The organism is Catenovulum maritimum, from assembly GCF_001050375.1.
Taxonomy (GTDB): domain Bacteria; phylum Pseudomonadota; class Gammaproteobacteria; order Enterobacterales; family Alteromonadaceae; genus Catenovulum; species Catenovulum maritimum.
In genome coordinates this window covers 1-57671 of the sequence record NZ_KQ130485.1, presented here as the reverse complement: position 1 = coordinate 57671, position 57671 = coordinate 1, and the positions used below count along the sequence as shown (strand labels likewise).

The window sequence follows — 57671 nt, the reverse complement described above, 5'->3', positions numbered from 1 at the left end:
TCGAGCGCGCCAAAAGGGGCTGTGATTTACTGTGACCCGCCTTATGTTAGTTTAAGTGATACTGCTAAGTTTACCCAATACGCCGCCAAAGGCTTTTCTGCTGCCGATCAGCAGAGGCTAGCGGATACAGCTCATCACCTTGCCGATAAACAACTCAATAATGTGTTAATTAGTAACCATGACACGCCACAAAGCCAGCAGCTTTACAGACATGCAAAAGTTAGTAAGCATAAAGTAGCTCGTATGATCAGTAGGGATACATTAAAAAGAAATGCGGTAAATGAAGTACTAGCGCTTTATAAAGTTAAGCGGTAATTAGGCTAACAAGCAAAATTAAGCTCGTAACGAATACAAGTGTTAAGATAATACCTGCCGCAATAAATCCAGCAATTTTATTCTGATTAAAATCCTTGACTCTATTTTTATCACTTTGAATTCCTAACAAAGCCAATAAAGCAGATTTGAAATAATCTATATATTTCAACCTAACTCCTATAACAACAAAATAATAAGAAAATGAGAGTATAGACGCTAGTTTAGGAGAAATAAAAAACCCGCTAAAAAGCGGGTTTTTCAAGGTTTTATGTTGCTATCAGCTTATAGATCGAAGTCTACAGCGTAAGATACATAGTAACCTAAAGTTTGACCGTCACGATCTGAATCAACTAAGCCGAAAGTGAAACCATCTTTAGAAACACTAGCACCGATATCGATACCTTCGCTTGCGAAATCACCGTCGTAAGAACCTATGTGTAAGTTAGCTTCTAAACCTTCAGCTAATTCAAAACCATAGTCAGCTGAGATATAAGTTGAATCACCAAAGCTTGCACCAGAAGCTTCAGCATTAGCTAATACAGCTACACCTAAAGTTAATGAATCAAAAGAAACATTTGCATAGATTTCACCGAAATCTAATTCTGTAGAAGCGCCAGCTGGAATGCTTGATTTTTTAGGGTAAGCAAAGTAAACATAACCTACATCGTAAGAGAAGCCTTCAGCTTCGCCTGCAAAACCAGCGTAAAAATCAACTTCAGAAGCTGCGCTATCGTAGACAACGTTTGAAGTCCAAACACCAGCGTAAAAACCTGATTTATCTTCGTAATCAATACCACCAGAAACAGCTGCGCCATCGTCAGCCTGTGTCATACCACGCCAGTAGTAGTTAGAAGTAACTGCTGCATTTGCTGATAAACCTTCAACAGCCATAGCTGAAGTTGAAGACATTGCTGAAACTGCGCCTAAGATAGAAGCTACAAGTAACGTTTTTTTCATGCTAATTCTCCCAATTGGAATTTTTTAACTAAATTAAAAATGTGCTGATGACATAGTAGCAACCGCTATGCCATGTTTTATATCTTCCATTAAAAAGTGCTATTTCCAGTATAAACATTGGATATAACACCCTTTTTATATGTTACTGCGCCATTTTATAGCACTTAAATGCTTAAAAAACTAGATTCTTATGCCATATTATTATGCAAAAAATATAAAAATCGTTTTATTTTGGTGCATTGTTCTCAATTTGGATTGATTCATGCCTCTTTTTCATGAATTGCACAAATAAAAAGCGTGTAAAACCAAATTCATGCCTCAAAATTGGGGGTTTGCAAAAGCTAGTGTAGAATAGCGACATAACTTTTCATTTAGATGACTGCCTGCTGCAGGAAAACAAAAAATAGGTAATTTATGAAACCATATTTAATTGCACCTTCAATTTTAGCTGCTGATTTAGCAAGACTGGGCGAAGAAGTTGAAAATGTCGCTGCAGCTGGAGCTGATATTATTCATTTTGATGTAATGGATAATCACTACGTTCCTAACTTAACTTTTGGCCCTGCCATTTTAGAAGCTTTAATTAAATATGGCATTAAAGCTGAGTTTGACGTGCATTTAATGGTTGAGCCAGTTGATGATTTAATTAATCAGTTTGCGGATGCTGGCGCTAGCTATATTAGTTTTCATCCAGAAGCGAGCAAGCATGTTGATCGCTCAATTAGCTTAATCAAAGATAAAGGCATTAAAGCTGGATTAGTTTTAAATCCTGCAACGCCGTTAACTGTATTAGACCATGTTTTACATAAACTCGACTTTGTTTTATTTATGTCGGTTAACCCTGGCTTTGGTGGCCAGTCGTTTATCCCACATACACTCGATAAAATTAAAACGCTTAAAGCACGTATTGATGAATTAGGTTTAGATACTCGAATCGAAGTGGATGGTGGCGTTAAAACCAATAATATTGCGGAAGTCGCAGCTGCCGGAGCTGATATGTTTGTTGCTGGTACCGCCATTTTCGGCGCAGATGACTACACTGTTGCGATTAATGAGATGCGTTCTGAACTCGCTAAAGTTAGATAGTTTAATAAATTGATGTCAGTCAGGACAGTTCCTGACTGACTCCGTGCATTTAAATTAGGCTAAATAGATTAATAACAAGCTATTTATTTTCAAGCAAAGGCGTTAAAAATCTAGCTGTATGTGATTTTTTAACCTTGGCTAAGTCTTCTGGCACACCGCTAAATAATATTTCACCACCACCACTACCGCCTTCAGGTCCTAAATCGACAATCCAATCTGCAGTTTTAATAACATCTAAATTATGCTCTATGATAACAACTGTATTACCGTGATCTCTTAATCTATGGATTACAGCAAGTAATTGCTCAATATCATAAAAATGCAAGCCTGTAGTTGGCTCATCTAGAATGTACAAGGTCTGGCCTGTGTCGCGTTTAGATAGCTCTCGAGCAAGTTTTACTCTTTGTGCTTCACCACCTGAAAGCGTTGTCGCTGCTTGGCCTAAACGTATGTAGCTTAAGCCGACATCCATTAAGGTTTGCAGTTTTCTTGCTATGGCAGGTACAGCATCAAAAAATTCACGCGCGTCTTCAACTGTTTGCTCAAGTACTTCGTGGATGTTTTTACCCTTGTATTTGATTTCGAGCGTTTCTCGATTATATCTTTGGCTTTTACAGACATCGCAAGGAACATAAACATCAGGTAAAAAGTGCATCTCTACTTTGATTAGACCGTCACCTTGGCAGGCTTCACAACGGCCACCTTTTACGTTAAAACTAAATCGACCCGCTTTATAACCTCTAGACCTTGCCTCTTGTGTGCCTGCAAACAAATCTCTAATTGGTGTGAAAATGCCAGTATAAGTCGCAGGGTTTGATCTTGGTGTGCGACCAATTGGACTTTGATCAATATCGACCACTTTATCTAAATGCTCTAGTCCTTCGATTTTGTCATGCGGCGCGGCTTCTTTGGTTGTTGCTTTATTTAATGCTGTTTGTGCCAGTGGATATAAGGTGTCATTGATTAAAGTTGATTTACCAGAGCCAGACACACCTGTCACACATGTCATTAAGCCTATCGGTAAACTAATATCGACGGATTTTAAATTATTACCCGTTGCGGCATAAATACTAAGCCACTTATCTTGATGTTGATGCCTTTGTTTAGGTACCCTAATTCCACGCTCGCCCGTGAGATATTTTGCTGTGAGCGAGTTAGGATTATTCTTTATATCGTTTAAATTACCTTGTGCGACTATTTCACCACCGTGAACACCCGCACCTGGCCCTATATCTAAAATATGATCTGCTGCTCTAATTGCATCTTCATCATGTTCAACCACAATAACTGTATTACCTAAATCTCTTAGGTGAGTTAGGGTTTTAAGCAGCCTTTCGTTGTCTCTCTGGTGTAAGCCTATAGATGGCTCGTCTAACACATACATAACACCCACTAAACCTGCGCCAATTTGGCTAGCAAGTCTGATTCTTTGAGCTTCACCGCCAGACAAGGTGTCTGCACTTCTTGAGAGAGTTAAATAATTGAGGCCGACATTAACTAAAAAGCCGAGCCTGTCATTTATTTCTTTCAGGATTTTCTCAGCGATTTGAGCTTTTTGTCCAGTCAGCTCTAGGCTGTTAAAAAATTCAGCTGTTTGACCTATAGATAAATTGGTCACTTCAGGTAGAGTTGTTTGCTCAATAAAGACATTTCTAGCTTCGAGTCTTAATCGACTGCCATCACAACTAGGGCAGGCTTGGCTATTTAAAAATTTAGCCATTTCTTCGCGTACAGAGCTAGATTCAGTATCTCTGTACCTGCGCTCCATATTCGGGATTATACCTTCAAATACATGCTTTCTTTGAATGATATCACCACGATCATTCATGTAATTAAAGTCTATTTCGGTTTTACCACTACCGTATAAAATAATATCTTGCTGCTTCTTAGGTATCTTTTCCCAAGCAAGGTTTAAATCTATTTGGTAATGATCAGCAACGGCTTGTAGCATTTGGAAATAGTAGAAGCTGCGTTTATCCCAGCCTTTTATTGCGCCGCCAGAAACGCTAATTTCTTTATTGCTAACCACTCTGGAAGGATCAAAGTATTGTTTTACGCCTAAGCCATCACAAGTTTGGCAAGCCCCAGCAGGGCTATTAAATGAAAATATTCTTGGTTCGACTTCAGACATGCTATAACCACAATGTGAGCATGCATAATTGGCAGAGAAGATTGTTTCTTCTTTATCCGGCTCGTCCATCCAAGCTATGGTGGCAACACCGCTGGTTAGCTCTAGTGCAGTTTCAAATGACTCGGCTAAGCGGGTTTGTAAATCATCCCTTACTTTAAATCTGTCGACTACAACTTCTATAGTATGTTTCTTGTGTAAATCCAGCGTTGGTGGATCGGATAAATCACATACTTCACCATTAACCCGTGCACGAATAAAACCTTGAGCGGCTAAGCTTTCAAAAGTTTTGACATGTTCGCCTTTTCTGCCTTTTACAATGGGGGCGAGTAACATGAGCTTACTTGATTCAGGCAGTGCTAAAACTTGATCGACCATTTGGCTCACGGTTTGCGCATTGAGCGGTAAATTATGTGTAGGACACCTAGGCTCACCGACTCTGGCAAATAACAGCCTAAGGTAATCATAAACTTCGGTTATGGTACCAACGGTTGATCTTGGATTATGCGACGTGGACTTTTGTTCAATTGAAATGGCAGGTGACAAGCCTTCAATATGATCAACATCTGGCTTTTCCATTAAAGACAAAAATTGACGCGCATAGGCAGATAAAGATTCAACATAACGGCGTTGACCTTCTGCATACAAGGTATCGAAAGCGAGAGAAGATTTCCCAGAACCAGATAAACCAGTTACCACAATTAGTTTGTCTCTTGGCAAGGTACAACTTATGTTTTTTAAATTATGGGTACGTGCACCACGAACTTCTATATTTTCCATGACAAATTAAACCGAACAATAAATAAAGTGAGCTTATATGTTTTTATAAGCAGAAATTAATCTGGTTAACTATACAGTAGTTTTTTACAAATTTAGAGATACAGGGTAAAATAATTTTAAATTCTAGCCCCAGACTCATGTTATACTGGTGCGCTCAAAATAATGTTCTCAATACCCGAAAATTTATGTCAAACGGTTTAACTAAATACGAAAAGAAAATTGCAGCAATCCTAGCGAGTATCTTTAGTTTACGCATGTTAGGTTTGTTTATGATCATGCCTGTAATGGCAGTATATGGTCAGCAAATTGAAGGCTTTTCACCGTTATGGATTGGCATAGTGATAGGTGCTTACGGCCTGACTCAAGCCTTATTGCAAATACCTATGGGTTTGCTATCAGACAAAATTGGTCGTCGCCCTGTTATTTTAATCGGTTTAACCCTATTTGCGATTGGTAGCTTAGTTGCCGCCACTGCCGATAATATTTTTGGGGTTGCCGTTGGTCGTTTTATGCAAGGAACCGGCGCAATTGCTAGTGCCGTGTTGGCGCTCGCGGCAGATTTAACCAGAGAAGAACAAAGATCTAAAGTCATGGCCGTGATCGGCATGTGCATAGGTTTATCTTTTGCAGCCGCTATGGTGGTGGGTCCTATTATCGCTGATAAAGCTGGTTTATCTGGTATTTTTTATGTCACAGCTGTTCTAGCCGGAATTGGTATTTTACTAGTGCTAACTCAATTACCACATTCGGTCACCAAAGGCTCAAATCGCGACGCTATACCTGTCCCAGCTCAAATTAAACAACTAATCAAGCATCCTAATTTACGCAAATTAAATTTAGGTGTGTTCTTTTTACATTTACAGCTAACTTGCTTATTTGTGGTTGTGCCTGGATTACTAGTCGATGCTGGCTTTAGCTCTAAAAGTCATTGGATGCTATATTTTCCAGCCTTGCTCGCTTCATTTTTAGTTATGGCACCTATGCTGATGTGGGCAATGAAAAAGCAAAAAGAAACGCTAATGTTTAAGATTTCGATTGGTTTAATCTCAGCGGCTATGTTACTTATGTTGTTTATGGGCCAATCAGCAGGCGGCTTACTCGCTGCTTTGATTATCTTTTTTGCTGCGTTTAACTATCTAGAAGCCAACTTACCGGCTTGGGTAAGTCGGTTAGCACCAGTTGGACAGAAAGGCTCTGCAATGGGCGTGTTTTCTAGCTGTCAGTTTGCCGGTGCATTTTGCGGTGGCCTCTTAGGCGGCGTATTACTGCAAAACTTTACTGTAGCAGGTGTGCTAATTGGCGCTAGTTTATTAGCTTTTCCTTGGTTAATAATTAGTAATAAATTAAGCTTACCTATTAAGACCAAACCTAAAGTAGTCTCGGTAAGTGTTGAAAACCAAGCCGCTGCTGAAGTGATGGCACAAGAATTAATTGAAATTACTGGTATTGAAGAAGCTGTTGTCATTGTTGAAGAACAACTGGCATACTTAAAAACATTACCCGCGCAGTTGGACGAAGCTAAGTTGCAGACTTGGCTTGCTCAACATGTAAAACAAAATTAGGAGAACCGAAATGGCAGCTCGTGGTATTAATAAAGTTATTCTAGTGGGTAACTTAGGACAAGATCCTGAAGTGCGTTACATGCCAAATGGCAACGCAGTCGCTAACTTAACAATTGCGACATCTGAAAGTTGGAAAGATCGTAATTCTGGCCAATTACAAGAAAAAACAGAATGGCACAGAGTGGTTATTTTTGGCAAATTAGCTGAAATCGCAGGTGAATATTTACGTAAAGGTTCGCAAGTTTACTTAGAAGGTAAATTGCAAACTCGTAAATGGCAAGATCAACAAGGCCAAGATAGATACAGCACAGAAATTGTGGTTGATATGAATGGCGTAATGCAAATGTTGGATAAAAAATCTGACAACCAAGGTCAAGGTGGATACGCTCCTCAAGGCCAAGGTGGTTACCAAAAACCTGCTGCGCAGCCTCAATATAATCAAGCGCCTCAGGCTAACCCTGGTGGTTACCAACAGCCGCCTGCTCAGCAACCTCAAGGCGGTGGTTATCAGCAACCACAAGGTCGTCCAGCGGCAGCACCTGCACCACAAGCAGCGCCACCAACAGAGCCTAATTTAGATTTTGATGACGATATTCCGTTCTAAAGTTCCAACTTTTTAAGTACATACTTAATTCTTTACAAAGCCCTGTTTCTTAACAGGGTTTTTTATTTTTAAATATCTTGTACCCGGAGTATTAGCTGCAGTATTGTTCGATAGAAACAGCGGCCTACCTCTTCATTGCGAAAATTTTTATTCCACAATTCATCGTTCTACCCTCTAGTAAGTTTTTTGGCTTTAGATTGCCGCTATTCCTAAATAGCCGCCAACCGATTGCTTCATAATTTCAATTAATTCTTCATCCATATACTGATACTCGTCTGGTATATCGAGCACATAAATATCCTTGTAATCTAAAAGTCGAGTAAACTGAGCCTTTAAGCGATTTTTATGTTTTTCTTCCATAACAAAAATGACGTCAGCCCATTGAATATCTTTGGCTGTTGCAGTCCTACGCGCTTTAGGGCTCGTACCAGCCGACCTTACAGATACTTCTGGATGGGTTCTCCAAACCTGTTCTCCCGTTGGACTGCGCCATTGGTTTCGGCTGCATATAAAAAGTAGGTTTTTCATATTCAATCCTTGTTGATTTTGCTCTAGCAACTTTTTCTAGTCATAAGGGCAAATTTTTCTCCTTTAAATATTTTAACTGGATTGCCTCGTTCGAGTTCCCAGTGTTGTTGCCAACGAGCTTTCTCTTGAGAAGTCATTTGCTCTTGCTTCATCATTTCCAACTTCTGAAACAAGAGGGCTTTGGCTAGTCGCTTGTTGGCGTGCTGACTGCGTTCACTTTCTACACGCACTGAAATGCCTGTTTCAGAGTGAGTAGCACGTACAGCCGAATCGGTTGTATTCACATGCTGGCCACCTGCTCCCGACGCTCTGCACGTTTGAAACGTTACACCACTATCTAGTTTCGACTCATCGATCTCGAACATTTGCCCACTGAAAAACCAATTCTTACGCTTATGTTTAGGTCGAAAGCTACTTTGACAGACCCACAACATAGCTCCTTGCCAAGAGAGAGCCAATTGCTTGGCTTTCTCCTCAAACTTTGAATCCAGTTTTAACACTGCCGATTTGAAACAATCTTTTTCATTGGCAGAAACTTTATCAACGACATCAAACTTTATATTTTCAGCTCGGCAGTCTTTTTCAATTGCTTTTAGTGCTAAACCAATGGCCTTACAACATTCAATTGGACCTTGCCCTGATGATAATTGCAGTAATATCATGACGAACAATCTCCATTGGTTTTAAACGTTAATACTGGCCGCAATTTAGCAACGACTTCGATTAACCCTGCATCAACCATATCGCTAATCACGGTTTCGCACTTTTTATAAGCTTGCGGTACTTCGTCATACAGAAGCTCTTTGTTACCACACACCACTCGGCTACCAAGTGCTGTACGATACAAGTCCTCGCGCTTATATTTATGACCTAATCGTCCATGACATTCACCGCGTTTCCATTTTCTGCCAGCACCATGTGCTAGTGAATAGAGGCTAGTCACCATACTTTGATCTGCACCTTCAACTGGCTTGACTAAATAGCTGTAATCACCACGCGAACCTGGAATAACGACATACCCTTTATCGCTTGGCGTAGCACCTTTCCTATGTAACCAACCTTGCTGACCTTCTATTTCTTTCGGTGAAACTAGATTGTGATTTACATCTAGAGCACACTCTCCTTTAGCTCGAATAGCTTCAAGAAATCGTTTAGCAATGAACTCTCGATTTAGCTCTGCCCAACGAACGGCTTCATCATGCTTTTCCATGTAATCTTCGAAATCATCAGCTTCGCCGCTCGATTCTCCAATTTCGATTCCGTCATGATTATGTGTCGTCACATGGTTCACTAAAATCGATTGCCCTAAACCTCTTGAACCAGAATGCACAAGAAGTTGTAGGTGCTTTTTGTTTAATCCAAGTTCTTCCAAAGCATCTTGGTCGTAAACTTCATCAATCGCCTGAAACTCAGAAAAATGATTACCCCCACCGATTGTGCCTAATGCATGGTCATATGCATCGGTTGTAATGCCTTTTTCGGACTTCCTAGTTTCAACATGCTCTGTCCAGCTTTCATCTAAGGGTTGTTCTACATGCTCAAACTTCTTCGCTAACTTATCTAAGTTAACCTTGGATACTTTTGCTGATGTTTGCCAAAGTGACATACCACAGCCAATATCGTTTCCCACTAACGCAGGATAAATTTTGTTAGTTGTAAAAAATGCTGCACCAATTGGATAACCTCTTCCTGGGTGCAAGTCCGGCATGCCAGCTACTCGCTGCATACCTTGTAATTCTGATGTTTTGATCAGTTGTTGTACTGCTAGCCCTTCAATCCACGTATCAGTAGACGCAATTAGGCTAACGTATTCAGTAATCTTTTGGACGGATTTGCCCATAGTACCAATTCCTTTCTCTTTATTTCGAAAACAAGGATTTAAAACGAAAAACGTATTGGCAGGTCAATTGACCGGGGCGTAGCTTTATCAGAAAGCTAAAGAATTATTGGATAGCTTCCTGCTACTTATCGGACAAGACCTGCAAAGGGTAATGATGTATTTGTCATGATTTTTACTCCTTTACAGTTAGTTGATGATTAATTAAGCTGGCGAATAATAATCAACCAATAATCAACCAATAATCAACCAATAATCAACCAATAATCACAAATCAATAAATAATTGATAAATATTTATACTTCTGCGTTAATAACCACTATGAAATGGACTAAGTTAAAACATCTTGTAGAACAAAGGATTGCTTCATCTATCCGGCCTAGATTCGCTATTAACAGTGCCGCATATGGTGCCTGTTCATGCGGGCATGCATGGATCACTATTGACAAAAAAGTTGTTGCCAATTTTTGCACTAGAGCATTTTGGAACATTCCTAGAAAGTTTGATGAGTCCAACAAAAAGTGGGTATCCAAAGATCCTGATTTAACAAATGGAATAGCTTCTGCGAATAGTGACGAACTAAGTAATTACGGAGAGCTTAGTCGTCAAGATGCATATCAAGCTTGTTGGGAGTTTGTTCATGACTTAAGTATTGAGCAGGCCTTAAACTCAGAAGACCCGCTTATTCAAACATTGGCAGTTATTGATAAGAGAATAGGTAAAAGAAGGCTTAAAGAAATAGAAGCTGAAAACCTGTCCCCTCTAGCTCAAAAACTTTTCTTAGAAAGGTGTATTGCTGAAAACATAGAAACAAAATTGAAAGAAAAACATGAATGAATTAATTAAATGCTCCTGCTGCGACAAGATGCTGCCAGCAAACCTTACCGGATGAAATTTTTGCATTGTCTGAAAAAGAAAAGGAGACAGGGTTGAAGGAAGTACGGACCCTTACGTATTAGTTGTGCAGAACACTTAGCATTGTCGCAATTTACAATACACTTTGAAGGGCGGTTAAACGAGTATTTACAAGTTTAGACCGTATTTACCTGACACAGATTTTTGAACGCCCTTGTTGTTAGTGCCAGAGTATCTTGTTCAGATATTAAAAATGCTGACTTCTTGCTATTTTTATTAATAATTATCAGTATCTTGATTGCAGCTTTGTTATTATACCGACATAAAGCTACTCTAGCAGTTAGGCTGTTTTTTTAGTTAGCAGCTGTAAAACTATTAAATAAAAGCGTTTTATTGCTCCCCTTTACTGACATTAATAGACGCGTAAGCATTACTCAGATGGATAACCCGTAAATGAAATATATTTTCAAGCTTATTAAATTAACTTTTTGGCTCTTTGTATTGAGTTTACTGGCTGTGGGTTATGCTATTTATTTAATTCGTTCTGATGTTGCTGTTGTTGCTGAGGTCGATAAAGTCGACGCATCAAGAATAGAACAAGCAAAGGTATCGCTTAGAGATGTTGCTCATCAAATTAATAACAGTGTCGGTGCGGTAAATTTTTATTTCTCGCAAGGCGATATTGATGCAATTTCAGCTGTCGCATCTTACACTGTGCCTTTAACTAAATTCAGAAGTAATGTGACAGAACACGGCTTTAGCTTATCTGCAACAACAGAAATTAAAACGCCTAAGTTAACGCAATATATTAATTTAAAATGTATTTTATTACCCAAAGGTGAAAAGCTGGCGATAGATTATTGCAGCCTAGGTGAACTTGTTTTACCAAATTGGTTAGTCGAGTGGGGGATTACCCAAGCTATCACACACTATTTTAAAGGCGAAGTGGCAAATAATATTTTGGGACTGGTCCAAACTGCTAAGGTTTCGAGTAAGGGGTTAAATATCACCTTATTACTAAGCGATAACCTTAAGAGTGAAGTGATTTCGGCTATTCAGCAAAACTCACCAATAAATGCGCTTACTGGTCAGGTGGCTGATTTACAAATTTCACCTGAGTTAGTAGCGACTTATATGTCTGAACTGAACCAAATTGAGCAATTAAACCTATCTAGCCGAGATAAAAAGTCTTTACCTTTCTTTATCGGTAAAGCTTTCCAGCTCGCTAAAATTCGTTCGCAAGATAATGATCCAACACTTGAAAACCAAGCTGCGCTTTGGGCGCTGGCGATTTCTTATGGTAGCCGCCGTTTTGGCCATTTAATTGGAGTGCCAAGGGTTGAGCTGGATAAATTATCTAATGCTAGGTTACAAATAGAAGGGCGTGGCGATTTACCATTACACTTTTTATTCTCTGCTGTATTAGAGCGTTTAATGCGACAAGAAATGGGATTAAAAATAGGTGAGCTAAAAGAGTTACTCGATACAAATAAAGGCGGCAGTGGTTTTAGTTTTCCTGACTTAGCAGCTGATAAAGCCGGTTTAGCTTTTGCTAGATACGTGCTCGAACAGCCTAGACAAGCTCAAAATCGTTTGGCCAATATAACCGATGGTATTGTCTTCTTCCCTATGATTCATGATTTACCAGAAGGTTTACCTGAAGCTACGTTCAAGAAAGTATATGGTGACACTGAATCATCAAAATACAAATTGCTTGAAAGAAGAATTGATATGAGAATCGCTGAACTACCTTTATATCAATAAGTGATTCAGCTATTCGCTTTATATATTACGTTTTGAGATAATTGTTATCGCTGTAGTTTAACTTTGCCTGTTAGTTCAGCTACAGCCATCTTCTAACTTGCTGTAAATAAACTAGATACTCTTTACCAAATAATTGAGATAAAGCAGCCTCTTCTTTACTTATTTGCAATTTATTCATTAAAGGCACAAAGCCAAATGCGATAAGTAATGAGGCTAGGTTATTTAAAATGATCCCCCAACTCAATAAACTGATTAACATAGCTAAGTACATAGGATTTCGACTATAGGCATAGATGCCTGATTTGACTATTTTGCTCGTTGATTCAGGCGATAGTGGGTTAACTGTGGTTTTATGACGTCTAAATTGTATCCCTGAGATAGCTATAATAATTAAGCTTAATATCAAGCCTACTAAGCCTAAGCTGTATTTTATGCTTTGGCTTAAGCCCAGCTCCAAAATGTTTAATTGATTAGCTATCAACATAATTAGAGCGATTAAAGCTAACCAAGTAACAGGGATCATTTTCATTTATTTTGTTCAGCTAAGTTAAATTGATAAATCTTTAAATCGAAGTAGTTAGCGGCACAAAGTATGTGATCAAATACATCGGCTTGGATTGCTTCATACTTCTTCCAATTAGTGTCACTAAAGCAATATATTTCAAGCGGTAGACCTGCCGATGACGGTGCTAACTGGCGGCACATAATTAACATGTCGCTTCTAATTTCAGCTTTGCTATTTAAGTAAGCTTCAATATAGGCTCTAAAGGTACCCAAATTAGATAATACTCTAGTCGCGGGGAGCTCATTTGGTTTGGCGATAGAAACACCTGAATCTAGTTTGTTTTTTAAGTAATCAGCCAATAAAGGGTGATCTTTTATTTTGTCATAGTTCTCTTGGCTTAAGTGCCCTATGCTAGCTTGGTCTAAATAGATGGCTCGTTTAATTCGTCGCGCGCCAGTTTCTTCCATTCCGCGCCAGTTCGTAAAGCTATTCGAGACTAAGTCATATACTGGAATAGAGGTGATGGTTTTATCGAAATTTCTAACTTTAACTACGGTTAAGCCAACAGAAATAACATCACCGTCAGCGCTACCTTTTTTAAATTCTATCCAATCGCCTACCCTGACTAAGCGGTTTAATGAAAGTTGAACGCCTGCAACAAAGCCTAAAATGACATCCTTAAAGATTAACATTACCAAGGCCATAGCAGCTGAAATACCGGTTAGGAGAGCGAGCGGCGACTTGTTAAATATGATTGAGACAATAAAAATAATTGAGACTAGGTAAACAGACAATACTGCGAGCTGACGTATATTATCGATAGGTAACGTTTTTAAAGATGATATTTTAGAAAAGGCATCTCTAATCGTATTGATTACACTTAAAATTACAGATGCTGCGACTAAGGTTATGAGAATACTGATCGCACGGCTAAATATGCTTTCTACTTCTTCTGGCATATTGAACTGAAGCTTGACGAGTTTATCAGTGAAGATAATCGGAACTATCATCAAAATGCGACTAATGAAGTGGTTATCCATTAGTAAATCATCCCAATCGTGTTTAGTTCTTTCTATTGCTTTATATAGCAGGGGCAGCAGTAGCTTAAAAGTGATAATGCTGAGCAATAAAATTAAACAGATAATAATGGTGATTTGTGCCATTAAATTGAGTTCTGAATTATTGAGAAGAGATTGTAGAAATTGCACTTAATTAAACACCTAAAATAAAACGACGATTAAACTCATAGTTTAATCGTCGTTGGTAAAAAGCTAAACTGAAAAATAAGCTTATTAGCTATTCTTAGCGTTTTCAGCTGCTTCTTTGATTAACGGAACCGCTGTAGCCATCATTTCAGCAATGCTGTTAGTAACGGCTTGTATGCCTGTTTTAAGGTATTTTTCACCTTCCGGCGTCGCTAAATATTGTGAATATTGATTTATTTCCGTCACAGAAAAATCTTGATAAGTGTAATGAGACATTAAAATCATTTGTTGCCAAACCATCTGTTGCATCATGCCTTTCATTTGGCTAATGGCTTTTTCAACATTCTGAGAATTTGGCTGCTCATTAAATGCGTCTAAACCAGATAAGGTTGCACGTAATATTTGCTCTACCATGCCCATAGCGGCTTCAGTTAATTTTGAAGTTTGGACAAAGTTTTGTACCGCTTGAATCCTGTCTGCCGCTGGTGGGTTAGATTGAAACCCCATAGCAAACATTTGCATATCTTGGATTGCCGCTGGGTTGGATGATTTGGTTTCTGCTTTTGCAATGCGCGAACCTAGATCTGACTCGATCCATCCTTCAATTTTTTGTAATTCAGCTAAACTCATCCCATTATTGAAGGTTTCAACGATAGTTTGTTTCGCTTTATGTTGATCAAATGAAGCGACTAAAATTTGCGTCACCGTATCGACTATTTTCGGATTTTTGGCGTAAGGCTTTTGTTGTAAAGCTTGCGCTTGAAGTTGTTCAGGTAAGCTTGAAATACTACGTTCTATGCCCGAAACTTGAATTACTTTTTCGATTAGTGCTGATTTGTCTGTTGTCGCAGCAATGCTTAAAGTTGGTAAAAGTATTGATGCTAAGCAAATTAATTTTAATTTTTTAAACATATTTATATCCTTATGCTTGATTGACTGTTTGTACCCAAAGTGTGCCAACCTCAGCTTTGATAACTTCTACTTCGTTACCTGCTGAAATTGGTGTTTGGCTTTTTACTTTCCAAGTAATACCAGAATATTTGTGCTGGCAATTGCCTTCTAGGTTTACTTCTTGGTCAACAAAAAATTTAACCCCAACAAAGTCGCTTTTCACTTCCTTTTTCTCGGTTCGGTTTTGCATATTTTTCAACGGCTGCCATAACAAGAATGTCATTAACGTTGTGATTATCGCGTTCGATAATAATATGCTGGCTAAAGTCTCTGGCAATAGCCCGATCCAGATAGCGCTGCCTGTTAATACTAAAGACAAACCTAAGAAAAATAATATAAAAGTCGAAAAGCCGAGAATCACAACTTCAATCGTTAGGAATAGAATCCCTAATGCTATGAGAGATTCTGCTAAATGGTTTGAGATTAAATCTATCATTAGCCTTTACCGTGGTTTAATGCATTTATAATAGTTGTTGCTTGAGCAACGATAGAGCCAGCGTCTGTTGCACTGTCAGGTAATAAAACAACACTAGACTCTTTAGCAATGGCGTGTTTAGCGGCAATTGCTTTACTTGCTAAGTCGAGTTGAATCGCTTTTTGGCCTTCGTCTGTTGCAGCTGCATCACCAACAACTTTTAGTGCTTGCGCTTGCGCATCTGCGACTGAGACTATCGCTTTTGCTTCACCTTCAGCGGCTAATACTTGCTCTTGCTTTTCTGCTTCGGCGGCTAAAACTCGGGCTTGTTTTTCACCTTCTGCTATGTTGATTGCAGCTTGCTTTTCACCTTCAGATTCTAAAATTTTGGCTCTACGTTCTCGCTCAGCTTTCATCTGAGATTCCATCGAGTTCATAATAGAATGCGGCGGTGTAATATCTTTAATTTCATATCTGAGTACAGCTACGCCCCAAGACTCTGCCGCTTCGTTTATTGAAGTTACAATTTTTGAGTTAAGCATGTCTCTTTCTTCAAAGGTTTTATCCAGATCTATTTTACCGATTTCTGAACGCATTGTAGTTTGGGCTAATTGGGTGACAGCAAATACATAATCTTCAACGCCGTAAGTCGCTTTATATGGGTCTAGCACTCTAAAATATAAAACGCCATCTACAGTCAAAGAGATATTGTCTTTAGTGATAGCCGCTTGACTAGGGACATCAAAGGCTTGCTCTTTTAATGATCTATCGGCAGATATTTGATCGATAAAAGGGATAATAAAGTTTAAGCCGGCTTCTTTGGTTGATTGATATTTACCAAATCGTTCAATTATCCAAGCTCTATTTTGTGGGACAAATTTAATTGATGATTTTAATGTGATAATCGCAAATGCAAATGCTGCAAATGGGATAGTAAAGATGTATTCAAATATTAATTCCATTTTGATTCCTTATTGATGACATATTATGTCTTGGTGGTGTCCAGTATTATACTTAAGTTAATTTATTGCACTGAATTTAACCAGAATAAATAAAAAATGTGAATTAATTCACATTTTTTATTTTGTTTTGGCTTGAGTTTATATCTGGGAGTTTATTCTATTTCGACGCCTAAGTTGGTTACACCATCAGCTAGCGCTTGGCTTTTCAACTCTTTGTGATGATGTTTCTCGAATTTTTTTATTTTCTCTACGCTATCTAAAAATTCATTCTGCGTATCTATTTCCCATATCATATGAGGATTTTCTAGCGCTTCTTTACTATGTTCAGCTTCACCTGACATGATCAACATTCGCTCAATTGTGCCCTGAGATATGATTGAGATGTAAACGGCTTCTTTGTGTTTAAATTCAGACTCCTCTAACAAAGCTAAGTTAGACACTAGCGCCATTGCCGCATCAACGGCCGCAAATGCTCCTATACCATCCGAGTCTTGAGTTGCAGGTATAACTTCTTCAATTTTTTGCTGTTGTAGATTTACATCTATTTTAAATTTGGGCGTGTACAACCATTGCCAAAGTAGCTCTGTAATATTCTTGAGGACTTTAGGATCGCCTTGTTGGCTCAATTCGGAAAACAGCTGATAATTTGGCAACATGCGTTCAATTAGCATTAAATTGAAAGCGATTTGTTGGCGAGCATTTAATGCTCTAATTCGTGCAAAGGTAGAGGGTTTATTCATATTATTCTTTATATTCTATTCAGTTGCTGGATCATGACCGCATTGCCAACAAATTTCAAATGTTCCAGAGTTTTCTTCGTCACATTGACGACAAAACCAGCTAGATTCTGCATTCGTCTCAAATTTATGAACTAAATCTTTCGCTTGAGTAAATTTTGTATGGAAGACGAGTAATTTTATTTCTGTTTCTGTTATAGGTATTTCACCACTAGCACCTGAAAGGGCTTCTCCTATTAGCTTGGTTTCAATGCCTTGTTGAGTGAGCAAGCCTTTTATACAATGGATAGTAATCGAATTATAGTCTGTATAAACACATGGCCACTCATCTAATTCTTGCATCAGTTCTCCTCTGTTTGTCTTAATTGTTTTTCGGCATATTCAAACTTGAGTTTGTATTCCATTAAATTCTGCTGGCTATTTTGTTTAAAGTTGTCGTATTCAGATTGTACTTTTTGTAAGTCTTCTCTAAGCACTTTGATGGTTTGACGCGCGATGCTGGCATCGTTCAAATTTTTATCTTTAACTTGTTCCAGTTTATCGTTTAGTTTTTTACTCGTATCTATTTGGTTGTCTAACTTATTGCTGAGGTTTGCTAACTCAGCTTTTAATTCTGAAATTTGAATTTCAGTTTGTTTGATTAATTCTTGTTTATTCTTAGCTTCTTGCTTGTAACTTTCAATTAAGCTTGCTGAATCTCTTTGTTTGTATTCATGAGCTGTTTCAAGTTGGGTTATTTGTCTTTTAAGTTGCTCTGTTTGTTGTGCGAAATCATTTTTTTGATGTTTATGCTCTTGTTTTAGTTGGTCTATTTCTCTTGATTTTAAGTCTATTTGCAGTCTAAATTCATTCGTTAGTTGTTGATTCTTACTCTCTAATTCAGCAATGGTTGAATCTTTAAATTGTAGTTCTTTATTTTGTTCCGCTAACTTATCCGCTTGAGTCTCTAACTTCTCTTTATCTATATGTTGGCGCTCTTCTGTTTTATTTTTTAACTCAGCAAGTTGAATGGTTAAGCTTTCTAAGTTTTTATTTTTATCCATTATCTCTATGTGAGCAGCACTTAGCTCTGATTTCAGCTTAGAAACTTCCTTGTGTTTGTTTTGCTGAAACGCTTCTAGTTCCGCTTCTAAATTTGCACTTTCCGCTATATGTCTGGCTAGCTGAGCTTCGCTTTCTTTTAGTCTTGAATGAAGCCTGTGATCGCTTTCAAGGGCATTGTTTTTTTCTTTATCTTGGCTTTCTTGTAGTAATTGAATTTGTTGTTTGTATTGCGCCACTTGCTGCTGTAAATTTTGGGTTTCTGCTTTATAAGTTTCAATTTCAGCGGTTAAGTTCTCTTCTTTCTTTTGTGCTAAACGTTTCTCTGTCGTGCTTGCCTCTTGTTGACCGACTAGTGCATCACTTAATTGGATCTTATAAGTTTCTATTTCACTTTTAGCTCCTTCGAGTTGGCGCCATAAGCTGCGGTTTTCTTCTTCTTTTTGATCTAATAAATGACGGCTTTGATCGGCTTGCGAAAACGTTTGGTCTAACTGCTTTTGATTTTCAGTTAAGTTACTCTGCTTTTGCTTGAGCTCTGCCCTTAGCTTTTTTATCTCAATTGTTAATTCGGTTTGTTTAGCAAACTGTTGGCTTGTTTGAGTTGCCATGTTTTGGTGTAGTTGTTCTAACTTTAATTCTGCTTGCCGAGTGAGCTCGGTATTTTGCTTTTCTATCTCAGTTAAAATGCTCTGAAAAGTCGAAGATAATTTATTTGAAAGGCTATCTGGCAATAAAGCCCTTTGGTTCATATTTAGTTGTTCTAAGTGATGTTGCCAAATCTGGAAGCACTGCTGTGCCTTTTCTGGTGAGAAGTGCTCTGATAACACTTGGCGATCAACAAATTGACCTTGAGCTCTTAACTGCAAACCAAGTTGAATTACATCGTGATCTAAATTCGCCATAACTGAGTCCATGTGATGAGTATTAAGCCTAAGCTAGATTATATACAGGGGTAAAGTAACCTAAATCCGAGTTGAGTAATTTATCCTTTCCCAAAATAATTGTTATGGACTTAGTTTAGTTTGTACTTGGTTATCTTGCTAAGATCTTTGTTTGATTATTTGAGTTTTTAGGCGGGAAGTCTAGGGTGAAAGAAGATTAGGCATATCGGTTTAGATATGCCTAAAAAATATTAGGCTAGTTTAAAGTCTGACAATCTTTCTGCTTCATCAGTTACCAGCTCTTGATATTCGGCTTCGGCTTGAACCCGAATATAGTCTTGTCTCATTCTTTCCTTTTTATCTAGCTTTTTCCTTGCTTCAAGTATCGCTAGGTGTTTAATTTTTTCATTTAAATTATGTAAGGAAGGATATTGTTTTGGATAGTCTTCAGTCATAGCGTTCGACAGGTGAGACAATAAGACTGATAATCTAATCGCTGCTTCTCCTACATCGCATTGCTGTTGGCAAACGGCTTTTGCTATGGTTTGTATACTGAAAACCAAATCTTTATCTTTTTTTATTTGGGCTTCTACTTGCTGCGCTAGATGCTCTTTTACTTTTAAATTTTGTTGTTTTAGCTGGAAAAGTAATTTTCCAGCATAAAAGGCTAATCCCGCAATAATTAAAACCGCTAATATTGCTAATGTGATTAGTAGGCTGTTACTCATTATTCAAAATCACCTTTATCTAATTTTGCATTTTCAAATTCAGCTAATAAAGCGTCTTCTTCTGAAAGCTCTTCTTCGGCTAGGCCTAGTTTTTCTAACAACCAGGCGTGACGATCTGTTTTCTTGTTTAACTCGGCCATTTCATTCGCGTTTAATGTTTCGCCATCATCAAAGCGTGAAAGTAAATCGGCTAGTTTCTCATCCTGCTCTAATTGGTCTAATTCTAAGGTCCACTTTTCGGTCTGATCTGGCGCTTTATTTTCATTAACCAGTTTGGCTTTAGGCTGTGTTTTTGGAATATTCGTTTTAGTTTCATTAACAACTAGAGAGATAGGCTTTTTGCTGCCTAATCGCTTATCTTTAGGTTGATTCGAGTTAGTTTGTTCTGACTTTAATGCTGTTATCGAGTTGCGGCTACCAGGCTTATGACCTTTACCGTGTGCTTTAGTCTCGACATGATTAGACACTTTTGGGGTTTTAACTGTTTTGCTGTTAATAATTGAACCAGCTTTACGAGATTTTTTTATACGGGTCATAAATTGCAACTAGAGAATAAGGAATTATGAGGTATTTTAGCATGAGCTTGGAGTAGGGTTAAATTAGATTTTGCAAAGAAGGGGATTATAAAAACAAAAAGCGGCCCAAGCCGCTTCGATATAGATAGTCTCTCGACTATCTGATAATTCTGAGTCCACATTCCAAGTGGTATAAGACTGTCCCGGTCAATCTCGCCTTAATGTTATTATTATATCCAATATTATTGTTATTAGCTGTCCTAGCTTTATAATTTCCTAGTTTGGTTAGTAGCCAACCTTGACTTCAAATTAACCATCCATGTTAAACCTAAATTTCCACTTTGTTATTTTCGCTTCCTTACTGAGTTTCCTTACCAAAATTATCCTGTTTTTAATTTAACTGTTGACGTTGTTTTCCTAACAACGCGGACAAATTTACTCCGATTATATTTTTTAACAACTAATTAACCTAAATGGTTTTTCAATCAAATTTGAGAGATATGATATCTAATTGTATTTATTGTGTTTTTTAGTTTTTCATTTAAATTTTTGAGCAATATCTCACAGGTTTTGTTGGTTTATGTCTTACGTCGATGTGAGATATATCCTACATGGTGGGTATTTCATATTTGTTACAGTTTTGTGGCTGTTGGTATCTGTCATTCGAAATAAGATTCTCAGTCACTTGATAACTAGGCTCTACATAGCACTTATTTAAAATTTAGCTTTGGTAAGATATTTCGGTATGTATCTCGAATACGGGTAATATCATTTAAAACATGCATGTTACCCGTCATTGTTGCCAAATGGACAGCTGATAACATTACTAATCCATTTGAATTAACTAGTATTTGTTCCAACAACTGTAACGGATAGCCTTCACCGTGTCGTTTCATCGCATGAATTCCACCGTGTACGTAAGAGCTTGAAGCTTTCCAAGTAACATCTCTAAACTCAGTCAGCATTCGAGTAGCTTCAGCTGGTGCTTTGCCATCAATCTGCTTAATCATTTCGACATGCGATGGTAGGCCATTATCAGCATTAGCCGTATTTATAGATAAGTTTTGCATGATTCGCTCAACTTTTTTCTCAGAAGCTCCCCAGAGTAGCCATACAGACCTTGTCAAAGCATCAAATTGAAGCCGTAACAACGATATTGCTGAAGTGCAGTTACCAATCTTCATTAAGTTTTGTAGAGAGTGAGCATGTTCAATTGCAATATCACACATCACCCAACTGCCCGCCCACCTTTTAATACTCTGGTTTGGGCCAAAAGAAATTATTGGGTTTAGTTCATCAAGAAGAGCAGCTGAACCAATAAGTAACTTTTCCATAAGTGTATTATTGTCCAATTTTTTCCAAAAATACGCTTCTAAGTTCCAGTGCAGATTCACTATAGTGAGCTTCTCTATGGTGATTAGGGCACAAAGCAATGACATTATTAGGGTGATCTACACCACCTTCAGATAGAGGGGTGATATGATGGCTTTCTAGGTAAAGAGAACCAACTTTGGTTTTGAAACCTCTTACGCCGCAATACTCACAATGACCATCAGCACGAACCAACACTTGCTCTCTAACGGCCTTACTTCTAGAATAGCTTGTAGTGGTTGTTTCTTGCTTTTCGGGTTGAATGGGTTCTAGTTCTCGAAATGAAAACTGGTCAATAAAGGCAGGGACTAATTTCCCTCGCTGAAGTAGACAGTCGCCATTATCTCCATACTTTTTTATATACCAATTAATGGGATCTAGGAATCTCCTATCCGCATTAGATTTGGTATCAAGCTTTTTAAGTTTTGGGTTTTCATCACACATGATAACCCTTATTGGAGCATTTAACCTTGCAGCATTTTGCAATGAAAAGTCCATATTAAAAGCGCGGCGTTTCTGTATCCCTTTGAACTCTTCGGCTTCACTTCTTAAATTAAGTTGCTGAATTACAATACCATCAATAATTTCACAATTATCAAACCAAAGGTTTAATACAAAAATATTATTTTTTCGTTCTTCAAATGACCACTCATAACAATATTTAGGGTTCATTGAAGCTTTTTCTGCACCACCTTTGAAATTTGCCCAATCAGAAATATCAATACCTGCCTCTTCAACAAGCTCTATAATTTTTCTATGTGATGTTGGCCTTAACTCTTCTAGATCAATCTCTGACAAAACTCTAATTCCCTTTATTTTTATGACAAAAAAAGAAAAGATACATCAGAAAGTAACAGAGTATTGCCAACTCTGTTAAGTGGAGGTTTGAACTTTGAAAAAGAGACTAATTCATCACGGGAGCTAAGCGGCTCCTGTGCTTTCAAATATATCTTAAAAACTATTATTAATTAGCGGCAAAATGTATGCCGCTAATATTTAGCTAAAAAAGTTAACCACATTGAAGCTCTGGTTGCTTGTGAGTGGTTTGAGAGTTTTCTTTTGAAGCAGATTTATACTTGGTTAGCTGTATGTTTTTCTTCCATGTAGGCCAACTATCAACGACTTGTTTTGCTCTTGTAATGTTTTTCTCTGTGCTAGTCATTTTTATTTTCCTTCGCTGATTCTTTAATTTCATCAAGCTGCTCTATTAACATAACCTCTGCATCTAAATAAGACAAGGGAGTCATAGGAACTCGTAGCTCTGAGTCTCTCCGGTTCCATTCTTTTAACAGACCATTTTCCTTACGTTTCAACTTCCTGCCACTGCTCAAATTCATTGAAAATAAATCAACAAACCTTCTTGGCCCTATGCCAACAAATGGTTCAAACATCACTTTTTCTGACTCACCTGGGCTGCCTTCAGCATTGATAGAGTCATTGTGAAGTATAGTCGCAAAGCTCTTTGGATACGGTTCTATATATAAAACTCTTTTCACGCCGGAAGCTACAATGTGTTTAGCACAATTATGACAAGGGTAAGTTGTTGTATATAAATTAGCATCTCTAGTCGAAATTCCATTTCTTGCTGAGGATAAAAGTGCTTCCATCTCAGCATGAACAGCTCGTCCATACTCGGTAATATCTAATAGCCCCGTGTCTTTAAGCTTCTTTTTGCCTTCTTTTAATAACTCCTCGTCAGTTGTTTCTTCAGGGTTACTAAACTTTTTCATGATGTTTAATATGATTTTATTTTTTTGCTCTTCGTTTGAGTCTTTACCTAATTCATAGTCTCTATTATCTTCACCATCAACAGGCCAATATAAGCCACCTCCTGATTTGGGCACATCATTAGCACCTGTAGCTAAAATATCTGACTCTTGATTAGTTAAAACAGCTCCCACTTGTCTAGATAAATCGGCAGAGCGAAGAGATGCAGCATATGCCATAAACATCGCATATTCATCAGCTGTCGGTGGGACTACGGGTTTGGAATATAATAAGTCGAGCGTTCTGCCTATTTGTGTCGATAATGAATGTGCGTCATCTGATGTCACAAAGGCATCAGCTATTTGGAATACATCTCTTGTACTTTGTCCAAATGAATCGGATTCTTTATCGTCCCTTTCAATTAACCTTTCCAGCTCTTCTTCAGGAACTCCTTTTTCATCTTTTAAGTAGCGCTTCCTGCTTTCTATACTAGAAGATATGCCTAAAAGGATGAAGCCTGGGCCGTAGACTTGCCTCAACGTTTCAACTTCATCAGGATGCTTAAGTGATCTAATAATATGAACGTGTCTCGGCAATGGTTCAGGTGTTTCACCCAAGCGCTTTTTATTAATTTCATTTATTGCTAATAGCGCAAATAAATCCCCTCGTTCACTTTTTTGTCTTAGGGCATTACCCGTATTCATGGCAGTATCTAAACGGCTTTGCTCAGTGTAAGGGCCTGTCGCAATACCTTGAAATTCCTTTGCAACTTGAGAAAGGTGAATATAGTTAACTTCGTATCTGAATTGATTGAAATATGAAACGAAGCGGTTATGTACATCATCTAAATTAACACCAACGGGAGCAACTAACCCGATAACTATTTCACAGTCGTTTGAAAAGTTCTCAATTTGCATCTTATGTCCTTATTATTGTAATGCGGCCAATACTTGGCGGAAGCTGTCTAAGCCTGCTTCCATGTTTTCAATTATCTCTCCTGCTAATACTTCCGGGTCAGGCAGGTTTTCTAAGTCGGTTAGCGATTTATCTTTTAGCCAGAAAATATCTAAGCTAGTTTTATCACGCGCTAAAATTTCTTCGTGAGTGTATTTACGCCAACGACCTTCAGGGTTTGTTTCTTCGTTCCATGTTTCTGTTCGGTCATGTCTGTTCCCAGGGTTATAACAATCAACAAATTCTTGAAGGTCAACCATTGTCATTGGCTTTTTCTTCAAGGTGTGATGAACATTGGTACGATAATCGAAGAACCAGATGTCTTTTGTCCATGCGTCTTTTTGTGCAGGCTTGTTGTCGAAGAATAAGACATTCGCCTTTACACCGTTTGCGTAGAAGATACCCGTTGGTAGACGTAAAATCGTATGAAGCTCAGTGCTCTCCATCAACTTCTTACGAACGGTTTCACCCGCACCACCTTCAAACAATACGTTATCAGGTAAAACCACAGCAGCACGGCCAGTTGTTTTTAACATGCTGCGTATGTGCTGAACGAAGTTTACCTGTTTGTTTGAAGTAGTCGCCCAGAAGTCTTGTCGGTTGTAGGTTAGATCGTCTTTTTCTTGTTCACCTTCTTCATTGGTAAACGTCATGCTGCTTTTCTTACCAAACGGAGGGTTAGCAAGAACCATGTCCACTGTGCGTGAAGGTTGCGATATTAATGAATCATCTCCACTAACAAGGCTGTCACCGTCAATTTCACCAATGTTGTGTAAAAACATGTTCATTAAACATAGACGGCGAGTATTGGCGACAATTTCGTTGCCAAAGAATGTTTCATTTTTAAGAAATGCTTTTTGCTGTTTATCTAACTTGTAGTTTTTAGGGTCAGTAATAAAATCATAGGCATGTAAGAAAAATCCGCCTGTGCCACATGCCGGATCAGCAATAGTTTGATTTGGTGCTGGTCTCATACATAAAACTATCGTTTTGATCAGGTCGCGAGGAGTAAAGTATTGTCCTGCGCCTGACTTTGTATCCTCGGCGTTCTTTTCTAATAAGCCTTCATAGATGGTGCCTTTAGTGTCAGACCCCATCATCACCCAATTTACATCATCAACCATTTCAACTAAGCGTTTCAGTTTCGAAGGGTCTTGGATGTAGTTTTGCGCCTTAGTAAATATCTGCCCTAACATACCAGGTTTTTTAGCTAGCTCTCTCAATGTAGTTACATAATGCACCTCAAGATCCGAGCCAGTTTCATTTTTAAGGCTCTGCCAATTGTACTCTTCAGGGATACCGACATCTCGGCTATAAGGTGGCTTGCTGTACTCATCTGCCATTTTAAGGAAGATCAGATAAGTCAATTGAGTAAGGTAGTCACCGTAGCCGACACCATCATCACGTAAGGTGGTACAAAAACTCCAAACTTTAGATACTATACTTTGTGCGTTCATTCTTTTCACTTAATTCTTTTTTGAGATAGTCGCATATTTATGAATACTCATGTTTAACGCGACCTATCGTAATATTATGTTTTCGCTTTTTTAGCTGCCGCTTTCGCTTTTCTGGCAGCCGCCTTTTCTGCTTTCTCTTTCTCAGCTAGTTCTGCTTTTTCAATCGCTATTTTCTTCAATAGCTCGATAGCTGGTTCATCATTGGGGTCTTGAGAGACTAGTTGTCCTGAGAATGCTTTCTTTAGAATTGATTGTCTTAAGGCTTCTGATTTTCTTTCAGACTCAATAAGTTCTGCTTCTATTTTGTCAATAAAAGAGAAGCAGTCATCTAATTTCAAAATTATTTCTTTCTGCTCTTGAAAGCATGGAACAGGCACTGGAAACATGCTCAATACCGTCTTATTGATAGAAGCTAAGTTAGTTGTCTGCTTCCCCCCCTTTTCAAAATAATCTCTTCCAAAGGTATTACCCCAGTGAGAGATAAACTTGGCGTGGTATTCTGTTGGAATGTATGTAGATGCACGGAAAACATGATTCTGAGTGATGCATGGGGATACTTGGTCTTCCCAAATCCAGCCTCTACCTAATTTATCTCTATCCCCACCCTCATTAAATAACACATCCCACTTTTTGAGCCTTAGATCTTTAAGTTTACTTTTTTCAACGGGCATTTCTTTTATTTCGTCTAAAATCAATTGCCCTCGCTGAACATTTGCGACACGAAGATAAGAAACGTCTATCGGCTCTTCCAGTTTCCTGCTTTTACTTACTGACATTCCTGAGCCTACAAAAGATATGTGCGCAAGTCGTTCATAAGCCCACTCTTTAGGAATATCAGGTAACAATTCAAGCTCAGAAAACTCTATTGCAGGTAAATCTTTTGGCTTTGAAGGTTTAGTTGGCTTTTTGCCTTCTTTGCCGTCAGCTTCCCATTGTTCTACTTCTTGTTTCCAATCATTGAGCTGCCGTTGATAACGAGATTCTCGTTCTTGTTGAATGCGAATAAGAAGCTGTTCCGGCGATTCAAGCTTATCTGCATTACTGGCACGCCATTCTTCGGTTAATTTGCCTTCAAAAGCATGTTTTAACAACGCTTGGCGATAAACAGCAAGTTGTGCCTTAGCGGTTTTTAGACATTCAATTCCTTTATCTAATTCAGAGAATAGCTCTTCTATTTTTTCAACAATACGGATTTGTTCATTTTCTGGTGGAATGCCAATAAGCTCTTTAGCAACCCACTGGTAATGTCGTGCATACCCTTTATCTTTGATTGATATCGCTAGATATTGGGTGAAATAAAATAAAAGCTTCGGTGTAATTGCTCCACTAGGCTGAAGAACTTTTACGCCATCAGCTCCGGCCACAAAGGGATTATTGATTGATTTAACAGTCCTAGTGTGATCTCCAAAAACCAAGATAGGGAAGTTTGCATCTATGACTTTTTCTTCATCGTTACAATACCCACTACAATCTTCTTTACCTTGATCTATAACTGGATATTTCCCTGATACTTCATACTGTTTCTGATTAACTTTTTTCCCATTTGTAGAAATAGTTGTAACTATATTTGCATAGTCATCTATCTCCCAACCAACAGGTAAGTTATTTTTATTTAAGTCACTCACTAAGCTACTAACTCACTATTTAATTCATCTATAATTTTATTCATATCATCACCAAAGAGTTGATACATCTTGCCTAAACCACCTTGTGCATCAAATGGTGACATTTCCAGATCATCTAATTCAAAATGGAATGAATTAACAAAGTGTTCACGGATCATATGTAGCCACGCCATTTGTTCTTTAGTGAACTTTTGGTTGCTACCTGAGTGGTGCTTCATGATCCACGTTTGGAAATTCTTGCTGACGGTGGTATTAAAGGTCGAGAGTTTATCATCAATGCCTACTACACGGCGAATTAATGCGACTAAAGCGGTTAACTCATTAATTGGCTTATTACCCTGTTCTTTTTTATTGTCAGGGTCTTCGAGTAATTCATACGCTTGCCATACATTTAGTGGGGCTAGTTTAGGTTTATCTGATTTGAGTTTTTCGAGCACTTCTTTGACCATATCAAAGGTGATTTCACGACGACGATGTGGTTGGTCGTAGAATATTTCCAACGCGGTAATCTCATCTTTGTTTTGCTCTAGATATTCAACGAACTCTTTGCAAATATCTGATGCTTGTTCAGTGGTCGCCTTTTCCCAATCGGCTATTTGTACTTCATCAATGTTGTCATGATCGATCTTTTGGTCTTTATCTCGGCGGATGGTATCGATAAGCTCAATTAACTCGCCGTTAAAGACATTGGCAGCTTTACTTACCATCTCAGCCTGAGCTTTGTTGCGATTATCTTCGCCTGGGTCTGTGCCTTTTGGCTGTTTTGCCAGTATTATCGCTTGCTCTTCTACTTTGTCGCCATCAATGGCCGAGAATAAATCAACTACCATTTGAGTAATTGAGACACCACCCGATACCTTTTCAATTCGCTTCTTATCATCGGCATCTAGCTGCTTGTTCAATCGTGCTAACCTGCCTGCAAGTGAACTTACAGAGTCAGTATCACTAGCCCCCATCATAATGCCCATAGCCAAATCTTTGAGTGGTACAGATGGTTTAGTGATTAAAGGCTGACTCGCTGTTTTAAGTGATTTAGTAACGCCAATTGCATCAACAATAACATAGTGCGTTTTTGCAGACTTTGCATCTGGCGTTACCTTGATTAATTCATCATGGTCAAAAGTGCGTGTTCCGCGACCTTTCATTTGCTCGAAATAGTTTCGACTTTTAACATCTCTCATGAACACAAGGCACTCAAGTGGTTTTATATCTGTACCTGTTGCTATCATATCCACGGTCACTGCAATGCGAGGTTCGTATAAATTTCTAAAGCTAGAGAGTACCGATTTAGGATCTTCACCTTGCTCGATAATATTACCGTCTTTATCTGTTTTATCTTTCTTTACACGGTAGGTGATTTTTTTACAAAAAGAATTACCTTCGTCAAACTCTTCTCGAACCGTTTGAATAATATCGTCAGCATGGCTGTCGGTTTTTGCAAAGATTAATGTTTTAGGCACATGCTCTCTATCAGGGAAAATGATAGGTAAGCTCTCTTTGAAGGTTTTTATGACTGTACGAATTTGGCTAGGGTTTACGATATCTTTATCAAGCTGTTTTGCACTGTACTTTTCGTCTTCATCTTGTTGCTCCCAGCGCTTTTTACGGGTCACACGTTCACGGTGCTCTACTTGCTGTTTAGCTTGTAACGTTTCACCTTCTTTGGTAATTCTGGTTTGAATGGTAAAAACTTCATTACCTACGTTAACACCATCAGCAACAGCTTTTTCGTGACTGTAGTCACTGACAATGTTTTGCTTAAAGAAACCATAAGTGCGGTTATCGGGGGTTGCTGTTAAGCCAATCAGGAAAGCATCAAAGTAATCTAATACTTGTTGCCATAAGTTATAGATTGAGCGGTGGCATTCATCGATAAAAATGAAATCAAAATGCTCTATAGGTACTTTAGGGTTGTAAACAACAGGAACTGGCTCTTTAGGCTTGGTAAGTTGCTCAGCAGGGTTTTGCTCTTCTAATGTCTCGTCTAATTCTTCGTCTTTTAAAATGGAGTACATTCGCTGGATGGTACTGATACACACCTCAGCATCTTTAGGCACAAACTTTGACTTTAAGCGCTGTACGACATGCAGTTCGGTAAACTTACGGGTGTCGTCACTTGGCGTAAAGTTAAGCATTTCTTGCTCAGCTTGCTCACCCAAGTTTTTAGTATCTACTAAAAAGAGAATACGCTTACCCTTGGCATGTTTAAGAATGCGATACATGGATGTAATAGCGGTATAAGTTTTACCAGCGCCAGTTGCCATTTGGATAAGCGCTCTCGGCCTCGCTTTTTGAAGCGAGTCTTCAAGGTTTGTTATTGCTGTTTCTTGGCAATCACGCAGCCCTAAATCTTTTGCAGGTAGCTTTGCTGGATTTAACGGTGGAATATCTTGAAGACGAGCACGAAGAGAGTTTCCTTGTTCAACCCATACTTTTAGCGTTTCAGGTCGATGAAAACTAAAAACTTCACGGGAGCGAGGCTTAGGATCTCTGCCATCCGTAAAACGTGTAATAACACCTGTGCTTTCATATAAAAAAGGTAGTGGCTCACTATTGTTGACCCATTTAAGCTTTGCGTTAGCGTAGCCTTCGGTTTGGTCTTCAACGGAAGTGATTTTCTCACCTGCTTCTTCTCGTTTAGCTTCGATAACCCCAACGGCTTTTTTATCAACAAAAAGAACATAATCGGCGGGGCCTACATCTGTCTGGTATTCACGAATAGCTTGACCGATACCGTCATTCAAGTTAATTTTGGTTTTATCTTGAACAGTCCAACCTGCAAGTTTTAGCATTTCATCGATTTTATCGCGTGCTATTTGTTCTGCGTTTTGATTTACCAACTTTACTCTCCCTAGTTTTGCTCGAAGCTTAGCTTTATTAATTGCTTTGCTATATCCAGCTCTTCAATATTTCGGACGATAACCTCTAGATCACCAGTTCCCCAATGCCCTTTACCTCTAACATCACTGACGATACCATTTTTAAGCTCTACCGATTCAGGATTTAAGTTTAAATAAATTCTCAATGAAGGGTCTTGTAAAGGTGCCCATACTTGAACGCTCGCGAAATTTTTGATTTTCTTCAGTGCTGTGTAGAACTTTAGTTCCTTGCGTTGCACGTCGTCACCGAGTGATAAGCCAAATTCACAAATATGCTCATAAAGCTTTAAAAGGTCTTCACTAGCGGCAGCGATTCGATTCTGATGGTAATCCTTCCGTTCTTTTTTTGAAGTTTCTTGAACTGTCTTTTCCTGTAGTGCGGCAGCTGCGGGGTTAGAAAAGTAACGGTTAGATGAGTGGCTGTTTACCAATTCTAATAAAAACAAATCTTCTCCGAAATATTTGTATCTCATCAGCTCAATGTTTTTATCAATTTGTTTTATCGCGTGTTCATCATACTTGGTAAAGTCAGTAGCGATACAAATTAAACGTGCACCTTCCCATTCAAGATTGTCAGCAGCTTCACTGCTGAGTTTGTCCATTACGAGTAACTTGAATTCAGCCTTATGATCAATAAGCCAATCATAATAAAACAGTCCTTGATTAATTACATTTTCATTGGTGTGCCGTTTGTATTCTATGATGACTGGACAGCCATTTTCATCTACACCAAGTGAATCTATTCTGCCACCGTTTGAGGTAGTAAATTCTGAAGCAAGGAACTTTACATTCAGGAAGGTTTCCATTTGTGACTCAACGAGCTGCTGCAAGTCTTTCTCAAGCTTAGCTTGTGTTCGCACTAATTCTAGTGCAGTTCCTTTTGCTTGGTCTAGTTTGAATAACTTTATATCGCTCATTTGCGTCCTGCATAAAAACTCTCAGAAATTAGAGTCTTAATATAAATAAAATGGATATAAAATTCACTAATAAATTACTATTCATTTGATCTTGCTTTAAAAAACTGCCAAGTTTTTAACACACAGGTTAACGTGTAACCTCAATATTTAGATTTTGAATAAATTGCGCCACTTGATTCCTGTTCCGAAACTCAGGTTTAATCGATTATTGCCTACGAAGTTGATTCACAACTAACTAGGAGAACATTATGACTTCAAAAGTAAATGCAAAGCCATCAACACCAATAACACCACAAGCGGCACAACGAATTCAAAGCGCTACAGCTAGAGCAAATGGCGGCAGTGTGCCTAAAGGCAGTTTTGCGGCACGAGCAACTAGTAGCGCCGCAAAAAATAGTAAATAATGGCGAGGGGCATTGCCCCTCTTTCAAAAGGAATTTTTTAGGGTTTAAATTAATGACGACTATCAATGAGTCTTATCCAAACATTGGGTATGTTTTAAATCGTCTGGCTGATATTGCCGACACCAAGTCATTGGCTACTAAGGGAAAGAGCCGTTTTCGCAAGGAAGAAGACTTAGCATCTAGAAAGTCTATAGATCCAACACTGATTGGAGAGTCAGTGCGACACTTATTTTATGAACCAATCTCCAAAGTTGTTACAGATAGTTTCGCACAGTTTTTCTCCGACAGTATTTGGATGGGGTTAAATAACTACGTCGAGATCATTAAGCGTGCGCCAATGGAAGGAGTAGCACAAGAAAAAGTTGCTTATATGCTAAATAAGCACCTAGTAGTTGAAACACTTGCCAGTATCATTTGGAAAGTAGGTGTTAATCAAATGCCAACCAATACAGTGCCTAGCTTTTATTGTGATAATTACCCTATCAAAGCCCTAATCGCTTTTTATGAAAGCCAACAAACACTTCCTGAAAACGATATAAAGCGATTCTTTGAAGGCACTGACAGGACAGTTCGAAAATGGCGAAGTGGTGAAGAACTTCCTAATATAGGTAACCTAACTCTGCTGGCTCAGTGGACATCGTTATCAAATTCAGATGCAATTGATGAAGATAAGGAAACCTTGTTTTTGACAAGGTTCATAGATTCATTTCATAGAAAAACACACCATCAATTTGTAAACGATTTAAAAGATGCTGTCGTTTGGCGGTTGCAGCATAATCAAGAGCCTACATTAGATTTTGGACAAGTATTTCATCAGTTTTATATCAATGAGATAAGCTCAGCGAATCTATATAAACTATCTGCTGAAGGTAATAAGCTACACAAGTTGTTAAAGCGTTCTTCAATTAAACCGCTGGGCAGCCTTGTTGATTATTCAACACGCTTAGCTTCCTTACAAAAATCTATTGAAGAGCATAACCTGAATGATGAGTTGCAATACCATCAAGACTGGCTCAAGGGACGATTACTGGTACTAAGTGGTGAAATAGAAAAAGCACTTGAACACTACGTTAGTGCTGTAGAGTCATCACTGTATAAATCAGGTGAAAACATTCATAATTTATTAAAAGAAGCGCTAGCCGTTGCCGCAATCCAACATAAACCTCGCAAAACAACCATGAAAAAACTAAAAAGCCGAGCATTGACGTTTTGCCCCAAGATTATAAATCCACACCTTAGAGAGTTACCAGTAAAGATTGGCAATGAAGATATTGAAGACTGGAAGTTATGGTTTGTAATGCGCTTTCCAAAATCGGGGTGGTTTGATGAAGGAAAGTCATTACTTATGAAGCGGATGGAAGAACTTGAACTTAAGGAAATAGCAGAAAAATGTGGATGAAACGTTTTTAACTAGCGTTGCAATATGTGATAGCAGAAACTTTGCTAAACGTCTGTGGTTGGTGAAACTAAAACCCGCAAAGAGCGATTAATTCCCCTTACAGAGTCTCTAAATATTGTTGAGGTCATCATAAAAGGAGAAGCAATTGAAAGACACTCAACAAAACCGATTTGGCGTAAGTTATGGGCTGCACGTGATCAGTCACTGGCTCACCGAGTTAGGTCGCGTATTTATCTTTGCGACAACCGCAGCAATTATACTGTCATTTGTTAATCAAGAAGGGCTATCAACCTTCCGTATAATATTGGCACTAGTATTTGGTGGCGCAATGATGTTAGTTGGCATAGCATTGGAGCATTGGCTATTTAAACAGAAGTTTGAATCGCTAAATCTATAACGTGCGCATTAAAATATTAAGCTTATACATATTAAGCACTGCCCATGCAGTGCTTATTTTTTTGATTCTTTAAACTCTTTGCGAAAAGCACCTGGCAGCATGTGCTCCTGTATCAGTATGTTTTCTCGTATAAAGCTAATTTTTTCAGTTTCAGTGAGCCTAGCTTTAAAAGAATGCTCTAGCAAAAAGAGTGGCATCAGTTCATGGCGTTTAAGCTTTTTATAAGCAGCTCTTCCTGCACCAACTCTTTGAATAAAGGCTTCAAGGGCGTATTCAACAATCATTTCTTTTGAAACGCGATATTGTTTGCACCACCCAGCCAAGTCATCAACTAAACTCTGCGGCATTCGAATTGAGTAGTGCTGGTTCACTCCCTCTTGGTCTAAAGTTTTCTTTTTCTGCTTAAACCATGCGGCAACCATTGGTGAGTTTGGCCTTAGTTGGTAATAGTTACGTTTAAAGAAATCAAGTTCATGTTGTACTAAAAAGCCCCCCCAATCAGCATGTTTAATACACAATATATTGGCTATTTCTGTGTATTTGTCTGTAGTTTTTCTATTTATTTTAAATTTTCTTGAAGATTCTGACATATAGATACCAGCACTTACGTCAATTGACGTAAAAAGTTGTTATGACTAATTATTTCGAAATAGTTTTCAAACAAACATGAAAAAACGGCACTATTTCGTAAAGCGAAGTAGGTAAGCCGTAAAAAAAACATTTAAAACGACAAAAGAGTACCATTTAAAAAATCTTTTTAAAACATAACTCATTTTTACCCCTCTTTATTATCAATTAGTTACATAAAGTTACTGTATAAAAATAAGACTACATCCGAGTGTTTACTGTACAGCTTTACAAGTAGCTCATACCTTTTTTAAAGTGCTGAAAAAGAGAGAGGTTTGATGACTATTTCATCCATTCATCAACTTGATATTTATACAAGCCCAACCTTTAATTATAGCTAAGATTGATTTTTAGCCAAAAAATCTTGGGCATTTTCAACTAAATTTTTTTGAGGCGAACATGAAGGGTAAAAAAAAATTCAACAAACACCGTTCAAAACACACCATTAACTTTTACAGTGTTAAAAATGGCTGTCATATCTGGTGTGAGTCGTTTCTCGAACGCAAATACGGGATAACGCTCGAATTTGAAGAGTCTATCCATCAATATGCTTCCCAACCAGAATCATTTAGTGTGTATGGAAGACGTTATACTCCTGACTTTTTGGTTGAATATAAATCCGGCCATGCCGAATATGTAGAAATCAAACACACCCATTATATGAATGATGAATTCTTTGAACGTCACCAGCTTAGGAAACGAGTCATTTATATGTTAACAGGGCTTGAACTGGTTCTAAGGAGTGAGCTTGATGTTGACAGCATTGAGGTAGAAAACTACGAACTACTCATGGGCTACAAGACTCTTGACGTCAATCATTTACAGCCCGTTATCTGTAACTTACCAAAAAGAACAAAACTGTCTCGACTTGAAAAGTTAGTATCTAATTTGCCTGGTGGCTCACGAGCGCACGCTTGGTCACTCGTCGCACAACAACACTTTTATTTTGACACGTCAAAGCCTTTTAACGCAGAAACGACATTGATGAGGAAGAAGTAATGTATCAGCCACCTGTGGTCGGTGACACCTTCATCGATATTGAACAGCGTAAATTTAATCTAGCATATTATGATGAGCTGCAAGCATTACTAAACCCTAACCCGATGTTAGGTTCGGAAACTGGCTTGCACTTAACCCAAGATGACTTTCGCTCGAAAATAGACAGCGGTGAATTACGACCAGCATACGCCATAACACACGACAATAACGAGCTGACAGCATCACAAAAAAAAGAACTGAAAAAGCGAGAGCCTTACATTACCGAGTTAGCAACATTGGTGCATGATGGCTATAAACCTACCGTTGACAAGACCATCGATAAGCTCAAACAGATTGTTCATGGCAAGTACCACATCGGCACCGAAAAACACGGCAATAGCACTATTGCACGTTGGTGGAAACAATATCGAGAAGCAGAATTTAATCTCAAAAAGTCAATTGCTCCGAGAAAGAGCCAACCCAAGCGAACCAATACGGCCACGGAAAACTTCCTCAACCGATTTTTTACTGACACCTGGGTAAAAGGCAACATTGAAAACATAGCGAGAGGCTACTCAAGTTATTCTAAAGCAGTTTTAAAAGCTCAGACGCAAAATGACGCTATTGAACAGGTTAGCGAACGAACGTTTAGCAGACGCATTGAAGGACTTAATGCATTTAATATCATTTTAAACTCTGGAAACTACAGCGAAGTTAAAAAAGCACTACGTACATTATCCAAGAAAATAAAAACCACTCATGTGCTTGAGCGAGTAGAAATGGACCGGATGTCACTTAACTTGGCTCTTATTGACGAAGAAGGTAAACCAACGGGCAACGTCAGCATCTATATTGCCATTGACTGCCACTCACGCTACCCGCTGAGTGTTACATTCGAGCTGGGCACCTCTGAGGATACGGAAGGGGTTGTTCGATCATTTAAGCGTATTTTTGAGTCAACCAGTGACCAGCTAAACGCTTGTGGTATTCCTTTTAAAATTATTGTGGATAATGGCAGTGGCTATAAAGCTGAGCAATTCAAACAAATAACCCAACGCTTAGGGTGTGAGTTAATCAAAGCTCCATCGAATGAACCTTGGCGAAAACCTTTTGTTGAGTCTTTCAACAATACGTTGCGGGAAGAATTCTTTAAAGGAGGCGAATTTAAATTACCTGATGGAACAATAACCATAGGTCTTCCAGGTTATAAAGACAAACGCACCCACAAAACAAGTAAGCCGTCGTCTGAAGAAACCATTAAAAAAGCCGCTTCCTTGCCTGTCGAGGAGTTTGCCTCGCTACTGCATGATTACCTCGTTCACTATGTAAACTCAAAGCACTCAAGCCTCAACAACAAAACACCACAACAAGTATGGAACGAGTCAGTTGCTCTAAAGCCTCTCATTCCTGTCAATAAAGAACTGCTCAGTGCTGCTTGCCATTATATAGAGCACAACCCTTCATTAAGCCAGCGAGGTACAGTTCAGGTCAACAAACAGGTTTTTGCGGATGACCGTATAAAGCAATGCTATCTAGATGCAAAAACTCTAGATAAAAACCAAGATATGACGGTTACTGTGAAATCTGACCCAGATGATGGCCGTTGGGTAACAGTCATCGCAGACTTCCCATGTTATGACCACCCTAAAGTATTCGATTTTGTAGAAAACCGAAAGCTATCTGGAAGTGAATTGGAGTACCCACTGTCATTTGAAGAACTTAACACAACATCTGGGACGCCTGAACGGCGAGATATATTCAGTCGTAAAATTGCAAATTTAGTTAAGCAAAAGACAAGATCACTTGGCAGTGGCAAGCCAGTTGCTACTGCAAAAGAAAACTTATCTAAGGGACTATCTACGGCAGAGCGCATTAAGCGAAGTAACCAGAGTTATGCATACAAACCTATCAAAAAGTCGAAGAAGTCCAAAGAGGATAATACACCCTCAGATAAAGGTAATATTAAACGAAAAGTAAGCCCTAATCGCAACGAAGCTCAGCTTGGTTTATGGCAGGACTAGCCAATGTTTAGCCACCCAAGTCTGAGCAAGTGCTTTGAACTAATAGACCAAGTTCATCAGCAAAGTTTTGGTAAAAATTATGGATTACTTTTAACAGGTCTAAGTGGTGTTGGTAAAACGTGTTTAGCCAAGACATATCTAGCACGTTTTCCAACTTTATGTACTCCCGAAGTAACCTACTATCCGGTCATTTATGTAAAGTTAACGGAGACTAAAACAGCTACTGATTTTCTTATACAGGTCGTTAAAGCTCTCACTTCAGTCATAGGTAAAAATGCCAATAAAGCTCATATCGTTCAAGACAGGCTTGCCGTTTTACTTGCCGCGCATCGCGTTCAACTGATCATTATCGATGAAGTACAGGAATGTTTGACGGATATCGACGGAATCACTAGTCAGCGAATGGCTAAGCAAATAGCAGCGCTACTAGATAACAACCCAAAAGTTTCACTTATTTTAATGGGAACGCCAGTCGCCAGCCGATTGTTGAAGCTTAAATATGGCAAATCAACGCACAGATTAAAAGGTGAGGAGCAACTGAGCCGCCGTTTCCTATCTGAACAAAAGCTTTACATAATCCCTTCTCGCTGCGAGTGCTGGCTTTTGTGCTGTAATTACTTTGCCACCGAATTTCGATTTCCGCCATTCACTCTAGACGACAAACCTATACTTAATCGTTTGCATGTCGCAACCGACGGCAGAATTGGGCTGTTAACGAAGCTTTTTGCTATAGCTTCAACCAGTGAGCATAAGAATCTGTTGGCTAAGCTTGAAGATGCTTACCTGTTGGGAATTAATTCATCTGCTTACAATCCTTTTGACACACTTGCCCTAACTGATAAAGACATCGTTGGGATTTTAGATTCGAGGGAATTTGATTAATGTTATCGGTAATGCCTAAACGAATCGCAGATGAAAGTCTAGCAAGCTATCTATTACGCTTGAGCCTTCGAAATGGGTTCACCTCACCGCTCGAATGGCTTGATAAACCAATGTGGAGTGCGGTTACAAAAAATACAATTAGCATCAAACAACGACAGCTATTAAGTGAACTCGTACCCTGTGCTATGAGCACTAGCGACTTAAGCTTAGCACCAAAGCACTCCATACTATTTCTAGATTGTCACACTGATATGCCTCGTATTTGTCCCTATTGTGTAAAGGGCAAAGGATATCTAAAAGAAAAGTGGCGAAACATTGGTAATTTATCATGTGAGCTGCACGGTTGTGTGCTCTGCGATAGCTGTCAAGAATGTGGTGAACAACTCATTTGGTCACCTTTATTATTACAAGGTACTTGTACCAACGAGTTGTGTTTGTGCCCAATAAAAAGCTATCCGATATCTAGCCAAATAAACGAATTATTCATAGATGAAATCTGCGATTGCTTGCTAGCTAGCTTGTTTATTCAAAATCCTTACACAACTGTTTTACCCATTTACCATCACCCATCGGTAAGCGACTTTAACAGTACATTAGAGCAGGGCTTCAACTTCCTCAGTGGCAAAGAAGTATATGACCAATTTATAGAGCGATTAGGTGACGCCATTAGCCCTTTTTCTCAACTTCCAGAAAAATTTCAATTCTTTCCGTTAACACTACTAATACGACACCTCAATGCAGCATGGCCTATAAATAATTGCTACGTTAGCTTTCTCCAAACACCACAAGTATCCTCCAGCTCAAATCGACATATAGAATCATTTATCGTTACTTTTGATAGTGCGATTAAACTTCTTGGCATTACAAAAAAACAGATATTTCACACTTTTCCTGAACTCTCTGCTAAAAAAGTTATACCGCAAAATCAGCAAATAGATATTGCGGCAATAATTAATCGAACCACTATTTCTGTGGCCGATATGTAACTCCAAAGAGTGCCTTTTAGAATTTCAGGTGATCATCAGCATCAATGAGAAAAGCACAATTAGACAGGTCATTTATTGGGCACCCGTAATAGTGGAAAAAAGCACTTTTAGTGACAATTTCCGGCACTATAGGGTAAGAAAGCACTATTATGACTTTCGTGGATTGTTGAAAAGTTGTTCGACCTGGATAAGGAAACTGCAATCTCCATGATACTGGTTTGATTTCTCGACATTTCTTCAAGATAACAAGCTGGTTTGTAATTTATTTCAAATATCAGTATTCAAGGTAATTCCTTGTGAAGTCGAATGCGTTGATTAATTCAACTTGAAGGTAACCATTCTTCCGGTAGGCTGAAACCCGCCTTGGGTTCTCTATTTCTATGCACGCCCCCACCATTTTTACTCTAGCTCCAATATAGTTTGCTCATATAGCTCATATTTGTTACTAATACAGAGGCAATTACGTTTGACGTTATTGCGTAGTAAACGAACTCTAATCAGTACACTGGTAGGGTTACATACAGGGCTATTTTATGAGATTTTTGCAAACAATTCTTACCCGCAGCGGCAGCAAATTTTCCACTGCTCACGTGCGACTAAGTAAGCTACTAGATTCCACTGACTGAGATTCTCAATCCGAAAGTCAATTACCACTGTTTTAGAAGCTTGGTTTGAAAATAGGTAGCAAAGCTAAATTTTGGTGTATTAAGGTGAGTTAACATGAAAGGAGATGGGGGAGAAGCAAACCCAAATTTCCTGTTTAGGAAATTTGGGTAAGTCTGTTATTAGTGAAGACCACTAATATAGTTTGATAGCAGAGTAATTTCTTTGTCAGAAAGCTTAGCTGCAATTTTTTGCATCATACCATTTAGGTCATTGGCACGATCGCCTTCTCTAAATGCTTTTAATTGATTTGCAATATACTCAGCATGTTGCCCTGAAAGTTTAGGGAAACCCGCTAAAGGTAAGCCACTTCCGTCAGGTAAGTGACAAGCAGAACAAGCAGTTAAACCTGTTGTTGCGTTACCCGCTTTATATAACTGACCTGCAACTTTAACTACGTCGACTTCTTCACCTTTTTTGTTTTTGATAAACTCAGGTGTTGAACCCGCTTTCGCTTCTTGAGCCGAGAAGTAGGTTGCTAAATCTTTCATATCTTGCTCTGAAAGTGCAGCGACCATGCCTGACATGATTGCGTTACTTCTGTCGCCAGATTTAAAATCTTTTAATTGTTTAAACAAATAGTCTGCAGATTGTCCGGCTAAAGTTGGGTTAGCTGGGATCATGCTATTACCATCTGCACCATGACAAGCTGCGCATGTTGCTGACTTATTTTTTCCTGCTTCGGCATTGCCTGTAATTGTTGATGCCTGACTTACCGTTGTAAGTCCCACAAACATTGCTAATGCAATTGCTGTTTTCTTCATGGTTCAGTTCTCGTTTGTGTAAATCGTAGATCAATTTATGTTTGAATATTTGATTGTAGTTCTAAATACGCAAAATTTTGGCTATTTTACACGAATAACTTGAAGTAAAAACCTTTGGTGGCAAGTTTCCTTTGATATTACTCAAAAATATCCAAAAATTTTGTATTTGAACTGCTATATTTCGATATTTTGTCACCTAAAAGCCTAAGGTTAGGTAAATTTTCTTAAGCTTATAGCGATATTTATTAAGGCTGCTAAACTCAAATAAAAAACCAGAGAATAATAATTCATGCCATTAAGCTTACTCAAAGCAATAAGCTCAACAAAATTCTATTGTTTATACCTAGTAGGCATTGTCTTCATTTTACTTTTATCTGAAATATTTGCTCGCTCTTTTATTGCAACAGCTAAGGAAAAAGAAAGACGAAATATATATGAACAACTTTCTACTCATAGAGCAAACTTAGAAAGCGCACTTGCACGAGATTTAGCTTTAACTTCTAGTATTAAAACCTACATCGCCATCCACCCAGAACTAACTCAAGATGAATATACTTTATATGCACAAAATTTATTGATGCAGCAGCATCAAATTAAAAATATTGGTGCCGCAAAAGATCTAATTATTACGCACATGTTCCCGATGAAAGGTAACGAGAAGGCAGTTGGCTTAAATTATAATAAAAACCCAAATCAAAGAAGCGCAGCTTTACTGGCTGTAAAACAAAATAAAATTGTACTCGCTGGGCCATTGAATTTGATTCAAGGAGGCGTTGGTTTGATTGCGCGTCAACCCGTGTTTAAAGCTTATGATAATAGTTTGTGGGGATTGGTTTCTGTTGTTATTGATTTTGATAAGCTAATTAAAGTGGCCCAGTTAGATAAAGTTAAAGGCATTAAAATTGCGCTCAAAGGTAAAGATGCGAAAGGACAAGCTGGCGATGTTTTTTGGGGAGATGAAGCAATATTTCGAAATCCTGATGTTTTACTCGCTAATTTGAAGCTGCCCTATGGCTCTTGGGTATTAGGTGCAACGCCAAGTGACCATACTTCCCTCGTTAAATATTCAGCTTTTCATATTTTCTTTACGTTAGCGGCACTGTTGATCTTTAGTTTTATTACTTTTCAGCGTCGTCTCAATGCGATTCAAAAGCAGGCATTTGTGGAGCAGCTCACCGAATCCGAAAATCGATTTAGAATGATTTTTAAACTTAACCGCTCAGCTATGTTACTTCTTGATGGTGACACTGGAGCTATTATTGATGCGAATGATGGTGCTGAGCAGTTTTATGGTTACCCAAAAGCTAAATTATTGCAGTTGAGTTTAGATGATTTGAATGCTTTAACTGATTCGGCCCAAACCTTAATTACTTTATCTGAAGAGGGGCATTCTGGTGGGTATTGTGTTTCGCCACAAAAACTAGCTACAGGTGAGATTAGGACAGTTGAGATACATGCAACAGTGATTTCTATTTCTGGACAAAAAGTAATATTTTCTTTGATAAACGATATTACAGATGGTTTGGAAGGTGAGGGATTGTTAAAGCAGGCAGTTAAAAAAGCTGAAGAAGCCAGCCAAGCAAAATCCCAATTTTTGGCGAATATGTCGCATGAAATTAGAACCCCTATGAATGGCATCATAGGTTTGTCTGAGTTGTGTTTAGGCACTGGCCTAAACCTACAACAGCAGCAGTATGTTGAAAAAGTCTTACTTTCTGCGAAAAATTTAATGCATGTGATCAATGATGTTTTAGATTATTCCAAAATTGAAGCCGGTAAATTAGAACTGCACCCAGATTACTTTACCTTATCGGATCTAATTAAAGGGATTAACTCAACCATTGCTCATAGTGCTTTTGATAAAGGTTTGAACTTATTAGTAGACTTGGGAGATAGCCTTTACCCATTAATTGAAGCTGATAGGGTTAGGCTAAATCAAGTTTTACTCAATTTATTATCTAATGCGATTAAGTTTACTGAATACGGTACAGTTACTTTAAAAATCGAAGTTTTAGAACAAGCGCCTTCGCTGATTAAACTTCGCTTTTCTACTCTGGACACTGGGATTGGGATAGAAAAAGACGCTCAAACTAAGTTATTTCTTCCTTTTGAACAATTAGATAATTCATCTAGCCGACAGTTTGGTGGCACAGGTTTAGGCTTAGCTATATCTCAAGAATTAATCCATTTAATGGGCAGCCAGTTAAAACTTGAGTCGAGGGTTGGGCATGGTAGCTGTTTCTCGTTTGAGCTAGTCTTGCCAGCAATTGATAACGACACTAGCTATAGTTTAGCGGGTACGGGTATTAGACCTTTCATATTCATAGATTGCGAAAAAGAAAAAGCGATACTAAATAATTACTTTAAAGCCTTGGGAGTTGAACCTTTCACTCAGGGGTTAGCGAATATAAGTCAGATTCAGCAACCTCAGCCAAGTACCGACATATATATCTTAGATTATAAAGTCGACAAAGTTAGGCTTAAACAACTGATAGACAATAACTTGCTTAATACCAATAAATTAATTGTGTTAATCCCGAGTGGTTATGGCGAGTCGACGCATTTATTTAGCAGTATGGGCATATCCCACTTCATAACTAAACCTTATATTTCTGATGATATCTATAGCAAACTGGATGCAATTATTCGACCTAACTTAAAGCTTACCGGATTAGCTTTGCAGAGTGAAAGTAAGCCATTAGCAAACTTAAATTTATTGGTTGTGGAAGATAATGACATTAATCGAGAAATCGCTATGACGGTATTAAATCACTTAGGGGCTAATGTGGTTTGTGCTGAGAATGGTCAACTCGCGATAGATGTTATCAACCAACAAAAATTTGATTTAGTTTTAATGGATATTCAAATGCCTGTCATGGATGGTATTTCCGCAACTAAAATTATAAGACAGCATTATGATATACAGCAGCTTCCTATTATTGCGATGACAGCTCATGTTATGCAAACCGAGGTGGATACATTTATTGCAGCAGGTATGAATGCGCATGTTGGCAAGCCATTCGATCAAGAAAACCTCAAAAATGTAATTATGGAGAATATCCCAAACTTAAATTAAAAGTGGTATTTAATTAATAGGTTTAGGTTTTTCTCGGTTAGGTCCGCTATGCCGTATTTGTTTCTCCAATAAACAATTTCAGTACCTAGGTAAACTTTGTTTTCTGTATTGAATAAAGACGAAATCGAATACTTTAATTGCGAGGTAAAATTTACGCTGGCGTACGTTTGGTTGTTTTTACTACTCCAATCGATAAAGCCATCGTAGATAAATTGATGGCCAGAAAATTGAAAAGGAATCGCCCAAACATAGGTTAGTTGCCAGTTGTCTTCTATTTGCTCGTTATTTCGTTTTAGTAGGTTGAGTTTGAAAAATTTAAATTTTGGGATATTTAGATCTATACCTACACCATACAGATAATTTGCAAAGTCTTCCCCGAGCTCGGCAGTTGTCGATAGACTAATTTGATTGATTAAACTATGTGTTTCTGATTGCCAAATTTTGAGCCTAGGTGATATTTCTGAGTAGCTGGTTTTATTGCCATTTTTACTATGACTTCTGTCTGTAAATAAAAAGAGATCTCCCCAAGTACTGGCATTGACATATTCTAGCGTTAGTAACTGCCTTTCTGGATCTCCAACTTGATAGTTACTGCCTTTTAAGTAGCTTAAACTAAAATCGCTAAATAAGGTTTGAGCGTTAGATATGGTTGGGAAAAGGAGCAAAGCAATCAGAGGAAACCAGCGCATATCATATCCAATTTATTAAGATTCTTAACACTGAATATAGCGGGATAAATCTAAATTGCTAATACGGGATGTTATGATCTCGGCAAGTTTCGTTTGGTAGTTCAAGCTCGATTGTCGTGTGTGCTAAATCAAATTGGTGCAAATTTTCGTGCAGCGTGTTTTTCAACGCGAGTTGCTCGGCCGCATCCAGTGGCGACGCTAATTTTAAGTGCACAGTTAATACATGTCGTTCACCGTCTAAAGACCATAAATGTAAGTGATGTAAATCTTCAATTTGCGGAAGTGACTTTAAATATTGAGTGAGGCTTTCGACTAATGTTTCATCTGGTACTGATTGCAAAAATAATAGAATAGTCTGCTTTAGATTTCGAATGACATTGACCACAATAAATAAAGTAAAAGCGATTGATAAAATGGGATCCAAAATGGCGATCGGATAAACCAATAAAATCAGGCTTACAATTAATACGGCAACCCAACCCATGACATCTTCAATTAAATGCCAGTTTAAGATTTTTTCGCTTTGGCTCTCGCCTTTACTCAAACGCCAAGCTGCAGCGCCATTAACAATAATCCCCAGTATCGCCAATCCCACCATACCTTCGGCAAGTGGCATTTCAGGGTTAAACAACCTAGGGATAGATTCGAATAAGATCCAAATTGACCCAACAACTAATACACATGCATTGATAAATGCCGCGAGTAAAGAAAAGCGGCGATAACCATAAGTAAATTGCTCGTTTGGTTTTTTCTTGGAGAAGGTTTGCAGCGCCCAGGCTAAGCCGATTGCGAGTGAATCACCCAAATCATGAATCGCGTCTGCCAAGATTGCAGTGCTGTTTGTCCATAACCCGCCAATGATTTCTATTATCGTAAAACCAAGGTTGAGAAAAAAAGCGATCGCTATGTTTTTCTCTGAACCTGTATGGTGGTGATGATGCCCATGGTGGTGTCCGTGATGCCCATGATTATGCGCCATATAAAAACCTAAAAAACCAAATAACTTAGATTATGGCGTAAAAATTAACAGATAGATATGTCCTATCCAAACAATTGCTGCAGTCAATAAACTAAGTGCAACCGCTGCTGAGCCCATGTCTTTCGCTCGCCCGGCGAGAATATGATGGTCTAAGCTAATTCTATCTACTGTTGCTTCTATTGCCGAATTTAATAGCTCGACGATTAAAACTAATATTAATACCGAGACTAAAGCCATAAATCGGGTTAAAGATTCGCTAGTAAAAAAGGCGATAGGCATTAAACATAGAACTAATAACAATTCTTGTCTAAATGCTGCTTCATGAACAAAAGCAGCTTTTAGTCCTTTAAATGAGCAACTTGCTGCTTTGATAACTCGAGTAATGCCTGTACCATTAGGTTTTTGATTTTCAGTTTGTGAACTTGCGCTTGTCATAATTTATCCAGTTGGATTTAAATTTCGAGCTAGTCTTTAATATTTTGCGCTTGGTTACAATACTTGTTTGATGAATTTGTCGTGACAATTGATAATTTGAAAGCACAACCTAGTATGCAAGCTTACCCAATCCCAGAAGCGGATCATCAAGTCGAAGAAGTGATTAAGAATAGCCGATTCATTACTCGTGTCTTTAAATTGACAAGTTTTGAAGATGCAAAAAATCTAGTACAGCAACAAAAAATAGAATTTCCAGATGCAAGACATCACTGTTACGCCTTTATTGCCGGTAGTCCAACTCAACATAGCTTGATGGGGTTTTCTGATGATGGCGAACCCAGCGGAACAGCAGGTAAACCTATGTTAGCTGTACTACAAGGTTCTGGTATTGGGCATATTCTAGCGGTTTCTATTCGTTACTTTGGCGGTACCAAATTAGGTACTGGTGGACTCGTCAAAGCTTATGCGGGTGGTGTTAAATTAGCTTTAGCTAGTTTAGCTACTCAAGTATATGTGCCCAAAGACGAATATAAAATTGGTTGCGATTACCGTCACCTAGATCAAATTAATTATTGGTTAGCACAAGCATCGGCTGACATAATTACAACAGACTTTACTGATAAAGTTTGGCTAACGGTTGCGATTGCAGATAATGAAAAAGAAGAATTAATGAGTAAGTTAGGCGAAATGCAACTACAGCTAGAACCTAGGGAAGCATAACTAAAATGAAATATCGTTCGATAATTAGAATACTTGGTATCTTGGTTGGGATATTCAGCATTTCAATGCTTCCACCTGCACTTGTTTCACTCATTTATAAAGACGGTGGTGGTCTTGCTTTTGTTTTAGCATTTGTCGCTAGTTTAATTATTGGTATGATTTTGTGGTACCCAAATCGTGCTGAAATGGGCGATTTAAAAGCCCGTGAAGGTTTTCTGATCGTCGTGTTATTCTGGACAGTTCTGGGTTTAGCAGGGGCTATGCCATTTGCCTTTCTAGATGTACCCGAAATCAGTATTACAGATGCTATATTTGAAAGTTTTTCTGGTTTAACCACAACCGGTGCGACAGTACTAACCGGTTTAGACACATACCCTAAAGCGATTCTATTTTATAGGCAGCAACTACAATGGTTTGGTGGTATGGGGATCATTGTTTTAGCTGTTGCGATTTTACCTATGTTAGGTATTGGTGGTTTACAGCTTTACCGTGCGGAAACGCCTGGTCCGGTTAAAGACTCAAAAATGACACCAAGGATAGCGGACACAGCAAAACATCTTTGGTTTATTTATTTAGCTTTAACCATTAGTTGTACTTTGGCCTATTGGGCTGCGGGTATGACTTTGTTTGATGCTATTTGTCACTCTTTCTCCACTATAGCAATAGGTGGTTTCTCGACCCATGATGCCAGTCTAGGCTATTTTGATAGCCCATTAATCAATTGGATTTGTGTTATCTTTTTACTTATTTCTGGGGTTAACTTTGCACTACATTATGGTGTTGTCAAATCCCGATCTATTCTAAATTATTTAAAAGATCCTGAATTTAAAGTCTTTTTGGGTATTCAGCTTGGTCTGACCATTTTGTGTTTTTTAGTCTTACTAGATAATAACTATTTTGAAACACCAGAAACAGCATTCAACCAAGCTGCATTTCAGGCAGTTTCCATTAGTACAACGGCTGGCTTCGCCACAGACAGCTTTGCCGATTGGCCATTGTTTTTACCTATCTTACTTATTTTTTCTAGTTTTATAGGTGGTTGCGCCGGCTCAACTGGTGGTGGTTTAAAAGTGGTTAGGGTTATCTTGTTGTATCTTCAAGGTCTTAGAGAATTAAATCGATTGGTTCATCCTAAAGCCGTATTTTCTATTAAATTAGGTCGTAAAGCTTTACCTGATAGAGTGATAGATGCCGTTTGGGGATTCTTCTCAGCTTACGCTGTTGTTTTTGTTGTGATTATGATTGCCTTAATTGCTACTGGTATGGATGATTTATCTGCGTTTTCTGCAACCGTTGCTTGTTTAAATAACTTAGGTCCTGGCTTAGGTGAGGTGGCAAGTCATTTCGGTAGCATTCCAGATACTGCAAAAAGTATTTTGGTTGTTGCCATGCTATTTGGACGATTAGAGGTATTCACCCTGTTGGTTTTATTCACTCCTACTTTTTGGCGTTCTTAAATGGTGGCTTTAGATTTAGTTCAGCAGTTAAATTTAGTACCGCATCCAGAAGGTGGCTATTTTACAGAAACCTATCGCAGTGAGTTAACTATTCAAGCTATGGGGTTTGATGCCGAAAGAGCATGTTCAACGGGGATTTATTTTTTACTTGAACAAGGTGATTTTTCAGCATTTCATCGAATTAAGTCTGATGAAATGTGGCATTTTTATTCGGGTCAAACATTAGAAATTATTGAAATTGACTTAGCGGGGACGCTAAGCGTTACCTTGCTTGGGCAAGATATTACTAATGGTGAACAACCTCAGTATGTTGTTAAGGCGGGGCACTGGTTTGCTTCTCGGCCTAAACCAACAAGTTTGTATAGTTTAGTTGGTTGTACTGTTGCGCCTGGATTTGATTTTGCCGATTTCGAGATGGCAGATAGTAAAACCTTAATCGAACGTTTTCCTCAGCATAAAGACTATATAAATCAGCTATGCCGAGATTAGATTTGAGCGGTTTAAAGCAGTAAATCTTCGACTATAGGATGAAATCTATCGGCAGATTCAATTAAGGAATTCGCCGTTAAACTTGGCACACCGTAAACTTCTGCTGTAACACCATAAGCTTGGCGGATCTTATGCAGTAATAAATCAAAATCGCCATCGCCAGATAGTAAAATAACCTTATCAACTCGCTTTGCCGCTTCTAGCACATCGATTGCAATACCGACATCCCAATCCCCTTTAGCGGAACCATCTGCTCTTTGGATAAATGGTTTTAGTTTCACATTAAAGCCTATATGTTTTAATGCGCTTTGAAACTTATGTTGGCCATCATCACTACGTTGAATCGCGTAAGCGGTCGCCTCGACTATGTCACCTTGGTAATTCACAATTTTCCAAAAATCACGGTAGTTAAACTGTCTGTTATAGGCTTGTTTTGTGGTGTAGTAAATGTTTTGCACATCTACAAAAATCGCTATCTTTGTCATTGTGATTTATTTTTAAAAACTCTGTATAACACTTTATTGCTTTAGCTTGATTAAAGCGAGCGCTTATTTATTTAAAGTTTAATTTACTCAGTTTTTGCACATTATATGCACTTTTTGCTTATAAACTGATAATTAGTTGAATAAGCAAAAGGTTAATGACAAATAATGAAAACAATAAAGTTAAGAAACTTTGCCCGACTTTGTGTCACCTGTATTGTATGTTTGAGTGTTGCTTTATTTTCAGTGTTATCTATGGCCGCTGAGCAAAATTATGACCCTAAGGATCTAGCGGATAAATTTAGCTTAGTAAGCAAGTAAGTATTCACAGTTATTGAAACAAACCTGTCTCGCCTGTTAATCGCGTTTTTTAGCTGATATTTTTTCAACTTGTCGAAAATCGACTAAACGGCTAAACTACTGTTAATTTCAACAGTTGTTTAAGTTGTATCTCATGCAAATAAGCCGTTTGGCGAATCAAGCCGTAAAGACTCTTGCTGGTGTTGGCCCCAAATTGGCTGAGAAGCTAGCAAATATAGATATTCACTCGGTTGAAGACTTATTATTTCATTTACCGTATCGCTATGAAGATCGAACTCGAGTATGTCCAATCGGCGATTTACGTCCTGAAATGCAAGTTGGAATTAGAGCTGAGATCCTTAGTTGTGATCTGGTATTTGCGCGTCGCCGGATGCTGACTTGTAAAGTTGATGATGGTACGGGTAGCTTAACCCTTAAATTTTTTCATTTTAATGCCGGACAGAAAAGCCAACTCAGTGTTGGAAAAACGCTTCATGCTTTTGGTGAAATAAAGCGAGGAAGGCATGGCTGGGAAATTATTCATCCAGAATATAAGATAGTTTCTGCAGATAAACCCACTCCAGTTGAAGAGGCTTTAACCCCTGTTTATCATGCCACAGAAGGTTTAAAGCAAACTCAATTAAGAAATTTAACCGATCAAGCACTCGCATTATTGGCAAGAAGTGAAGTACAAGAGTTGCTGCCTGAATCCATGCGGCTAAATCGTTTTGGCTTAAAGCAGGCCTTACAAATATTACATCGACCGCCACCAGACGTAGCACTTGAGTTATTAGAACAAGGCTTGCATCCTGCGCAGCAAAGTTTAGCTTTTGAAGAGCTAGTGGCGCATAACCTGAGTATGTTGCAATTAAGGGCGTTAACTCAACAGCATAAAGCGGCAGCCATTAGGGTTGAACACGCGCAAATTAATACTTTTTTGGCGACTTTACCATTTGAACCAACTCAAGCCCAGCAAAGAGTAGTTGCTGAAATTCAACAAGACATGCAGCAAGCTATACCTATGATGCGTTTAGTGCAAGGCGACGTTGGTTCTGGTAAAACGCTCGTTGCGGCATTAGCTGCACTATCTGCTTTAAAGCAGGGATTACAGGTCGGGCTAATGGCGCCAACTGAGATTTTAGCAGAGCAACATGCAATCAATTTTAGTCGCTGGTTTGAACCTTTAGGGTTTAAGGTCGATTGGCTGGCTGGAAAACTAACCGCGAAGCAAAAACGAGAAACCACAGCCCGAATTTTATCAGGTGAAAGCCAGATGGTTGTAGGCACTCACGCGCTATTTCAGGAGTCTGTCGAATTTAAAAATCTGGCTTTAGTGATTATTGATGAACAACATAGGTTTGGTGTCCATCAAAGATTAAGCTTAAGAGAAAAAGGGCTGAAAACGGGTTTTGTACCGCACCAATTAATCATGACGGCAACGCCTATTCCTAGAACATTGGCGATGACAGCATACGCAGATTTAACCACTTCTGTCATAGATGAATTGCCGCCAGGACGAACACCAATACAGACTGCCGTAGTACCGGATACGCGCAGAGCAGAAGTCATCAGTCGAGTTGAGCATGCTTGTAAAACGGAAAAGCGACAAGTTTACTGGGTATGTACCTTAATTGAAGAGTCTGAAGTTTTAGAGTGCCAAGCGGCAGAGGATACATGTGAACAACTGCAAGCTGCGCTACCGAACTTAGTGATAGGTTTGGTGCATGGTCGAATGAAATCGGGTGAAAAGCAACAGGTGATGAGCGCATTTAAAAATGGCGAACTCGATTTATTGGTTGCAACTACAGTGATTGAGGTTGGGGTCGATGTGCCTAATGCCAGCTTGATGATAATAGAAAACCCTGAACGTTTAGGTTTAGCTCAGTTGCATCAACTGAGAGGACGAGTTGGGCGAGGCTCAGTCGCCAGTCATTGTGTTTTATTATACAAGACGCCACTCTCTGATAATGGCTTTAAACGTTTAAGTGTGATGCGTGAAAGTACGGATGGCTTTTATATTGCACAAAAAGATCTTGAAATTCGAGGACCAGGAGAATTACTCGGGACTAAGCAAACTGGAGATATGACTTTTAAAGTTGCTGATTTAATGCGGGATTCTGAATTGATTCCTACCGCGAGAAATTTGGCAAATAAAATAGAAAGGCAGCATACAGAGTTATTATTACCCTTGGTCAATCGCTGGATAGGTAGCAAACAGGTCTATGCTCAAGCCTAACTTTTTTAATGTATTAGTCGTTTATTAAGAGTTATTGAGTGCCCTGATGGCCTCTATCAATCGCATAACGTAAAATATCTCGCCAAGTGACAATACCAACCAATTCGGCGTGTTCATTTACTACGGGTAGGGCACTAATATCATTGGCTAAAATAAGCTCTGCTGCCGCAACCACGCCTGTTTCTGGGGTGATCGTAATTAAATCGCGCGACATGATTTGATGCGCTCTTTTTTCTAGGGTGGATTTATCTCTTTGATACTCACCAGCTGTCCCTATAAATGGGCTTAAAGCTGAACGTAAATCACGATCTGAAATAACCCCCACTAATTTTTTGCCTGAAACCACAGGTAAATGATGAATTTTGGCTTGGTTCATTAAATCTTGAACTAGCCATAAAGCGTCATCCATACCAACAGAAATAACCCTTGCACTGATCAACTTAGAGATCGACATAATTCCCCTTGCTATAACTAAAAAGTATATTCCTATATTACTTTAATTTAGTACATTAATTGACCGCAAGTAAAATTAAGTTCTAAAATGAGTTTAACTGACTGAAAATGATCTTTCAGTTTGAGTAAGTCACTTATAATTTCGTTATACTTAAATTTGTCATAAATAATTAATTCTAATGCATTGTTAAGTTAGTTAATTTATTAAATCTTATATAGGTAATGACGATAAAAAAAGTATCTTGATACTGTTTAATGGATAAGGATAACAAGTATGTTAAAAACTGCAAAAAGAGCCAGATCAGCTGAAGACAAGTCGATAAAGCGTGAATTAATTTTAAGTACAGCAGCAGAATTATTTGATATTGAACCTGATGCTTTACCTACCGCAGCCGCAATTGCCAGTAAGTCAGGTATAGCTAAAGGCACTGTTTATCTTTATTTCAAGAGCAAAGAAGAGATCTTCCTCGCACTGTTAGAAGAACACTATCAAGCTTGGTTTGCTGATATACGTTCAGCAATTACAGCAGATAAGCCTGACTCAGATGAAATTATCAATGCGATTTGCCATTATATTGAGAGCCAGCCTCAGTTTTTCCAATTAGCTAGCTTAAGCAGTTCTATTATTGAACAGAATGTTGACTCAGAAATTTTACTTAACTTTAAGCAAAGACTAGTTCAAATTGTCACTTCAGCATCTCAAGATTTAGCCAGTCGTTTAGAGCTCGATGAGCACGAAACCTGTGCCCAATTATTAATGCGTAGTTACGCTATGCTTATCGGCTTATGGCAAATTAGTCATCCACCAGAAAAAAATGCCGAAATCTTACAAGATCCTAGCTTAAGCTTGATACAGCCTGAGTTTAGCTTAGAGGCCAGAGATGCACTCGCTCAATTATGGCATGGTTACATAGGCCAGAAAGGTTCAAAATCAACAGGTCGATTCTGGAAAATTGGCAACTTATTCGCCAAAGCCGATTAAGCGCTGGTGAGCTTTATATTTTAGATAGATTAGCGTTAAAAATTCAGCTCTAGTTTTGAGTTTTTAACGCTTATATTCACCCTCGCTAAATCAAATTAACCTTCTTTAGTTTGACAAGCTTCAAGTAATTTATTACTCATCTCAAGGTCAGTTAATGCTCTAGATAGCGCCATTCCCCCAATCATAGTGCTTGCATGTTTCAAAGCCTGTTGTTGATCTAATCCATAGCTTTCAATATGCGTGATAAACCTTTTAAATATCTCAGTGTAGGTTTGTTTAACCTGCTCATCTTGTTGGTTAATATCTGTAATTAAAAACGCCAGTGGACAACCAGCTCGCTCGGTATCTCTGTGACCCTTGCTAAGATATAGCTGGGTGATAGATTTTAAATCTTTTGGCGTAGCAAGTGCTTGCATACTATTAGAGGCATAGCTTGAAGCAGATAGCAATGCTTGCTGATATAAATCCGCTTTCGATTTAAAGTGTGCATAAAATGCACCTCTGGTTAACGAAGCATGTTTCATTACATCGTTGATTGAAACTTTATCGAATCCATTATGAGTAAATAAAGTTGCAGCGCTACTGAGAATCTTCTGTTTTGTTTTGAGTTTGTGTGTTGATTGCCAAGCCATAGTTAACTCCAGATTAAACTATGGCTTTAGCATAATTGATTTTAAAATATGTTCACTAACATATTTTATTCTTTAGCTGTATTAGCTAATTTATATTTTTGCGTCATATTATCCACAATTTCTTGTGCGTTATAGCTTTCCAAAATGTCTGGGCGTACAGCCTTACCCATTTTTATCTCTAAAATAGACTCAATGTCGTTAGATTGGTCACCAAAGGTAAAGCCAACACCTATGCTGGTGGATGGTCGATATGAGGTTTTACAGCCAAGTAAACCACATTCTCTAGTTGCGTTTACGCCTCTACTGGCGCTGATATTAGGTCTTTGTTCTGCTTTATTGACGACGGTTTCTTTTGATACCACAATGAACCAGTCATAACCTTGCTGAACCGTTAACTCTGCCGCTCTCAATAAAGCAAAGTCTGCAACTTTGGCTCTATCATCACCACGAGTTTTAAACTGGACTCTATATCTGTCAGCGTTAATTAAGCTTTCTTGGTAGCCATAACCTGAGTTGTTAGCTGGCTTGTATTCTGACTTAGCTGCGCAACCTGCTAGCAAGATAAAGCTAAACACAAGTATCATTTTTGCATTTAAATGGGCTGAAGTTTTCATATCTACCTCCTGGGCGAACCCTAATATGTTGAAGTTATTTTGACCACTGAGCTGCTATCGCGGCTCGTTCCGCTTGGCTATCTAGAAAATCGCCCACAGCTGACTGCTCAATATAATTTCTAACTTGGCTGTTTGATGTGGCTGTTTGGTACTGATTTTCGTCTTGCTTGGCTTGAAAAAAGCTAGCAGTTAACTGCCACTCACCAGCCATTCGACAAGCTATATTTTGTGATGCCTGTATTTCGCTAGTCATTTCGTAGTGGCGACAAAATTGACCCGCTTGGTTTTTAAAGCTCAATTTAGGTTTAAACATATCGCCATTGGCTAAAATATCGCTTTCACCACTTGCTTTTTGCTCTAACATATTCGTTATTTGAGCCCATTGTTGTTCGTTATCAAATGAAGCATTTGTTGAGAGTAAACTCGCAACACTAAAGCCTGCAACCAAAGCCACAGAAGCCGCCATCGCCACATGTTGTTGCACTGATTTATGCATTTTTTGCCATTTACTCAGCTGAACTATATTCGTTTGCTTTGATTCCACAGCTTGCTGCTTGTCTTCTGCTAGTAGCTCAGATACAGCTGAAGGTATAGGCTGATGGTTAATTTCTTGGTACTGATTTGCGATAATTTCATCGACCATCGCAAGGTCGGCAAGCCTTTCTGCTAAACCATCATCAATAAGCAGTTGCTCTCTAACTTGCTGCATTTCTGTTTCAGTTAATTCCGCATCTAAAAATGCAGATAAAATTTCGTCGGTAATATTAAGCTGGCTCATGAGATAAGCTCTCCATTTCGTGTTTTAAGCACTGGCTTAAGCTAGCTCGCGCTCTTGCTAATCTACTCATCACTGTACCTAAAGGTACGCTTAAGGTTTCTGCGACTTCCTTGTACGACATGCCTTGAATCGCGACTAAAGAAATAATCGATCTTTGATCGTTTGGTAAAACATCCATAGCGGTATTAATTTGCTGCAAACTTAATTTTTGCTGCATAACATGTTCTGCGCTAACTTCGCTGTATTGGCTTAATTCAGGTGACTCAGCCGCGGTTTGGCGTACTTTTCTTGATCGGTATTCGTCAATCCATAAATTTCGGCAAACTCTAAATACCCATTTATTTAAGTCGACATCTTCTGGTACGCCTTTAGCCAGCACTCGTTCAACTGTATTTTGCAATAAATCATCTGCATCATGCTGGTTTCCGGTTAACGAAAACGCAAAACGTCGTATCATTGGCACTAACAAGGTTAATTCAGTTTTCATTTTATATCTCCTATACACTAGGTAGACGGACTAGAATTTTATTTATTCCCAAAAAATGGAATTTTTTTTAATTTAATACGTTTTTATACTAATAGTCCTAGCTTACTCTTAAATTTTATCAAGCATTAGGTTTGTAGTTGGGTACATGAGTAACAAACTTGAATTCGGGATAATAACTTGCTTGCTAGGAGCAGTTTTTCCTTATTATTGTGTTTAATTTTAAATTATTACAATGCCTTAGGTCGCTTCTTCTTCCGAGTTCAGGTTAACAATCATTTTTGTGGGGTAAATTATGACATTTTTTAAACATGGGATTTTGCTTTTAGCCTTTGCTGTAAAGCCTAGCTTTGCTAACTTGCTCGATTTAGAGTCGGTTACCTCTCAAATTGAAGATGTGAATCAAACTATTAGCGAACGCGTTTCGGATATAAAAACCGAGAAAATCAAACCTATAACCAATCAAACCCATATAAAAGTAGACAACTTGGCGAGTGAAATAATTAACTTAGAGTTAATTACACCAGTGACCGAACTCGCTAAAAAAATGGATGTTCGAGATCGCCAGGGTAACTTGCTATACCAAGATGTTGAAGTCGAAAATGGTTGGCGAGCGATTGCTCAGCAATGGCTTGCCTGGTTTACCCTAGCTGAATTAAGACAATTTAATCGGGCCGTAGCTGAACTCAATATTCATATTCAGGCGCAAGAATCTTTTCCTAGTTTAGGTTTAAATCTGGTTAAGTTTCAGGTGCCAGCTAGTTATGACAGTTACCAAAAACTTAGCAAAACCTTACCCTCACATTTAATGAATAAAATTGACCGTAACCATGTTTATACAGCGCAAAATGCTGAAACAACAGCGAGTTCGACACAAGAAAATTTAAACCAGAATCGACAGGTATGCGATGATAGAATCAAGCTGGGTATGGTCGATACAGCAATCAATACTAAGCATCTAGCTTTAGCTCAGAGCCAAATTATTCAACAATCCTTTTTGGCCGAGAATATTCAAACACCTCAGGCTCACGGTACCGCTGTTGCTGCGCTTCTGGTGAGTTCCTCTCCAGTCATTCCAGCACTGACGCCAAATGCACAGTTATATTCGGCAGCGGTTTTTCACCCCCAAGGTAAATATGCACAAGGCGCGGCTCTGATTAATCTAATTAAAGGTTTAGATTGGTTAATTCAGCAAGATGTTAAGGTGATTAATATGAGTTTAGCAGGGCCAGACAATTCGGTGCTTGCTCAGGCTGTAAAATTGGCTCATAGCCAACAGGTGACTATAGTGGCTGCGGTTGGTAATCAAGGTCCAAGCGCTCCACCTATGTATCCAGCCGCTTATCCGCAAGTTATTGCGGTAACCGCAGTAGACAAACAAGCTGGAATTTACCGCTGGGCTAATCGAGGAGAGTATGTTGACTTTGCTGCTGTCGGCGTTGCAGTTAAAACGGCAAGAGGAGAGGGGGAGTTTGGCGCAGAATCCGGTACATCAATCGCAACTCCGGTTGTAACGGCTTATGTTGCTTGCGAAAAATTAGCTCAACGAAACTCTAATTTTTATCAAACACTCATTCAAAAGGTGACCGATTTAGGTCCCCCAGGGAAAGATTCAATCTATGGCTATGGCTTATTGAGCCAATAGCTTAAATCTTGTTAAAGCTAAATTAGTTGCCTTGAATAAGCTGATATTTCAGCCTAAAGTTTGCTCTGAACCTAATCAAAATCATCAAGTAGTATATTGCTAAGACAAACGAAGTTCCCTCGCTATTTTCTATGCAAACTCCAGTATTGTTTTAGCCACTATGTCTTTCTCCCAGTCACCTCGTTTTATTCGAATGTTCAAATATTTAAAAATATATTAAATTAGATCGAATTAAATAGACTGCTCAGGACAAATTATACTTTGTTGGGATTTACTTCGTTCTGTTCAATTTATTTGAGCTGTCTTTCTTTTTAGCAAAGTAGGTTCATTGAATGCACTCTTTCATTATCGGTTAATGGCATGGACAATCTAGAAACTTTAATATCATCCTTATTTACCTTGGTTTTCTCTATAGCTGTATTGATTTACTACTTAAATCCTAAAAAGTCTAAATGCTACGATTGCCATGACGTAATAAGTATCCACAAGGAAAATAGGTACACGCTTACAGTCAACGAAGAGCAATGTGCTTTATGTCGGAAATGTTATACGAAGCGCCAAAAACAAGAGTCTCTTCCTGCTCAAAACTGCTATTGCTGCGGAAAGAAATTTAATGCTCGAATGAAGATACTAGAGTGGGAGGTATATAAGAGTGCATATTTTTTATGCGCAGCTTGTAATAGGAAGGGGAAATCGAAACTCAAAAGTCAGTTCCAGTTGCCCGAAATTTTTCCTGATTATTTTATTAAAATGCACACCTCATACCAGGGCAAGATCATACTTTAGTTGCTAAATAACCCCAAAGTATGATCAAATCTAGTTTTTTTTGG

The 57671-nt window shown here is 38.5% G+C and carries 56 protein-coding genes (1 of these 56 running past the window's edge); 21 read left to right on the top strand and 35 right to left on the bottom strand.

Annotated elements, in window-relative coordinates; translation table 11 throughout:
* Positions 1-315, top strand: the 3' portion of a protein-coding gene (locus tag XM47_RS05655; RefSeq protein WP_048690633.1) for a Dam family site-specific DNA-(adenine-N6)-methyltransferase. The gene continues 513 nt to the left of window position 1, outside the view; 315 of the gene's 828 nt are visible here — the last part of the coding sequence; its start codon lies beyond the left edge, outside the window; the stop codon is at positions 313-315.
* On the opposite strand, the gene XM47_RS05650 is transcribed toward XM47_RS05655, so the two are convergent.
* Positions 305-484, bottom strand: coding sequence for a DUF2970 domain-containing protein (locus tag XM47_RS05650; protein ID WP_048690632.1), 180 nt, complete (start codon positions 482-484; stop codon positions 305-307). The two genes, XM47_RS05655 and XM47_RS05650, sit on opposite strands and share 11 nt — an antisense overlap.
* Positions 485-597: 113 nt before the next feature.
* Positions 598-1272 (bottom strand): TorF family putative porin, encoded by a 675-nt coding sequence (locus tag XM47_RS05645; RefSeq protein ID WP_048690630.1) that lies wholly within the window; start codon positions 1270-1272, stop codon positions 598-600.
* Between the two features lie 414 nt (positions 1273-1686).
* Between XM47_RS05645 and rpe the strand changes: the two genes are divergently transcribed.
* Positions 1687-2358 carry a ribulose-phosphate 3-epimerase gene (gene rpe, locus XM47_RS05640; RefSeq protein ID WP_048690628.1) on the top strand — a complete coding sequence of 224 codons (672 nt, stop codon included), beginning with the start codon at positions 1687-1689 and terminating at the stop codon, positions 2356-2358.
* A gap of 79 nt (positions 2359-2437) precedes the next feature.
* Here rpe and uvrA read toward each other — a convergent pair whose 3' ends face one another.
* On the bottom strand, positions 2438-5266 hold the full coding sequence (uvrA, locus tag XM47_RS05635; RefSeq protein WP_048690626.1) for an excinuclease ABC subunit UvrA: 2829 nt from the start codon (positions 5264-5266) through the stop codon (positions 2438-2440).
* 185 nt (positions 5267-5451) lie between these two features.
* On the opposite strand from uvrA, the gene XM47_RS05630 reads away from it, so the two are divergent.
* Both XM47_RS05630 and ssb read left to right on the top strand, forming a co-directional pair.
* A complete protein-coding gene (locus XM47_RS05630; protein WP_048690933.1) occupies positions 5452-6828 on the top strand; it encodes an MFS transporter in 1377 nt (458 codons plus the stop codon).
* A 10-nt stretch (positions 6829-6838) separates the two neighbouring features.
* Positions 6839-7432, top strand: coding sequence for a single-stranded DNA-binding protein (gene ssb, locus XM47_RS05625; RefSeq protein ID WP_048690624.1), 594 nt, complete (start codon positions 6839-6841; stop codon positions 7430-7432).
* Between the two features lie 192 nt (positions 7433-7624).
* Here the strand turns inward: ssb and XM47_RS05620 are convergent, their stop codons facing one another.
* From XM47_RS05620 to XM47_RS05610, 3 genes are read right to left on the bottom strand one after another with little or no spacing between them, the layout of a single operon-like run.
* Entirely contained in the window at positions 7625-7960 is a 336-nt protein-coding gene (locus tag XM47_RS05620; protein WP_048690931.1) for a low molecular weight protein tyrosine phosphatase family protein, read from the bottom strand.
* A gap of 23 nt (positions 7961-7983) precedes the next feature.
* Entirely contained in the window at positions 7984-8622 is a 639-nt protein-coding gene (prfH, locus tag XM47_RS05615) for a peptide chain release factor H (protein ID WP_048690622.1), read from the bottom strand.
* Positions 8619-9800: an RNA ligase RtcB family protein gene (locus tag XM47_RS05610; RefSeq protein WP_048690620.1), complete on the bottom strand. Its 1182-nt coding sequence runs from the start codon at positions 9798-9800 to the stop codon at positions 8619-8621. Before XM47_RS05610 ends, prfH begins: the two co-directional genes overlap by 4 nt.
* A gap of 318 nt (positions 9801-10118) precedes the next feature.
* Between XM47_RS05610 and XM47_RS05605 the strand changes: the two genes are divergently transcribed.
* Together XM47_RS05605 and XM47_RS05600 are read left to right on the top strand one after the other, a co-directional pair.
* Positions 10119-10634 carry an SF0329 family protein gene (locus XM47_RS05605; RefSeq protein WP_048690619.1) on the top strand — a complete coding sequence of 172 codons (516 nt, stop codon included), beginning with the start codon at positions 10119-10121 and terminating at the stop codon, positions 10632-10634.
* 471 nt (positions 10635-11105) lie between these two features.
* Entirely contained in the window at positions 11106-12416 is a 1311-nt protein-coding gene (locus tag XM47_RS05600) for a YfiM family lipoprotein (RefSeq protein ID WP_048690617.1), read from the top strand.
* A 79-nt stretch (positions 12417-12495) separates the two neighbouring features.
* Here the strand turns inward: XM47_RS05600 and XM47_RS05595 are convergent, their stop codons facing one another.
* From XM47_RS05595 to XM47_RS05515, 18 genes are all read right to left on the bottom strand, one after another.
* On the bottom strand, positions 12496-12945 hold the full coding sequence (locus XM47_RS05595) for a methyltransferase family protein (protein ID WP_053084517.1): 450 nt from the start codon (positions 12943-12945) through the stop codon (positions 12496-12498).
* The gene (locus XM47_RS05590; RefSeq protein WP_245623421.1) at positions 12942-14129 is read right to left on the bottom strand and encodes a mechanosensitive ion channel family protein; all 1188 of its coding nucleotides are present in this window, start codon (positions 14127-14129) and stop codon (positions 12942-12944) included. The genes XM47_RS05595 and XM47_RS05590 overlap by 4 nt, the downstream gene beginning before the upstream one ends.
* Positions 14130-14213: 84 nt before the next feature.
* On the bottom strand, positions 14214-15038 hold the full coding sequence (locus XM47_RS05585) for a hypothetical protein (protein ID WP_048690615.1): 825 nt from the start codon (positions 15036-15038) through the stop codon (positions 14214-14216).
* A gap of 10 nt (positions 15039-15048) precedes the next feature.
* Positions 15049-15513 (bottom strand): NfeD family protein, encoded by a 465-nt coding sequence (locus XM47_RS05580; protein WP_077066489.1) that lies wholly within the window; start codon positions 15511-15513, stop codon positions 15049-15051.
* Entirely contained in the window at positions 15513-16454 is a 942-nt protein-coding gene (locus XM47_RS05575) for an SPFH domain-containing protein (protein WP_048690613.1), read from the bottom strand. Before XM47_RS05575 ends, XM47_RS05580 begins: the two co-directional genes overlap by 1 nt.
* 152 nt (positions 16455-16606) lie before the next feature.
* Positions 16607-17194, bottom strand: coding sequence for a DUF416 family protein (locus XM47_RS05570; RefSeq protein WP_048690611.1), 588 nt, complete (start codon positions 17192-17194; stop codon positions 16607-16609).
* 15 nt (positions 17195-17209) lie between these two features.
* The gene (locus tag XM47_RS05565) at positions 17210-17533 is read right to left on the bottom strand and encodes a putative signal transducing protein (RefSeq protein WP_048690609.1); all 324 of its coding nucleotides are present in this window, start codon (positions 17531-17533) and stop codon (positions 17210-17212) included.
* The gene (locus XM47_RS05560; RefSeq protein WP_149865462.1) at positions 17533-19137 is read right to left on the bottom strand and encodes a coiled-coil domain-containing protein; all 1605 of its coding nucleotides are present in this window, start codon (positions 19135-19137) and stop codon (positions 17533-17535) included. The genes XM47_RS05565 and XM47_RS05560 overlap by 1 nt, the downstream gene beginning before the upstream one ends.
* Positions 19138-19367: 230 nt before the next feature.
* A complete protein-coding gene (locus tag XM47_RS05555; protein WP_048690605.1) occupies positions 19368-19844 on the bottom strand; it encodes a DUF2489 domain-containing protein in 477 nt (158 codons plus the stop codon).
* Positions 19844-20380: a Der GTPase-activating protein YihI gene (yihI, locus tag XM47_RS05550; RefSeq protein ID WP_048690603.1), complete on the bottom strand. Its 537-nt coding sequence runs from the start codon at positions 20378-20380 to the stop codon at positions 19844-19846. Before yihI ends, XM47_RS05555 begins: the two co-directional genes overlap by 1 nt.
* Before the next feature lie 689 nt (positions 20381-21069).
* Positions 21070-21693 (bottom strand): DUF6988 family protein, encoded by a 624-nt coding sequence (locus XM47_RS05545; RefSeq protein WP_149865461.1) that lies wholly within the window; start codon positions 21691-21693, stop codon positions 21070-21072.
* Between the two features lie 7 nt (positions 21694-21700).
* A complete protein-coding gene (locus XM47_RS05540) occupies positions 21701-22528 on the bottom strand; it encodes an HNH endonuclease (RefSeq protein WP_048690600.1) in 828 nt (275 codons plus the stop codon).
* A 211-nt stretch (positions 22529-22739) separates the two neighbouring features.
* The gene (locus XM47_RS19095) at positions 22740-22892 is read right to left on the bottom strand and encodes a hypothetical protein (RefSeq protein WP_154665745.1); all 153 of its coding nucleotides are present in this window, start codon (positions 22890-22892) and stop codon (positions 22740-22742) included.
* Complete coding sequence (locus XM47_RS05535; protein ID WP_048690599.1) at positions 22885-24354, bottom strand: anti-phage dCTP deaminase; 1470 nt, start codon at positions 24352-24354, stop codon at positions 22885-22887. The genes XM47_RS19095 and XM47_RS05535 overlap by 8 nt, the downstream gene beginning before the upstream one ends.
* 12 nt (positions 24355-24366) lie before the next feature.
* Positions 24367-25848 carry a type I restriction-modification system subunit M gene (locus tag XM47_RS05530; protein WP_048690596.1) on the bottom strand — a complete coding sequence of 494 codons (1482 nt, stop codon included), beginning with the start codon at positions 25846-25848 and terminating at the stop codon, positions 24367-24369.
* A gap of 74 nt (positions 25849-25922) precedes the next feature.
* On the bottom strand, positions 25923-27473 hold the full coding sequence (locus XM47_RS05525) for a restriction endonuclease subunit S (RefSeq protein WP_048690594.1): 1551 nt from the start codon (positions 27471-27473) through the stop codon (positions 25923-25925).
* Entirely contained in the window at positions 27473-30313 is a 2841-nt protein-coding gene (locus XM47_RS05520) for a type I restriction endonuclease subunit R (RefSeq protein WP_245623420.1), read from the bottom strand. The genes XM47_RS05525 and XM47_RS05520 overlap by 1 nt, the downstream gene beginning before the upstream one ends.
* Positions 30314-30324: 11 nt before the next feature.
* Positions 30325-31269 (bottom strand): DUF5655 domain-containing protein, encoded by a 945-nt coding sequence (locus tag XM47_RS05515; protein ID WP_048690592.1) that lies wholly within the window; start codon positions 31267-31269, stop codon positions 30325-30327.
* A gap of 248 nt (positions 31270-31517) precedes the next feature.
* On the opposite strand from XM47_RS05515, the gene XM47_RS18840 reads away from it, so the two are divergent.
* From XM47_RS18840 to XM47_RS05505, 3 genes are all read left to right on the top strand, one after another.
* The gene (locus tag XM47_RS18840; RefSeq protein ID WP_077066488.1) at positions 31518-31673 is read left to right on the top strand and encodes a hypothetical protein; all 156 of its coding nucleotides are present in this window, start codon (positions 31518-31520) and stop codon (positions 31671-31673) included.
* Positions 31674-31725: 52 nt separating this feature from the next.
* Complete coding sequence (locus XM47_RS05510) at positions 31726-33072, top strand: hypothetical protein (RefSeq protein ID WP_048690590.1); 1347 nt, start codon at positions 31726-31728, stop codon at positions 33070-33072.
* A 145-nt stretch (positions 33073-33217) separates the two neighbouring features.
* Positions 33218-33469 (top strand): hypothetical protein, encoded by a 252-nt coding sequence (locus tag XM47_RS05505; protein ID WP_048690588.1) that lies wholly within the window; start codon positions 33218-33220, stop codon positions 33467-33469.
* A gap of 53 nt (positions 33470-33522) precedes the next feature.
* On the opposite strand, the gene XM47_RS05500 is transcribed toward XM47_RS05505, so the two are convergent.
* A complete protein-coding gene (locus XM47_RS05500; protein WP_048690587.1) occupies positions 33523-34059 on the bottom strand; it encodes a hypothetical protein in 537 nt (178 codons plus the stop codon).
* A 436-nt stretch (positions 34060-34495) separates the two neighbouring features.
* Here XM47_RS05500 and XM47_RS05495 point away from each other — a divergent pair, with 436 nt between their 5' ends.
* Genes XM47_RS05495 through XM47_RS05480 form a run of 4 tightly spaced genes read left to right on the top strand, consistent with a single transcriptional unit; the run spans position 34496 to position 38963 of the window.
* Complete coding sequence (locus tag XM47_RS05495) at positions 34496-35095, top strand: hypothetical protein (RefSeq protein ID WP_048690586.1); 600 nt, start codon at positions 34496-34498, stop codon at positions 35093-35095.
* Positions 35095-37095 (top strand): DDE-type integrase/transposase/recombinase, encoded by a 2001-nt coding sequence (locus tag XM47_RS05490; protein ID WP_048690584.1) that lies wholly within the window; start codon positions 35095-35097, stop codon positions 37093-37095. Before XM47_RS05495 ends, XM47_RS05490 begins: the two co-directional genes overlap by 1 nt.
* A 3-nt stretch (positions 37096-37098) precedes the next feature.
* Positions 37099-37977 carry an ATP-binding protein gene (locus XM47_RS05485; protein WP_048690581.1) on the top strand — a complete coding sequence of 293 codons (879 nt, stop codon included), beginning with the start codon at positions 37099-37101 and terminating at the stop codon, positions 37975-37977.
* Positions 37977-38963 (top strand): TniQ family protein, encoded by a 987-nt coding sequence (locus XM47_RS05480; RefSeq protein ID WP_048690580.1) that lies wholly within the window; start codon positions 37977-37979, stop codon positions 38961-38963. The genes XM47_RS05485 and XM47_RS05480 overlap by 1 nt, the downstream gene beginning before the upstream one ends.
* 785 nt (positions 38964-39748) lie before the next feature.
* Here XM47_RS05480 and XM47_RS05475 read toward each other — a convergent pair.
* Positions 39749-40390, bottom strand: coding sequence for a c-type cytochrome (locus XM47_RS05475; RefSeq protein WP_048690578.1), 642 nt, complete (start codon positions 40388-40390; stop codon positions 39749-39751).
* 289 nt (positions 40391-40679) lie between these two features.
* Between XM47_RS05475 and XM47_RS05470 the strand changes: the two genes are divergently transcribed.
* A complete protein-coding gene (locus tag XM47_RS05470) occupies positions 40680-43466 on the top strand; it encodes a response regulator (protein ID WP_048690576.1) in 2787 nt (928 codons plus the stop codon).
* Here the strand turns inward: XM47_RS05470 and XM47_RS05465 are convergent.
* The 3 genes from XM47_RS05465 to XM47_RS05455 are packed head-to-tail and all read right to left on the bottom strand — an operon-like array spanning position 43463 to position 45569.
* The gene (locus XM47_RS05465; RefSeq protein ID WP_048690574.1) at positions 43463-44155 is read right to left on the bottom strand and encodes a DUF5020 family protein; all 693 of its coding nucleotides are present in this window, start codon (positions 44153-44155) and stop codon (positions 43463-43465) included. The two genes, XM47_RS05470 and XM47_RS05465, sit on opposite strands and share 4 nt — an antisense overlap.
* 58 nt (positions 44156-44213) lie before the next feature.
* Complete coding sequence (locus tag XM47_RS05460; RefSeq protein WP_048690573.1) at positions 44214-45134, bottom strand: cation diffusion facilitator family transporter; 921 nt, start codon at positions 45132-45134, stop codon at positions 44214-44216.
* A 30-nt stretch (positions 45135-45164) separates the two neighbouring features.
* On the bottom strand, positions 45165-45569 hold the full coding sequence (locus XM47_RS05455; protein WP_048690570.1) for a diacylglycerol kinase: 405 nt from the start codon (positions 45567-45569) through the stop codon (positions 45165-45167).
* A 63-nt stretch (positions 45570-45632) separates the two neighbouring features.
* Between XM47_RS05455 and XM47_RS05450 the strand changes: the two genes are divergently transcribed.
* The 3 genes from XM47_RS05450 to XM47_RS05440 are packed head-to-tail and all read left to right on the top strand — an operon-like array spanning position 45633 to position 48235.
* Positions 45633-46289 (top strand): YigZ family protein, encoded by a 657-nt coding sequence (locus tag XM47_RS05450; protein WP_245623419.1) that lies wholly within the window; start codon positions 45633-45635, stop codon positions 46287-46289.
* A 5-nt stretch (positions 46290-46294) separates the two neighbouring features.
* Entirely contained in the window at positions 46295-47746 is a 1452-nt protein-coding gene (locus XM47_RS05445; RefSeq protein WP_048690568.1) for a TrkH family potassium uptake protein, read from the top strand.
* The gene (locus XM47_RS05440; protein WP_048690566.1) at positions 47747-48235 is read left to right on the top strand and encodes a cupin domain-containing protein; all 489 of its coding nucleotides are present in this window, start codon (positions 47747-47749) and stop codon (positions 48233-48235) included.
* 11 nt (positions 48236-48246) lie between these two features.
* On the opposite strand, the gene XM47_RS05435 is transcribed toward XM47_RS05440, so the two are convergent.
* Positions 48247-48720, bottom strand: a complete 474-nt coding sequence (locus XM47_RS05435; protein WP_048690564.1) for a LabA-like NYN domain-containing protein — start codon at positions 48718-48720, stop codon at positions 48247-48249.
* A 165-nt stretch (positions 48721-48885) separates the two neighbouring features.
* Here XM47_RS05435 and XM47_RS19090 point away from each other — a divergent pair, with 165 nt between their 5' ends.
* Both XM47_RS19090 and recG read left to right on the top strand, forming a co-directional pair.
* The gene (locus XM47_RS19090) at positions 48886-49038 is read left to right on the top strand and encodes a hypothetical protein (RefSeq protein WP_154665744.1); all 153 of its coding nucleotides are present in this window, start codon (positions 48886-48888) and stop codon (positions 49036-49038) included.
* A 133-nt stretch (positions 49039-49171) separates the two neighbouring features.
* A complete protein-coding gene (gene recG / locus XM47_RS05430) occupies positions 49172-51253 on the top strand; it encodes an ATP-dependent DNA helicase RecG (protein WP_048690563.1) in 2082 nt (693 codons plus the stop codon).
* 31 nt (positions 51254-51284) lie between these two features.
* Here the strand turns inward: recG and XM47_RS05425 are convergent, their stop codons facing one another.
* Positions 51285-51707 carry a CBS domain-containing protein gene (locus tag XM47_RS05425; RefSeq protein WP_053084516.1) on the bottom strand — a complete coding sequence of 141 codons (423 nt, stop codon included), beginning with the start codon at positions 51705-51707 and terminating at the stop codon, positions 51285-51287.
* Between the two features lie 273 nt (positions 51708-51980).
* On the opposite strand from XM47_RS05425, the gene XM47_RS05420 reads away from it, so the two are divergent.
* The gene (locus XM47_RS05420; RefSeq protein WP_048690560.1) at positions 51981-52688 is read left to right on the top strand and encodes a TetR/AcrR family transcriptional regulator; all 708 of its coding nucleotides are present in this window, start codon (positions 51981-51983) and stop codon (positions 52686-52688) included.
* Between the two features lie 95 nt (positions 52689-52783).
* Here the strand turns inward: XM47_RS05420 and XM47_RS05415 are convergent, their stop codons facing one another.
* The 4 genes from XM47_RS05415 to XM47_RS05400 all read right to left on the bottom strand — a co-directional run bounded on the left by XM47_RS05415 (position 52784) and on the right by XM47_RS05400 (position 55199).
* Complete coding sequence (locus XM47_RS05415) at positions 52784-53320, bottom strand: TetR/AcrR family transcriptional regulator (RefSeq protein WP_048690559.1); 537 nt, start codon at positions 53318-53320, stop codon at positions 52784-52786.
* 65 nt (positions 53321-53385) lie between these two features.
* On the bottom strand, positions 53386-53934 hold the full coding sequence (locus tag XM47_RS05410; RefSeq protein ID WP_077066487.1) for a CC0125/CC1285 family lipoprotein: 549 nt from the start codon (positions 53932-53934) through the stop codon (positions 53386-53388).
* Positions 53935-53968: 34 nt separating this feature from the next.
* Positions 53969-54712 carry a hypothetical protein gene (locus tag XM47_RS05405; RefSeq protein WP_048690558.1) on the bottom strand — a complete coding sequence of 248 codons (744 nt, stop codon included), beginning with the start codon at positions 54710-54712 and terminating at the stop codon, positions 53969-53971.
* Positions 54699-55199: an RNA polymerase sigma factor gene (locus XM47_RS05400; RefSeq protein ID WP_048690556.1), complete on the bottom strand. Its 501-nt coding sequence runs from the start codon at positions 55197-55199 to the stop codon at positions 54699-54701. Before XM47_RS05400 ends, XM47_RS05405 begins: the two co-directional genes overlap by 14 nt.
* Before the next feature lie 292 nt (positions 55200-55491).
* Here XM47_RS05400 and XM47_RS05395 point away from each other — a divergent pair, with 292 nt between their 5' ends.
* Entirely contained in the window at positions 55492-56841 is a 1350-nt protein-coding gene (locus XM47_RS05395) for a S8 family serine peptidase (protein ID WP_048690555.1), read from the top strand.
* Positions 56842-57671 lie beyond the last annotated feature (830 nt).

What these genes read in the sequence shown, in the direction of transcription:
- XM47_RS18840 (WP_077066488.1), top strand. Translation starts at nt 31,518, where the DNA reads ATGACTTCAAAAGTAAATGCAAAGCCATCAACACCAATAACACCACAA.
- XM47_RS19095 (WP_154665745.1), bottom strand. Translation starts at nt 22,892, where the DNA reads ATGACTAGCACAGAGAAAAACATTACAAGAGCAAAACAAGTCGTTGAT.
- XM47_RS05490 (WP_048690584.1), top strand. Translation starts at nt 35,095, where the DNA reads ATGTATCAGCCACCTGTGGTCGGTGACACCTTCATCGATATTGAACAG.
- XM47_RS05555 (WP_048690605.1), bottom strand. Translation starts at nt 19,844, where the DNA reads ATGAGTAACAGCCTACTAATCACATTAGCAATATTAGCGGTTTTAATT.
- rpe (WP_048690628.1), top strand. Translation starts at nt 1,687, where the DNA reads ATGAAACCATATTTAATTGCACCTTCAATTTTAGCTGCTGATTTAGCA.
- XM47_RS05395 (WP_048690555.1), top strand. Translation starts at nt 55,492, where the DNA reads ATGACATTTTTTAAACATGGGATTTTGCTTTTAGCCTTTGCTGTAAAG.
- XM47_RS05510 (WP_048690590.1), top strand. Translation starts at nt 31,726, where the DNA reads ATGACGACTATCAATGAGTCTTATCCAAACATTGGGTATGTTTTAAAT.
- XM47_RS05600 (WP_048690617.1), top strand. Translation starts at nt 11,106, where the DNA reads ATGAAATATATTTTCAAGCTTATTAAATTAACTTTTTGGCTCTTTGTA.
- XM47_RS05500 (WP_048690587.1), bottom strand. Translation starts at nt 34,059, where the DNA reads ATGTCAGAATCTTCAAGAAAATTTAAAATAAATAGAAAAACTACAGAC.
- XM47_RS05420 (WP_048690560.1), top strand. Translation starts at nt 51,981, where the DNA reads ATGTTAAAAACTGCAAAAAGAGCCAGATCAGCTGAAGACAAGTCGATA.
- ssb (WP_048690624.1), top strand. Translation starts at nt 6,839, where the DNA reads ATGGCAGCTCGTGGTATTAATAAAGTTATTCTAGTGGGTAACTTAGGA.
- XM47_RS05435 (WP_048690564.1), bottom strand. Translation starts at nt 48,720, where the DNA reads ATGACAAAGATAGCGATTTTTGTAGATGTGCAAAACATTTACTACACC.
- XM47_RS05595 (WP_053084517.1), bottom strand. Translation starts at nt 12,945, where the DNA reads ATGAAAATGATCCCTGTTACTTGGTTAGCTTTAATCGCTCTAATTATG.
- XM47_RS05415 (WP_048690559.1), bottom strand. Translation starts at nt 53,320, where the DNA reads ATGGCTTGGCAATCAACACACAAACTCAAAACAAAACAGAAGATTCTC.
- XM47_RS05580 (WP_077066489.1), bottom strand. Translation starts at nt 15,513, where the DNA reads ATGATAGATTTAATCTCAAACCATTTAGCAGAATCTCTCATAGCATTA.
- XM47_RS05565 (WP_048690609.1), bottom strand. Translation starts at nt 17,533, where the DNA reads ATGCAAGAATTAGATGAGTGGCCATGTGTTTATACAGACTATAATTCG.
- XM47_RS05630 (WP_048690933.1), top strand. Translation starts at nt 5,452, where the DNA reads ATGTCAAACGGTTTAACTAAATACGAAAAGAAAATTGCAGCAATCCTA.
- XM47_RS05575 (WP_048690613.1), bottom strand. Translation starts at nt 16,454, where the DNA reads ATGGAATTAATATTTGAATACATCTTTACTATCCCATTTGCAGCATTT.
- XM47_RS05645 (WP_048690630.1), bottom strand. Translation starts at nt 1,272, where the DNA reads ATGAAAAAAACGTTACTTGTAGCTTCTATCTTAGGCGCAGTTTCAGCA.
- XM47_RS05535 (WP_048690599.1), bottom strand. Translation starts at nt 24,354, where the DNA reads ATGCAAATTGAGAACTTTTCAAACGACTGTGAAATAGTTATCGGGTTA.
- uvrA (WP_048690626.1), bottom strand. Translation starts at nt 5,266, where the DNA reads ATGGAAAATATAGAAGTTCGTGGTGCACGTACCCATAATTTAAAAAAC.
- XM47_RS05470 (WP_048690576.1), top strand. Translation starts at nt 40,680, where the DNA reads ATGCCATTAAGCTTACTCAAAGCAATAAGCTCAACAAAATTCTATTGT.
- XM47_RS05465 (WP_048690574.1), bottom strand. Translation starts at nt 44,155, where the DNA reads ATGCGCTGGTTTCCTCTGATTGCTTTGCTCCTTTTCCCAACCATATCT.
- XM47_RS05425 (WP_053084516.1), bottom strand. Translation starts at nt 51,707, where the DNA reads ATGTCGATCTCTAAGTTGATCAGTGCAAGGGTTATTTCTGTTGGTATG.
- XM47_RS05475 (WP_048690578.1), bottom strand. Translation starts at nt 40,390, where the DNA reads ATGAAGAAAACAGCAATTGCATTAGCAATGTTTGTGGGACTTACAACG.
- XM47_RS05445 (WP_048690568.1), top strand. Translation starts at nt 46,295, where the DNA reads ATGAAATATCGTTCGATAATTAGAATACTTGGTATCTTGGTTGGGATA.
- XM47_RS05480 (WP_048690580.1), top strand. Translation starts at nt 37,977, where the DNA reads ATGTTATCGGTAATGCCTAAACGAATCGCAGATGAAAGTCTAGCAAGC.
- XM47_RS05560 (WP_149865462.1), bottom strand. Translation starts at nt 19,137, where the DNA reads ATGGCGAATTTAGATCACGATGTAATTCAACTTGGTTTGCAGTTAAGA.
- yihI (WP_048690603.1), bottom strand. Translation starts at nt 20,380, where the DNA reads ATGACCCGTATAAAAAAATCTCGTAAAGCTGGTTCAATTATTAACAGC.
- XM47_RS05610 (WP_048690620.1), bottom strand. Translation starts at nt 9,800, where the DNA reads ATGGGCAAATCCGTCCAAAAGATTACTGAATACGTTAGCCTAATTGCG.
- prfH (WP_048690622.1), bottom strand. Translation starts at nt 8,622, where the DNA reads ATGATATTACTGCAATTATCATCAGGGCAAGGTCCAATTGAATGTTGT.
- XM47_RS05485 (WP_048690581.1), top strand. Translation starts at nt 37,099, where the DNA reads ATGTTTAGCCACCCAAGTCTGAGCAAGTGCTTTGAACTAATAGACCAA.
- XM47_RS05460 (WP_048690573.1), bottom strand. Translation starts at nt 45,134, where the DNA reads ATGGCGCATAATCATGGGCATCACGGACACCACCATGGGCATCATCAC.
- XM47_RS05570 (WP_048690611.1), bottom strand. Translation starts at nt 17,194, where the DNA reads ATGAATAAACCCTCTACCTTTGCACGAATTAGAGCATTAAATGCTCGC.
- XM47_RS19090 (WP_154665744.1), top strand. Translation starts at nt 48,886, where the DNA reads ATGAAAACAATAAAGTTAAGAAACTTTGCCCGACTTTGTGTCACCTGT.
- XM47_RS05495 (WP_048690586.1), top strand. Translation starts at nt 34,496, where the DNA reads ATGAAGGGTAAAAAAAAATTCAACAAACACCGTTCAAAACACACCATT.
- XM47_RS05440 (WP_048690566.1), top strand. Translation starts at nt 47,747, where the DNA reads ATGGTGGCTTTAGATTTAGTTCAGCAGTTAAATTTAGTACCGCATCCA.
- XM47_RS05620 (WP_048690931.1), bottom strand. Translation starts at nt 7,960, where the DNA reads ATGAAAAACCTACTTTTTATATGCAGCCGAAACCAATGGCGCAGTCCA.
- XM47_RS05585 (WP_048690615.1), bottom strand. Translation starts at nt 15,038, where the DNA reads ATGTTTAAAAAATTAAAATTAATTTGCTTAGCATCAATACTTTTACCA.
- XM47_RS05515 (WP_048690592.1), bottom strand. Translation starts at nt 31,269, where the DNA reads ATGAGCGATATAAAGTTATTCAAACTAGACCAAGCAAAAGGAACTGCA.
- XM47_RS05545 (WP_149865461.1), bottom strand. Translation starts at nt 21,693, where the DNA reads ATGGAAAAGTTACTTATTGGTTCAGCTGCTCTTCTTGATGAACTAAAC.
- recG (WP_048690563.1), top strand. Translation starts at nt 49,172, where the DNA reads ATGCAAATAAGCCGTTTGGCGAATCAAGCCGTAAAGACTCTTGCTGGT.
- XM47_RS05530 (WP_048690596.1), bottom strand. Translation starts at nt 25,848, where the DNA reads ATGAACGCACAAAGTATAGTATCTAAAGTTTGGAGTTTTTGTACCACC.
- XM47_RS05455 (WP_048690570.1), bottom strand. Translation starts at nt 45,569, where the DNA reads ATGACAAGCGCAAGTTCACAAACTGAAAATCAAAAACCTAATGGTACA.
- XM47_RS05410 (WP_077066487.1), bottom strand. Translation starts at nt 53,934, where the DNA reads ATGAAAACTTCAGCCCATTTAAATGCAAAAATGATACTTGTGTTTAGC.
- XM47_RS05400 (WP_048690556.1), bottom strand. Translation starts at nt 55,199, where the DNA reads ATGAAAACTGAATTAACCTTGTTAGTGCCAATGATACGACGTTTTGCG.
- XM47_RS05605 (WP_048690619.1), top strand. Translation starts at nt 10,119, where the DNA reads ATGAAATGGACTAAGTTAAAACATCTTGTAGAACAAAGGATTGCTTCA.
- XM47_RS05405 (WP_048690558.1), bottom strand. Translation starts at nt 54,712, where the DNA reads ATGAGCCAGCTTAATATTACCGACGAAATTTTATCTGCATTTTTAGAT.